46 protein-coding genes are annotated in these 50314 nt (G+C 39.8%); 13 read left to right on the top strand and 33 right to left on the bottom strand.

Translation table 11 applies throughout. From position 1 onward, the window contains the following. The 5 genes from J7E63_RS22350 to J7E63_RS22330 form a co-directional block, all read left to right on the top strand. The coding region (locus J7E63_RS22350) for a ZIP family metal transporter (protein WP_215016642.1) at positions 1-956 on the top strand (956 nt) is incomplete at its 5' end. A gap of 16 nt (positions 957-972) precedes the next feature. Next, positions 973-1140: a twin-arginine translocase TatA/TatE family subunit gene (locus tag J7E63_RS22345; protein WP_215016640.1), complete on the top strand. Its 168-nt coding sequence runs from the start codon at positions 973-975 to the stop codon at positions 1138-1140. Between the two features lie 287 nt (positions 1141-1427). Next, the gene (locus tag J7E63_RS22340) at positions 1428-2204 is read left to right on the top strand and encodes an amino acid ABC transporter substrate-binding protein (protein ID WP_215016637.1); all 777 of its coding nucleotides are present in this window, start codon (positions 1428-1430) and stop codon (positions 2202-2204) included. A gap of 63 nt (positions 2205-2267) precedes the next feature. Continuing rightward, positions 2268-2927, top strand: a complete 660-nt coding sequence (locus J7E63_RS22335) for an amino acid ABC transporter permease (RefSeq protein WP_168245686.1) — start codon at positions 2268-2270, stop codon at positions 2925-2927. Between the two features lie 15 nt (positions 2928-2942). Continuing rightward, positions 2943-3686, top strand: coding sequence for an amino acid ABC transporter ATP-binding protein (locus J7E63_RS22330; protein ID WP_215016635.1), 744 nt, complete (start codon positions 2943-2945; stop codon positions 3684-3686). Positions 3687-4016: 330 nt separating this feature from the next. Here the strand turns inward: J7E63_RS22330 and cydS are convergent, their stop codons facing one another. From cydS to J7E63_RS22275, 12 genes are all read right to left on the bottom strand, one after another. After that, a complete protein-coding gene (cydS, locus tag J7E63_RS30615; protein ID WP_374103889.1) occupies positions 4017-4118 on the bottom strand; it encodes a cytochrome bd oxidase small subunit CydS family protein in 102 nt (33 codons plus the stop codon). Between the two features lie 11 nt (positions 4119-4129). Further along, on the bottom strand, positions 4130-5158 hold the full coding sequence (locus J7E63_RS22325; protein ID WP_215016633.1) for a cytochrome d ubiquinol oxidase subunit II: 1029 nt from the start codon (positions 5156-5158) through the stop codon (positions 4130-4132). After that, positions 5155-6501, bottom strand: coding sequence for a cytochrome ubiquinol oxidase subunit I (locus J7E63_RS22320; RefSeq protein WP_215016631.1), 1347 nt, complete (start codon positions 6499-6501; stop codon positions 5155-5157). The genes J7E63_RS22325 and J7E63_RS22320 overlap by 4 nt, the downstream gene beginning before the upstream one ends. Positions 6502-6749: 248 nt before the next feature. After that, on the bottom strand, positions 6750-7580 hold the full coding sequence (locus tag J7E63_RS22315) for a cytochrome c oxidase assembly protein (RefSeq protein WP_215016629.1): 831 nt from the start codon (positions 7578-7580) through the stop codon (positions 6750-6752). 189 nt (positions 7581-7769) lie between these two features. Next, positions 7770-8372, bottom strand: a complete 603-nt coding sequence (locus J7E63_RS22310) for an undecaprenyl-diphosphatase (protein ID WP_215016628.1) — start codon at positions 8370-8372, stop codon at positions 7770-7772. Positions 8373-8408: 36 nt separating this feature from the next. Beyond that, the gene (locus J7E63_RS22305) at positions 8409-9575 is read right to left on the bottom strand and encodes an MGDG synthase family glycosyltransferase (protein WP_215016626.1); all 1167 of its coding nucleotides are present in this window, start codon (positions 9573-9575) and stop codon (positions 8409-8411) included. Positions 9576-9768: 193 nt separating this feature from the next. Next, positions 9769-10368, bottom strand: a complete 600-nt coding sequence (locus J7E63_RS22300) for a DedA family protein (protein WP_215016624.1) — start codon at positions 10366-10368, stop codon at positions 9769-9771. Positions 10369-10376: 8 nt separating this feature from the next. Further along, complete coding sequence (locus tag J7E63_RS22295; protein ID WP_308161992.1) at positions 10377-11081, bottom strand: polysaccharide deacetylase family protein; 705 nt, start codon at positions 11079-11081, stop codon at positions 10377-10379. After that, on the bottom strand, positions 11078-12466 hold the full coding sequence (locus J7E63_RS22290) for a sensor histidine kinase (protein WP_215016622.1): 1389 nt from the start codon (positions 12464-12466) through the stop codon (positions 11078-11080). The genes J7E63_RS22295 and J7E63_RS22290 overlap by 4 nt, the downstream gene beginning before the upstream one ends. 3 nt (positions 12467-12469) lie before the next feature. Further along, positions 12470-13168, bottom strand: a complete 699-nt coding sequence (locus J7E63_RS22285; RefSeq protein ID WP_215016620.1) for a response regulator transcription factor — start codon at positions 13166-13168, stop codon at positions 12470-12472. A 309-nt stretch (positions 13169-13477) separates the two neighbouring features. Continuing rightward, positions 13478-14071: a putative ABC transporter permease gene (locus tag J7E63_RS22280; RefSeq protein ID WP_215016618.1), complete on the bottom strand. Its 594-nt coding sequence runs from the start codon at positions 14069-14071 to the stop codon at positions 13478-13480. Between the two features lie 81 nt (positions 14072-14152). Further along, entirely contained in the window at positions 14153-14473 is a 321-nt protein-coding gene (locus J7E63_RS22275; RefSeq protein WP_215016616.1) for a hypothetical protein, read from the bottom strand. 137 nt (positions 14474-14610) lie between these two features. Between J7E63_RS22275 and J7E63_RS22270 the strand changes: the two genes are divergently transcribed. The 4 genes from J7E63_RS22270 to J7E63_RS22255 all read left to right on the top strand — a co-directional run bounded on the left by J7E63_RS22270 (position 14611) and on the right by J7E63_RS22255 (position 17179). Continuing rightward, positions 14611-15336 (top strand): ABC transporter ATP-binding protein, encoded by a 726-nt coding sequence (locus J7E63_RS22270; protein WP_215016614.1) that lies wholly within the window; start codon positions 14611-14613, stop codon positions 15334-15336. Then, positions 15333-16391, top strand: a complete 1059-nt coding sequence (locus J7E63_RS22265) for an ABC transporter permease (RefSeq protein WP_215016612.1) — start codon at positions 15333-15335, stop codon at positions 16389-16391. Before J7E63_RS22270 ends, J7E63_RS22265 begins: the two co-directional genes overlap by 4 nt. 137 nt (positions 16392-16528) lie before the next feature. Further along, on the top strand, positions 16529-16804 hold the full coding sequence (locus tag J7E63_RS22260) for a ferritin family protein (protein ID WP_215016610.1): 276 nt from the start codon (positions 16529-16531) through the stop codon (positions 16802-16804). 30 nt (positions 16805-16834) lie between these two features. Then, the gene (locus J7E63_RS22255) at positions 16835-17179 is read left to right on the top strand and encodes a spore coat protein (RefSeq protein WP_215016644.1); all 345 of its coding nucleotides are present in this window, start codon (positions 16835-16837) and stop codon (positions 17177-17179) included. A 96-nt stretch (positions 17180-17275) separates the two neighbouring features. On the opposite strand, the gene J7E63_RS22250 is transcribed toward J7E63_RS22255, so the two are convergent. From J7E63_RS22250 to J7E63_RS22215, 8 genes are all read right to left on the bottom strand, one after another. Next, complete coding sequence (locus tag J7E63_RS22250) at positions 17276-17872, bottom strand: NADPH-dependent FMN reductase (protein ID WP_215016608.1); 597 nt, start codon at positions 17870-17872, stop codon at positions 17276-17278. A gap of 293 nt (positions 17873-18165) precedes the next feature. Next, the gene (locus J7E63_RS22245; protein ID WP_215016606.1) at positions 18166-19359 is read right to left on the bottom strand and encodes a PDZ domain-containing protein; all 1194 of its coding nucleotides are present in this window, start codon (positions 19357-19359) and stop codon (positions 18166-18168) included. Between the two features lie 169 nt (positions 19360-19528). After that, positions 19529-20983, bottom strand: a complete 1455-nt coding sequence (locus J7E63_RS22240) for a S41 family peptidase (protein ID WP_215016604.1) — start codon at positions 20981-20983, stop codon at positions 19529-19531. A gap of 151 nt (positions 20984-21134) precedes the next feature. Continuing rightward, a complete protein-coding gene (locus J7E63_RS22235; protein ID WP_215016602.1) occupies positions 21135-22421 on the bottom strand; it encodes a murein hydrolase activator EnvC family protein in 1287 nt (428 codons plus the stop codon). A 206-nt stretch (positions 22422-22627) separates the two neighbouring features. Continuing rightward, positions 22628-23521 carry a permease-like cell division protein FtsX gene (gene ftsX / locus J7E63_RS22230; RefSeq protein ID WP_215016599.1) on the bottom strand — a complete coding sequence of 298 codons (894 nt, stop codon included), beginning with the start codon at positions 23519-23521 and terminating at the stop codon, positions 22628-22630. Further along, positions 23511-24197 (bottom strand): cell division ATP-binding protein FtsE, encoded by a 687-nt coding sequence (gene ftsE, locus J7E63_RS22225; protein ID WP_215016597.1) that lies wholly within the window; start codon positions 24195-24197, stop codon positions 23511-23513. Before ftsE ends, ftsX begins: the two co-directional genes overlap by 11 nt. A gap of 251 nt (positions 24198-24448) precedes the next feature. Further along, entirely contained in the window at positions 24449-24793 is a 345-nt protein-coding gene (cccB, locus tag J7E63_RS22220) for a cytochrome c551 (RefSeq protein WP_215016595.1), read from the bottom strand. Between the two features lie 52 nt (positions 24794-24845). After that, complete coding sequence (locus J7E63_RS22215) at positions 24846-25712, bottom strand: YitT family protein (protein WP_215016593.1); 867 nt, start codon at positions 25710-25712, stop codon at positions 24846-24848. Positions 25713-25953: 241 nt separating this feature from the next. On the opposite strand from J7E63_RS22215, the gene J7E63_RS22210 reads away from it, so the two are divergent. Further along, entirely contained in the window at positions 25954-26331 is a 378-nt protein-coding gene (locus tag J7E63_RS22210; RefSeq protein WP_215016591.1) for a hypothetical protein, read from the top strand. 157 nt (positions 26332-26488) lie between these two features. Here the strand turns inward: J7E63_RS22210 and prfB are convergent. Continuing rightward, a protein-coding gene (gene prfB, locus J7E63_RS22205) for a peptide chain release factor 2 (protein WP_215016589.1) occupies positions 26489-27590 on the bottom strand; the annotation gives its coding sequence in 2 pieces (ribosomal slippage) (positions 26489-27517 and positions 27519-27590; 1101 coding nt in all). A gap of 389 nt (positions 27591-27979) precedes the next feature. Between prfB and J7E63_RS22200 the strand changes: the two genes are divergently transcribed. Continuing rightward, a complete protein-coding gene (locus tag J7E63_RS22200) occupies positions 27980-29935 on the top strand; it encodes an SEC-C metal-binding domain-containing protein (protein WP_215016587.1) in 1956 nt (651 codons plus the stop codon). Between the two features lie 1267 nt (positions 29936-31202). Here the strand turns inward: J7E63_RS22200 and J7E63_RS22195 are convergent. From J7E63_RS22195 to J7E63_RS22160, 8 genes are all read right to left on the bottom strand, one after another. Next, positions 31203-31907: a CpsD/CapB family tyrosine-protein kinase gene (locus J7E63_RS22195; protein WP_215016585.1), complete on the bottom strand. Its 705-nt coding sequence runs from the start codon at positions 31905-31907 to the stop codon at positions 31203-31205. Continuing rightward, positions 31900-32649 (bottom strand): YveK family protein, encoded by a 750-nt coding sequence (locus J7E63_RS22190; RefSeq protein WP_215016583.1) that lies wholly within the window; start codon positions 32647-32649, stop codon positions 31900-31902. Before J7E63_RS22190 ends, J7E63_RS22195 begins: the two co-directional genes overlap by 8 nt. A 587-nt stretch (positions 32650-33236) precedes the next feature. After that, positions 33237-35432 (bottom strand): Ig-like domain-containing protein, encoded by a 2196-nt coding sequence (locus J7E63_RS22185; RefSeq protein WP_215016581.1) that lies wholly within the window; start codon positions 35430-35432, stop codon positions 33237-33239. A 334-nt stretch (positions 35433-35766) separates the two neighbouring features. After that, complete coding sequence (locus J7E63_RS22180) at positions 35767-37356, bottom strand: cytochrome c3 family protein (RefSeq protein WP_215016579.1); 1590 nt, start codon at positions 37354-37356, stop codon at positions 35767-35769. Between the two features lie 147 nt (positions 37357-37503). Continuing rightward, complete coding sequence (locus J7E63_RS22175) at positions 37504-38478, bottom strand: 6-bladed beta-propeller (RefSeq protein WP_215016577.1); 975 nt, start codon at positions 38476-38478, stop codon at positions 37504-37506. Positions 38479-38480: 2 nt separating this feature from the next. Beyond that, the gene (locus tag J7E63_RS22170) at positions 38481-39179 is read right to left on the bottom strand and encodes a tetratricopeptide repeat protein (RefSeq protein WP_215016575.1); all 699 of its coding nucleotides are present in this window, start codon (positions 39177-39179) and stop codon (positions 38481-38483) included. A 20-nt stretch (positions 39180-39199) separates the two neighbouring features. Beyond that, entirely contained in the window at positions 39200-40405 is a 1206-nt protein-coding gene (locus J7E63_RS22165; protein WP_215016572.1) for a cytochrome c3 family protein, read from the bottom strand. Positions 40406-40432: 27 nt separating this feature from the next. Then, on the bottom strand, positions 40433-41845 hold the full coding sequence (locus J7E63_RS22160) for a cytochrome c3 family protein (RefSeq protein ID WP_215016570.1): 1413 nt from the start codon (positions 41843-41845) through the stop codon (positions 40433-40435). A 538-nt stretch (positions 41846-42383) separates the two neighbouring features. Here J7E63_RS22160 and secA point away from each other — a divergent pair. Further along, complete coding sequence (gene secA, locus J7E63_RS22155) at positions 42384-44897, top strand: preprotein translocase subunit SecA (protein ID WP_215016568.1); 2514 nt, start codon at positions 42384-42386, stop codon at positions 44895-44897. 382 nt (positions 44898-45279) lie between these two features. On the opposite strand, the gene hpf is transcribed toward secA, so the two are convergent. Then, positions 45280-45828, bottom strand: a complete 549-nt coding sequence (hpf, locus tag J7E63_RS22150) for a ribosome hibernation-promoting factor, HPF/YfiA family (RefSeq protein WP_168245720.1) — start codon at positions 45826-45828, stop codon at positions 45280-45282. 274 nt (positions 45829-46102) lie between these two features. On the opposite strand from hpf, the gene J7E63_RS22145 reads away from it, so the two are divergent. Then, positions 46103-46600: a spore coat protein gene (locus tag J7E63_RS22145; RefSeq protein ID WP_214998963.1), complete on the top strand. Its 498-nt coding sequence runs from the start codon at positions 46103-46105 to the stop codon at positions 46598-46600. An 84-nt stretch (positions 46601-46684) separates the two neighbouring features. Here J7E63_RS22145 and J7E63_RS22140 read toward each other — a convergent pair whose 3' ends face one another. From J7E63_RS22140 to J7E63_RS22130, 3 genes are read right to left on the bottom strand one after another with little or no spacing between them, the layout of a single operon-like run. Continuing rightward, positions 46685-47401: a ComFC family protein gene (locus J7E63_RS22140; RefSeq protein WP_215016566.1), complete on the bottom strand. Its 717-nt coding sequence runs from the start codon at positions 47399-47401 to the stop codon at positions 46685-46687. 21 nt (positions 47402-47422) lie between these two features. After that, positions 47423-48910 (bottom strand): ATP-dependent helicase ComFA, encoded by a 1488-nt coding sequence (locus J7E63_RS22135; RefSeq protein WP_215016564.1) that lies wholly within the window; start codon positions 48908-48910, stop codon positions 47423-47425. After that, complete coding sequence (locus J7E63_RS22130) at positions 48895-49887, bottom strand: nuclease-related domain-containing protein (protein WP_251033686.1); 993 nt, start codon at positions 49885-49887, stop codon at positions 48895-48897. The genes J7E63_RS22135 and J7E63_RS22130 overlap by 16 nt, the downstream gene beginning before the upstream one ends. Positions 49888-50314: the final 427 nt, after the last annotated feature.

Raw genomic sequence — 50314 nt, 5'->3', positions numbered from 1 at the left:
TTGTGGATGATTCTGTATGGAATTTTTCAATAACTCCTGATTCAACACTTAAACGATTTGAAGATGGAAAGGTGACGATTAAGTATCCATGGGTAGAAGGTGATCCTCATACAATTCTATTAATATCTGAAAATGGGATAATAACAGAAGCTGTTATTGATGCAGCCACCTTAACTCCTGAATTTTCATGGGATAATGTGTTGAACTACGGATTTATTGGTTTTTACGTAGGGATTGTTCCCATTACTTTAGGGTTACTATGGTTTCCATTTATGAAACGTTTGAAAAAAGGCTGGATTAATGCCATTCTTGCTCTCACAGTTGGCCTCCTCCTATTTTTATTCTTTGGTACGTTATTTGATGGATTTGAAATAGGAGCAGAAGCACCGTCTGTATTCCAGGGCAACATGGTGGTAATCATTTGTACGGTTCTTTCATTTTTATTACTGGTTGGATTTGATCAATATCAACATCAAAGACAAAAACGAACGGGTTATTCTCCACTAGGAATTTCATTATTGATGGCAACAGGAATTGGTCTTCATAATTTTGGTGAGGGATTGGCTATTGGCTCATCATTTGCACTAGGTGAAGCAGCATTGGGTACGTTTTTAGTAATCGGATTTACTCTGCATAATATTACTGAAGGGATTGGTATTGCTGCCCCATTACTGAAGAGTAAGCCAAAGATTAGCCACTTTGTGTTATTAGGCACGATTGCAGGTGCCCCTGCGATAGTGGGAACTTGGTTCGGAGGGTTTATTTTTTCACCAATTTGGGGCGCAGTATTTTTAGGTGTTGGTGCAGGTGCTATTTTACAGGTAATATTCGTAATTTCCAAAATGCTGATGGAAGAACACAAAAAGAATAATCAACCAGTTGTATCATGGATGAATTTTACTGGATTTACGCTTGGAATATTAATCATGTATTTTACGGCTTTTTTCGTAAAATAATCAGGAGGAATTTGAAATGGCTAATATAGGAATTGGTGGTGCATTATTGATATTTGTGATTGCATTAATTGTTTTTGGGCCGAAAAAACTTCCAGAGCTCGGTCGTGCTGTGGGATCTACACTTAAAGAATTTAAACAGTCAACAAAAGGGATATTGGATGATGATCACGATAAAGAAAAATAAATAAACTTCTATATAAAAGGTGGCTCATGATGTTAAGACGATGAACTACCTTTTTTATATATTCCTAAATCACAAACAAAAAAGAGAATTGTCCTGATTGTTCTCCATTTCAATCTGATCGGCTTCTCTTCTATATTCCATCAACTAGCTATGAATATTTTAAATTTTCATATTATTTATGATGCTATTGTATTAAATAATATTATAGCGTTATAATATGCTAGTGTAATAATTCGGTAACGTACTAAAGGAAATTTAAAATAAATAGCTAAGGTGGTAGTTCTATTATGAAACGGTTAATACCTATGATTCTAGTAATAGCAGCACTATTCTCGATCCTTACAGGATGTTCGTCTAAATCATCAGGAGCAAACGACAACACGCTCGTGATTGGGATTGATGATAAATTTGCCCCGATGGGTTTCCGCGATGAGAACAATAAAATTGTTGGTTTTGACATTGACTACGCGAACGCAGCGGCAGAAAAAATGGGGAAAAAGGTTAAATTCCAACCAATTGATTGGAGCACAAAAGAAGCGGAATTAAGCAGTGGACGGATTGACCTTATTTGGAACGGATACACTATTACGGATGAACGTAAAAAGAAAGTTCTTTTCACGAAGCCATATTTGAAGAATGCACAAGTGGTTGTTACATTGGCTGATTCAAAGCTTACTAAATTAGATGATTTAAATGGTAAGGTTGTTGGACTGCAAACACTATCTTCTGCAGCAGATGCTTTGGATGCCGCACCTATTAAAGCCAAAATTAAGACAGTTACCGAATTTGCTGATAATGTCCAGGCATTAACTGACTTAAAGAGCGGTCGTTTGGATGCAGTAGTAATTGATGAGATTGTTATCGATTATTATATGACGAAAGAAAAAGAATCCTTTAAAATTCTCGATGAATCGCTTGCTCCTGAAGAATACGGAATTGGCGTTAAAAAAGGGAATGAAGCATTACTTGAAAAGCTGCAAAAAGCACTCGATGAGATGAATGAGGATGGCACAGCAGCAGGTATCTCTGAAAAGTGGTTTGGCGAAAATAAAGTATTAAACTAATACCGAATATAAGGCGAACAGGATTTCCATTGGGAACCCTGTTTTGCTTTTGGAGGAACATATATGTCTTTTGATTATCTGATTTCCATACTTAAACCAATGCTCGAAGGCGCCCAGATGACAGTCCTCTTGTTTGTCATTGCGATTGTGGTTTCGATTCCACTTGGGTTTATATTAACGCTGGCTGTCGGCAGCCGTTTTAAGCCTGTGTCCCTGCTTGCACAAGGATATATTTACGTGATGCGCGGTACACCGCTCTTGCTTCAGCTGTTATTTATCTGTTTCGGGCTGCCGATGATACCAGTAGTTGGAGAATATTTAGTTTTGGACCGCTTTGTCGCTGCCTGTTTAGGTTTTATCTTGAACTATGCTGCCTATTTCGCCGAAATCTTTCGCGGCGGGCTTCTTGCGATTGATAAAGGTCAATATGAGGCCTCGCAAGTGCTCGGCCTGAATAAATGGCAGACGTTAACAAAGGTCATCCTTCCGCAAATGTTCCGGATCGCCCTTCCCGCTGTCGCGAACGAATCCGTTACATTGGTCAAAGATACCGCACTGCTCTATGCGGTTGCCGTTCCGGAATTGTTGCATTTTGCACAGACAGCTGTAAACCGCGACTTTACCATCGTTCCTTTCTTCGTCGCCGGTATTATTTACTTGATTATGACGCTCCTCTTAACGATGGTCTTTAAATGGCTCGAAAAACGGTTCAAATTTGAATAAGAAGGAGTGGTAACTATGCCTGTCATGGAAATAGCTAACCTCAAAAAATCGTATGGGAATTTGGATGTCCTAAAACAGATTAGCTTTGATGTAAATAAAAATGATGTGGTAGCCGTCATTGGTCCCTCCGGTTCCGGGAAAAGTACGATGCTCCGCAGTTTGGTCCATCTTGAAAAAATAGACGGTGGCACGATTTATGTCTCCGGTAAGCATTTAGTAAAGGACGGCGTCTATGCAAAACCCCAGGAGATTAAAGAGATCAATGCAAAAATGGGGATGGTCTTTCAGCATTTTAACCTCTTTCCGCATCTGACCGTAAAAGAAAATTTGGAACTTGCTCCAAGAATGCTGAAGAAGGAATCACCTGATAAAATTCAACAAAGAAGCAGTGAACTACTTAAGAAAATCGGGCTTACTGACCGGGCCACCGCCTATCCAGCCAATCTCTCAGGCGGGCAAAAACAACGCGTCGCCATTGCCAGAGCGCTCATGTTAAACCCAGAAATTCTCCTTTTTGATGAACCTACTTCTGCATTGGACCCCGAATTAACTGGTGAGGTATTACAAGTGATGAAGGATCTGGCCGAAGAACACATGACGATGATTGTTGTGACACATGAGATGGGATTCGCCAAGGAAGTAGCAAACCGGGTGATTTTTATGGACAATGGGGAGATTGTGGAATCTGGTTCGCCCGCGGAGTTGTTTACAAACCCTAAGAATGAACGAACGAAGGCTTTCTTGAAGCGTAGCTTATAAGAGTATGGTTGGATAATAAATGCGGGTGTCGATGTTCATCGAAGCATCATGAGGACAATTTTCACTTTTTCATCCTTAGGTTTGTCCTCATGAACACCTCATGAGGACAATTTTCACTTTTCCATCCTTAGGTTTGTCCTCATGAACACCTCATGAGGACAATTTTCACTTTTTCATCCTTAGGTTTGTCCTCATGAACACCTCATGAGGACAATTTTCACTTTTCCATCCTTAGTTTTGTCCTCATGAACGCCTCATGAGGACAGTTTTTACTTTTTCATCCTTAATCCTGTCCTCATGAACACTCCATACCGATTTTACAGTCAGTTGTTATTTTTCCACAGAATCATCTTTCGGAGCAATCCAAAACGCCACTACAATCGACACAATCATCACAAGAAACGGGGCATAAAAGAGCAAGAAATCATCCACGTTCATTCCCCCTAAGCATGTTCATCATTTCGATTCCCTTGGACATATTCCTTGTTAAACAGAAACAATTTTAGCAGTAGATATAGCGATGGCAGGAGTAATCCTAACCCTGCAATGAAGGCAACAATCAGGGCAATCGCCATCGATTGATTCGTAAAACTATCATAAAGGGTGAGATAGGGATACAGTAAATAAGGATAATGGGAAGCACCATAGGCCAAAAAGGCAAGCGCAAATTGCCCGACTAATAACCAGAATGCCAGACCGTACGCACGCCGCTTCCAGATCAAATAGACTGTTCCAACAAAGAAAATGACAGACAATCCGAACAACCACCAAAGGTCGATTAAGCGTTGATAATGTTCTGGATTGTGCATTCGCATTTCAATGATAATACCCGCGGCGGTGATAATGGCTGGTCCTGCCCAACTAAGCGCATATTTGCGAAGTAGGTTCGTTGCCGCCTCATCCTTTGCATGGTGGGCATACCATGTCAAGAATACAGCCGAGATATATAATACGGCTGTCAGACTAAGGACCACAATACTCCACGATAAAGGACTAGTAAACAAAGCCCAATAATCAAGCACAGGCGCAGAACTTTCCATTGTCACAAAGCCGCCTTCTGAAATCGTCAAGACACTCGACAGCGACGCTGGAATAAATAATCCCGTCAACCCATACAAAATGGTATATCGTTTATGTTTGAGTCCCCCGTAGGTTGTAAAGGCATAATAAGCTCCCCGAATCGCTAGCAAAATAATCGCAATGCTTGCCGGTACAAGTAAGGTTGTGCCGAAGTAATAAGCCGTTTTTGGAAAAAAACCAACCATCCCGACGAAGAAAAACACTAAAAAGACATTGGTGACTTCCCAAACCGGCGATAAATAGCGTTGAATAATCTTCGTCAAAATATGCTGTTTCCCGGTTAATGTACTAAACGCGTTAAAAAATCCTGCCCCAAAATCAATGGACGCAATGATGATATATCCAAAGAGAAACAACCCCAATGCACTTATTCCGACGATTTCCAGTGTCATAGCACATCACCCGCTTTCTCGGAGGCTCTATCGGCCAATTCCTGTTCCACCGTGTTCTTCCGGAACATTCGCCAGAGTACAACCACACTGCCAACCCCGAGGACAAGATAAAGCCCCGCAAATAAAACCAACATGATATCCACTTGACCGCTTGTTGTCGCTGCATCTTTAGTTCGCAAAATCCCACGCAGGACCCAAGGCTGACGGCCGACCTCGTCCAACCACCACCCCGCCTCAATCGCAAGAATGGAGAGAGGGCCGCCGAGCACAAGCAGCCAGCGAAACCATTTAGATAAAACGAAACGCCATTGGCGCCAAGTACCTATTACATATACCAAAGACAAAACAGTCATCCACATCCCAATCGTCACCATCATATCGAATAAATAGTGGATATACAGGGGCGGCACTTCATCCTTCGGAAACTGATCAAGTCCTATCACTTCTGCATTAGGAACTTCATGAGCCAGAATGCTGAGTGCAAAGGGAATTTTCAGTGCATATTTTACTTCCCCATTATCAAGGACACCGTATAAGACAAGCGGTACACCTTTCCCTGTTTCAAAGTGCCACTCAGCAGCAGCTAATTTTTCCGGTTGATATTCGGCCAAATACTTTCCGGAGAAATCCCCTAAAAGAGCAGTTGCTACGGAAAAGACGAATCCGAGTTTCATTGTTAAAAACAAAGCCTTTTTATGATACGTATGGTTTGACCCCTTAAGTAAACGAAAGGCTCCAATCGCAGCCAGGACAAACGCTGACGTCATATAGGCGGTGACGACCACATGGGCTACCTTTGTCGGCATCGCCGGATTAAACATGGCCACAATTGGACTGACATTCACTAATTGGCCATTAACGACATCAAAGCCCTGGGGTGCATTCATAAATGCATTGACAATGGTAATAAAAACGGCTGAAAAAGAGGCTCCCATCGCAACTGGAATCAGCAGGAGCAGATGTTTTTTCTGGTCCTTAAACCGATCCCAAGTATATATGTAAATACCTAAAAAAATCGCTTCAAAGAAAAACGCAAATGTCTCCATAAATAACGGCAGGGCAATCACGTTTCCCGCTAACTGCATAAAATTGGGCCATAGGAGTGAGAGTTGTAACCCTATTGCGGTCCCGGTCACAACGCCAACTGCCACGGTAATCACAAATCCCCTTGTCCACCTTCGAGCTAATAAAATATAGTGTTCATCTTGTTTCTTTATCCCAACCCATTGAGCAATCATAATCATTAGTGGAATCCCAACACCAATGGTCGCATAAATGATGTGAAAGGATAAGGTCAATTCTGTTAGAACACGACTAAAAAATACTGCTTCCTCATTACCCAATTAACTCCCCCCCTTCTTATCCTGAAAAAAGCCGTCCAATGATCGACAGTCCCATAATGGATGCAACAATAAAAGCCAGCCAAATGAGCTTTCGCTCTTGTTTTTTGTAAATAAAAATCCCACCTTATCTTTTGGCTAATTTAATTAATTAAGCACACTTCTTACATACCATTCCCAAAATTATGGCGGAATATATTTAACGGCACTGGAAAGTATCCGCACACAGAAAAAATAGTGAGAAGTGGTGGTCAGTCAACAATCCCCACCACATTCCCACTATTCATTTTTTTACCAAGACGAACGGTCAAGGTTAATCCAAATTTATGCATTCCCAACATTAGGATTCCCGCAAACAATTGATCAAGTCTTGTATTAAATGGTGATGGCAGTATATTGAGAGAACTTAATTGGGAAGGTGAGATACAAAGGTTTGCGGTTAGTTGTGTAAGAAGTGGATTATTCATTCCACCAATAAAGGCAGTTAATATGAAAAGCAAACAGGCGGGCATTAATACAAGCCCGCTCAAAAATAGATAACGTTTATTCTGCCCCTTTGAACCATACTTCTTCGAGTCAGGAGAGGCTATTGGCCCCCACATCCTAAAAGATAGGACGAACAGCACAAATAAGTAGCCATTATGGACAAACGAATTTTGAGAGAGAGTCGTTAAAACTACTGGGAAATGGTACATCAAGAACATGGCTCCAAAAGCATAAAGTGCAGCAATTGGCGGTAAGAAAAACTTGCTTACTCTTACAAAGATGGAGAGATGACGAATTTGCTGGAGAAATGAATCTGGAATACCTAATAAAAATAGAGGTGGGATGATAAAGTATAAAATGCTCATTTGCAGCATGTGCAAACTATACGACAAGTGACTTATGGTTTCAAATGGACTGCCAAAGGTTACGTACATAATGCTTAAACTGAGGAAAAAAAGCAGGGGTTGTTTTTGATGAAGCTTTATTTTTGTAAAAGAAAGTACTAAGACTACATATAAAACTGCTATACAAATGAGACAAGCAAGTAATGGTGTATTCCACAACGATTGACCTTCCAACCACATCGCATAGAACATGATATCCTCCTTCCTACTCTGGGGATATTTACTTTTTAAGCGAGCAAATAACTTTAGATTATATGACAGTTTAGCTGATTTATGACAAAAAAGAAGAACCTTAGTGGCTCTTCCTTTTCCATATTCAGTTTTACTTTCAAAGCAAAGTCCCCCTTTAACGCATATATAGCCGCTGCCTCGTTTGGCTTCCTATCTTTTTCTGACTAGACGGTTCTTTTTCAAAAGATTACTTTCAATTTTCTCATAGTACTCAATTAACCAAAGGATTACTTTGTTTATTTCCTCGAATCGAACTAGTAAGAAATGGATGGCAAAAGCTACACTTGTCCCTATGAGCATTCCTGCTGCCACATCTAAAGGATAATGGACTCCTGTCCAAACACGGGACAGAGCAATGCCTGCAGCCAATACCAACCACATCCAGCCGTCACGTTTTTTCCAAATCCAAATGGCCGTTGCAATCACGAATGCGGCAGTCGCGTGGTCACTTGGAAACGAGGCGTTTTTCACATGAGGGATTAACCAGTTTACATGATGGGTGACAAAAGGACGATTCCGGTAAAAAAAGTGACCTATTTCTCCATTTATACTTAACGCAACACAAGCGGCCAGAATTGCCTCAACAACCATTTTTCGGTTTTGTGATTTATGATAAAACCAATAAAAAATGATTCCTGCAAAAAATAGATACTCTGCTTTTTCTGCTAAAAATATCATCAATGGGTTTAAAAATCGCTCACTTATTGCAAAGTGATTGATTATTTGAAAAATACTATAGTCTATGTGAGACATCTTAACTAACCTCCAGATTCATGTGGTTCAACAATCTTATATTCTCAAAGGAGAAGAAAATCTTACCAATCCCGATTGCCTGCTGCTGGTCTTTTGGTCAAGGAGTGTTTCTATCATCTCCACGATATTTTCCGGCTTCTCTAGCTCAATTCCCTGCTGGTAAGCATCAATAGCATCCTCCCAGCCTTTCATTTTTTTCTGGTTCGTTAAAACACTAAGCAGCTGTTTTTCCAATGGAGTGCTCTGGTCGAGCTCAAATACTAGCTCTTTCCGCTTTAAATATTGGAGATTTATTTCCTCCTGCCCAGGAAGTGCAGAATGCACAAAGATTGGCAGTCTTTTTCGGATCGCTTCACTTATAGTGACTCCACCCGGTTTTGAGATAATCGCGTCCACTTCTTCATACAGTAAATTCATTTCTGATCTTGAAGAAAGATAGGTTAATGGTTTGATATACTCTAAATCCCACGAAAGAATTTCATCATAAAGCTTCTTGTTATTACCACACAATACGAAGAAGTCTAAGTTTGGGGACAGTTTTAACTCTTCAGCTAGTTTCAAAATCCCGCCCAAACCGCTATTTCCTCCAGATAATAAGATTTTGAGACGCTCATTTTCGTGTTTCCGATGAAGGGTTTTTGTAATTTCTTCATGGACAGGAATACCAGTGACCATCATCTGTTGGTTCGTGGTTTGATATTTTCTGCCGAGTTTTCGTTTGATCTCTTGGCTAGGGAGAAAATGGAGATCAATCCCTTCTCTTCCCCAAACACTATTAATAAAGAAATCTGTGTAAACGTTAATAATCGGTATGTCGCATTTTCCCTTCATTTTTAACTTACTAAGAAGAGAAGAAGGGAACCCATGCGTACAAACAAGTAAATCTGGTTTTTCCTCTGCTAACAATTGCTCCATTTTCTTTAAAAAGAGCGGTTGATACCATTTAAAGGAATGTCTTTTAGTTGGTGATACGTAAAAAAAGCTTTTATAGGCAAGATTATAGGTTTCTGGTGCGTAGCGAATCCAATTGAGATAGCCATTTGTAATCACTTTTTCTAACGATTTATTTGTATAACTTAACAAGTCGATTTTTTTAAAAGTAAGATCGTCACAATGATTTTTTAATAGTTCCATTAATGCCTCAGCGACTTGATGATGTCCCGATTGCATTTGTAAGAGTGGTAAAAACAAAATCTTCTTCACTTATTCCATCTCCTGTTCTACTAGTAATCGAACTTTGAAAATGATGATTTCTAAATTACCCTTTCAATGTATCACTCATTTCTTGAAAAACTCGTTTTTTAATGGATTTTTAATCTTACCTTCAGCTTTTTTTTAGCTTGGTCAAAAACAAAAACCTGAAAAGATGCCTTTTCAGGTTTTGTTTTATTTTCTCCTATTCAGCTGATGTCGTTTTTTTCCTTTTTATATACTTACGTATGACAAATAGCAGAAAAAGAACGAAAAATACCATTCCTAAATATGGAATATAGTCTGGATTTATATGAAATACCTTTCCTGCATAATAGCCTCCCACAATAAAAGGGATGGTCCAGAGAAGAGTGCCTAGCAGGGAAAAAAGGAAAAACCTCCGAAATGGAATATTTGTAATCCCAGCAAAGTACGGGCTTATCTGCCTAATACCTGGCAGATAAAAACCAATAACGATTGTTTTACGTACATTTTTTGTATAGATACGACTTACTTTTTCCCAACGGTCATCGCTAATCCCGACATACTTTCCGAATTTTTTTATAATAGGGGACCCTGCATATTTTCCAATCGAATAGGCTGTTTGCATTCCTATAAACGCTCCGAGAATGGAACTAAGTATGGCTAGCCCTATTGAGAGCTTATGATGAAAACTCAGCACGCCGATTAAAAAGAGCAGCGATTCTTCAGGAGCAGGAATACCCACAATACCAAAGAATAAAAAGAGAAAAATGACTAGGTAACCATATATATTAATATAATTAATAATTGTCTCTACATTCATAGCAGCCTCTAAAAGTTCACTTCTTTTAATGTGATAAATTTTGTGCCCTTAATTACATTTTCCTGTAAATAGATTTCTAAGCACTTTAGCATATAACGGGGAGCTAGCCTATCGGCACCCAAGGTTTCCCCACAATCATGAAGCAACAATACAGAGCCTGCTTCTGTCGTTTGGAGCAATTCTTCAAGCAGTCCGTTTTTACCCTTCGCTACCTTCCAATCACCGAAGATATGCGACCACATTATCACCTTATATCGCTTGCTCAATAGTAGGCTGGCACTATTAAAACTCCCCCATGGCGGCCGGTAAAAGGGTACTGCTTCATTGGTGCATTCAATGATTGCCTGTTCTGTCATTTGCAGTTGTTTTTTTAAGCGAAAGGGGGAGAGAATCCAACTTGAAATATGGTCATAATGATGAATTCCAATCGTATGTCCCTCCTGACTCATCCGTTTAATAATGGTAGGATTGGCTTTCACTTTACTGCCGACCACAAAAAAGGATGCCTTTACACCGTACTTTTTCAAAAGATCAAGTAATTGTGGTGTGTATTCAGGATTGGGGCCATCATCAAACGTTAATGCAATAGCCGGAGCATGGATCGTTTTGATGATTCCCCTTCCGCTAATCCGGATTAGGATAGTTGGCAATATGGAATAGATAAGAAACAAAATGAATAAAAGAATAACACATACTATCAATATTTTAATCACTCGAAAAACATTTCCTTTCCAACTTTTCGTTTGGGTAAGAACAACTCTACCTCTGTTCCCACCCCCTCCGTACTTTTTACGATGATTTCTCCTTGATGCTGCTTCATAATATTTTTGGCAATCGACAAGCCTAACCCTGTCCCACCTGTCTCCCTGCTCCGCGCCTTGTCCACCCGGTAAAACCGTTCAAAGACATTCTCTATTTCACACTCAGGTATGCCGATTCCGTAATCTTTTACCGTAATAATCGTCAATTGTTCCTTATCCTGTAAGTACACATCTATTTTATCTGTACTATATTTAATTGCGTTATCGATTAAGATTATCATTGCCTGCTTTAGCTTGACTTCATCCGCGATAACCGTAATGGCTGGTTCTTGGTAATGGAGGTTAATTTCCCTTTTATAGGCACTTTTAAGCTGCTTGAAGATTTCTTCGCACAAGGAAACTAAATTGATTACTTTTGGTTCTAAAAGATTACCTGATTCTGTATCAGCTAAATCCAGAAACCTTTCTGTCATTTTTTGAATTCTTGTTGCTTCTGAATGAATCGATTCAATCGCATCATGGGCCACCTCTTCATTTTTTAACCCCCGTCTTAGCAGTAGGTCTGCATAACTTTTGATCACAGTAAGCGGGGTTTTTAATTCATGTGAAGCATCCGAAATAAATTGCCGCTGTTTTTCGAGATTTGCCTCTAATCTGCCAATCATCCGATTAAAAGTAACGGCCAATTTTTGCAATTCATCCTTTGTCTCATGTTGGATGATGATCTTTTTCGGGATCCCACTTTTTTCGATATCCTCCATTGTATTAATCATATTAGAGATAGGTTTCATAATCAGATTGGACAACCACCTACCTCCGAGCAGTGATAGTACCGCACCTAAAATGGTACAAAAGGCAAGAATGGAGAGTAATAAGTCTTTTCCTGTTTCCAATCCTACTAATTTCTCCCCAAACTCTAGTGTTCCTACTACATGGCCATTTGATTGAATTGGCACCCTGACAATGGCAATTTGTTCTTCTTGATGTTTAAGTCTAATGGTACGCCTTTCCGTACCTTTTTCAGTAGTGAATTGTGGTTTTATTTTAGCCGCTAATTTCGGATCATTCGTTACTTGATTAACTATTTTCGAATCTGGCTGAACGATCCTTATAAAAGACTGGTTCGTTAGGTATGGGGTTAATTTTTCTTTAATAACCGCTAGAGAATCTCCCTTTTTGATTTCGTTTATCAAATAATCAGCCTTTTGAAGTAGTTCACCATCTTCCATATTGACAGTAATCTTCATAAATGAAAAAAAGACAACCGCATTCACAGCAAGTAACATACATAGAATCCATGCCGTAGTAATAAGATTTATTTTTGTGGTAATTTTCATTTGTTAATTCTCCCTTACGGTATAACCAATGCCCCTTACCGTCTGAATAATCGTTGGGTCAGAAAAACCTTCTTCAATTTTCTTTCGTAAATGTCTGATAAACACATCGATGACATTGGTTTCCCCTTCATATTCATAGCCCCAAACATGAAGGAGGATACTGTCCCTCGTGACAATTCTATTTTTATTGGATAGCAAATAAACGAGTAAGTCGAATTCCTTGGGAGTTAACGTGATGGAAGTCTCCCCCCTGGTGACCTCTCTTGTATCCAGATTAACGGTTAAATCTCTTATTTCTAATAAGGAGTCATTCGATTGTGATGCCATGACTGCAATGGTACTTTGCCGAAGGCAAGAACGAATTCTTGCCAATAATTCCTCAATTTCAAATGGCTTTGTGATATAATCATTCGCCCCTTGATCGAGTCCTGCTACCTTGTCCATGGTCATATTTCGGGCTGTTAATAAAATAACGGGGATGAGGTTATTCTCTTTTCGTATTTTTCTTAAAACCTCAATGCCATTCATTTCGGGCAGCATAACATCCAATAAAATTAAATCCAATTTTTCATGTAAGGCTGCCTGCAATCCCGATTTCCCATCATAGGCAACATTTACTTCGTATCCCTCATATTCCAGTTCGATCTTTAATATCTTGGCGATCTGTTTTTCATCCTCTACCACCAAAATCCGCTGTTTCATCGTCACCCCTCCTTTATATGGCATGAACCTAGGTTACAAATTTACATATTTTATAAAACCATCTTATTTTTTTAAAAATGATCTACTTCAATTTAGCATGATTTCTGCTTAGTTTTCTTTTTTTCATTGAATTTTAATCTTTTATTCAGATCACACCTGCCACAATCATTCGTCGATTCAATTAAAATATCAAATCTATTTGCGCAAATTCATCATCCATGGCCATGTATGAAGATGGACGTATTAAACCAAAAAAACTCCTTCATTTTAGTTGAAGGAGTTTTTTATGGTATTGGGGTGTCAGGCACCCTATTGGATTGGATTGGTTGATTCGTCCGTAAAAAGATCTTGTAATGAATGTTTCCGGATCGCTAATACGAGATCGGCAAGGAAATATAATCCTACTGCTGACCAGACCCAGGCCCAGTATGGGTCAATGGCTCCGTATATAGAGGCAACCGCGGGATGGATCCATTTTATGCATAGAAGAGACAGAATACTCCAGCAGGCAGAGAAGGGCAGACAGATATGTCCATGCAGCTGCAGAGGTGAATCTGAATAATCCCACCATTGCCGGTTAAAAAGCTTCTGTAATAATGCTCCCGTTAAATATTCCACAAGTGTTGGAATCAGGATGCAGAGGAGGATCACCACTGTCAAATTTGTTTGTGGTGAAATCAAATATACCAGAAGTACAGGGGTAAAGCCGTACATCGGTTTAAATGGTCCAAATAAAAAATTCGGCTTAAAAAACTCCCGTTTCGTAAAGAAGTTATAACTGTTTTCGAGCAGCCAGCCAAACCATGAGTAGACTGTAAAATAAAAAACAATGGTGGCTGCTCCTTCAAGATTGAAAATATGATGATTTTGAAACTCAATACCATTCAACAAGTTTATGATCATGGCTAAACCACCTTTCATGGATAGGAATTTCCCACATTAGGTTTAACAGTCATGCTGCCAAATATACAAAAAAGTTCCTATTCAGACACAAAAACAGACGAGTCCTATATCCTTGTTTGGTATATGGCTCCCTCTCGGACTGGAGAGTTCGCAATCTTGTGTCGGGATTCCGCCAAACTGGGATTGGATTCCGCCAACTATTGGATTTATTCCGCCAAACTGGGTCGGGATTCCGCCAAACCTGGCACTTTTTCCGCCAATTCCCCTAATGATTCCGCCAAAACCTTTTTGATACCTTTTTAATCCTTGGCTAGAAAGCGGGATGGAAAAATCACCTCTCGAAATGGCGATGATATTATCACGAATCACCTTATTGGGACCAAGGCATGTGTTCGGGTTCAATAATTAGGAGGCTTTTTAACTAGAAAGGCTTTTTTCAAAAATAATCAGCACATTGTTGTTTTTTGTTTATTGCTTATCTCTCACTGAGTTGTAAAATAAAATCATAACCGCGTCAACAATCCTAGGGGGAATGATTGATGGATTCAACCATAAAAGTAGAAGAAGTCAGCAAAAGCTTTGGAAAAAAAACCGTTTTAAATGACGTCAACTTATCCATTGAGAAAGGTCAATTATTTGGGTTGATTGGACCTTCAGGGGCAGGGAAAACGACCCTTGTTAAAATGATTGTTGGGATGGATAAGGCGGATACCGGATCGATTCATGTATTAGATAAGAAAATGCCAAATCTTGCGTTACTTCAGGAAATTGGTTATATGGCCCAAGCGGACGCCTTGTATGGCGAATTAACAGGTGAAGAAAATCTGAAGTTTTTCGCTTCACTATTCGGGTTAAATAAAGAAGCACAGAAAAAGCGAATCACTTATGTTTCCAACTTAGTAAACCTGACAGATGACTTAAAGAAACGGGTAGCTGCTTATTCTGGGGGGATGAAACGGCGCTTATCCCTAGCAATTGCCTTAATTCAGGACCCTAAAATATTAATCTTAGATGAACCAACTGTCGGCATTGATCCCGAATTAAAGTTATCGATTTGGAAAGAATTCTTACGTTTGAAAAATGAAGAGCAAAAAACAATCATTGTCACCACCCACGTTATGGATGAAGCAGTGAAATGCGATTATGTTGCTATGGTCCGCGACGGCCGCATTTTAACGAGTGGAACGCCCGCAGAATTAAAGGCGTTCTACGGGACAGACGATTTTGATGAGGTATTCTTGAAGGCAGGGGTGAAACAATCATGAGAGTACTTGCGCTAATTAAAAGAATTTGTCAGCAGATGTTTCGGGACAAACGCACCTTAGCCTTGTTATTTGTGGCACCACTACTGATTCTGACCCTGATGTACTTTTTATTCAACGGCAACACCGTCGATCCTAAATTGGGTGTCACAGGCATTGATAGTGAGTTAGCAACCGCCTTTAAAAAGGCAGACATTAACGTTAAAGAATACAAGTCAGTAACAAACCATACCATTCTAAATGACGACCTTGACGGACTGCTGCAGCAGGAAAATGGAAAAATAAAGCTGATACTTCGGAATGACGATCCTACAAAAGCCAAAGCGCTGCAAATGAAGGTAAACCAAGTAATCTCAGCACAGTTCCAAGCACAGATTATGATGCAAAGCTCCGGAAAAGCGCCTGCGATGACACCGAAAAATATCGATATAAACTACGTTTATGGTGATTCAGACACCGTCTTTTTTGATGTGTTAAGTCCGATCTTAGTTGGTTTCTTTGTCTTCTTTTTCGTCTTTATTATTTCAGGAATTGGCTTATTACGCGAGCGGACAACAGGCACATTGGAACGGCTGATGTCTACTCCAATTCGGAGATGGGAAATCGTTACCGCATACTTGGTTGGCTATGGACTATTCGCAGTGATTCAAACGATTATCGTTGTATTCTATTCTATCAATGTATTAGATATCGTCCTTGTCGGGTCGATATGGAATGTGCTCCTCATTAATTTGGTCTTAGCTTTGGTGGCACTCTCGCTTGGAATCCTGTTATCGACCTTCGCAGCCTCAGAATTCCAAATGATTCAGTTTATCCCGATTGCAGTTATACCTCAAATATTTTTTGCAGGAATTTTTCCGCTTGAAGAAATGGCCGATTGGTTACAGGCAGTCGCAAAGGTGATGCCCATGTACTATGCAGGAGACGCATTAAAAGGGGTTATGTATAAAGGGTTTAGTTTAAGTGATATAAGCGGGGACCTTCTTGCCTTAATGATCTTCGCCGCTATTTTCATTGTTTTGAATATCTTTTCATTGAAAAAATATCGATCCTTATAATCAATTGACAGCCAAAGGACACACATCCTTTGGTTTTTTTATGTAAAAAAGTGTCTCCCTAGAAGGTTTCAGAATAACGGATGAACCGTTTGTTCATTCTAAACATTGAAGTATAAATTTAATTAAAGGAGACCATCATGGATCAAACACAAACACAAATACCGATTCCAAATCCGCCTCGCGCCATTACAACGAAAGATTTAATGTATTTAAAAGATGCGTTATCATGGGAGCTTTTGGCTTTCAAAAAGTTCCATTCCCTTGCACAAAACGCAGAAAATCCAACTATCAAGCAGGCACTTGATAAAGCTGGGAGGATGCACCAGGATCATTTTAATCGATTGCTCCCTCACCTGCAAGTGAACAATAATCAAGCAATGGCGAACATACCAAGTCCTTCACAAGTCAACTAAACACCATCATGAGGAGGTACATCCGTGCAAATGCAAAACCAACAAGCGCAAAACAATAATCAAATCGCTAATCCGCAAACCGGACAATTGCCAAAAGTTAAAGGACCTAATATGAATGACCGTGACTACTTGAATGATGGGCTCAGTACTTGTAAATATTTAACGGATAGCTTGAACATTGCCGTTCGTGAAGCAAGTCATGAACAACTTCATGCTGATATCTTACAAATTTTAAACGAGACGCACCAAAGCTGCCGCGAGTTGTATAACCTGATGTTCCAAAATGGCTGGTACAAACTTGAAGCCGAGGAACAGCAAAAGCTTGACCAGGCTTATCAACAATTTAGCAATTATTCAACCCAATTTCCTTATTAACGCAACCTGGCATCCTTGATGCCAGGTTCATCTTTATCCAACTGTTTTCAAAATACAACAAAGGGGGGATGAGTCATCATCCCCCCCTCTTTGTTATTATCTAATTGTTTTTAATGCTCCGCTCCAAGCATTCACTTCGTCAAGCATAGCATTAACATTTGTAAGGTGTAATTCAGCTGGCTTGAATACACTGCCGTTTTCAAAGTCTGTGAATAATGACAATGTTGGATGTGTGCGAACGTCAGCAATTTTTAATTCACCCATGATCCCACGTAAATGTTCAGCCGCACGAGCTCCGCCTGTTGAACCATAGCTTACGATTCCAGCAGCTTTGTCATTCCATGCTTCACGTGCAAAATCAAGGGCATTTTTTAATGCACCAGTGATGCTGTGGTTATATTCTTGAACAATGAATACAAAGCCATCTAAGTTAGCAAGTTTTCCATTCCATTCAGCGATACCAGGTTCTGAACCGTCAGTTGTGCCTAAGAATGGTAAATTGAAATCCGCGATATCAACGATTTCATAGTTTGCATCGCCGCGTTTGTCGGCAATCCCTTTCACCCATTCCCCTACTTGTGGGCTTACTCGTCCTTGACGTGTGCTACCTAAAATAATACCAATGTTTAATTTTGTCATTGTTTTTTCCTCCTTTGTTGTTGAATCACCAAATAGTCTACCTAAAAAACCCAACTTCAACACCACCTATAAAAATTTTTTATCTAAAGAGTTACGTAGTGTTCATAATAAACAAAACACTTTTGGCAGGACATAATCCTACTCAATATTACAGTGTAATCTTGAATTGGAATATTATTAATTAATATATCTCTAATTCAAAGTAATTTTATAATATAAAATGCATCTTGTCAACGAAATAATCTTATTTGTTTTTTACACAATTAGATTACCCAATAAAGAACATAAAAAAACACTTAGCAATTTTTGGCTAAGTGGTTTTTTGAATATGGTGTCAGGCACCATCGTTATCCTATTTTCTCATCATACTTGCGCTTATCCTGAACAAAGAGGATGCCCAGTTCGTGGTGGTCACCTTCGTAAAGGGCACGTTGGAGGAAGCGGATCTCTCCATTGGTATCAAGGACCTCTAGCTTGCAGTGCGCACGATTTTTTTGCAGGGCTTCGTAGAACACCTTTTCATCACGAACCAACAGTCCATTTGCTTTTGAGATGATTTCACCAACCTGCAGACCCATTTTACTTGCAGGGGACTCAGGGATGACTCCAATAATCATCAGGCCTTGATTTTTTTTTGAAAAATAAAACGGGAGATTATCATCCTTCATCATTGCCATTAATGTAATCAATTCACGGCCAAGGACAGCCAGAGCCGCTACCACGATCGAACTGAGCGGCAACCAATAGCCTGCGACAGAAAGTAATGTAACGAAAACCCCAAGGGCGATTACTCGGCGCCCATGAAGCTGAATGGCAACTTTGGGCAGCATCCCTTTGACTTTCTGGTGAAAGCCAATTGCAAATGGCACCAGAATCAGTGAGTACTCTTGTGATCCCAGATGAAAGACTGGCCACCAATCGAATGGAAGTTGCAGTGCATTACCTGGTATAAGTAAGAACAATGGAAGCATCCAGAGGCGCTTTCCTTCATGCAACCCTACGTTTTGACCGCGTTTGCTTTTGGCAAGTTTAGGTGAGGTCCCCTTTCCGCCATTTTTAAAAATTAGGATCCCCTCAGCAATTAACATCAGTCCAAGCACAACGACAACAGAAGGATACACCTTGTCACCCAGTGCTTGAAACGACTTCGTAAAGAGCGGGATCGACCAACCATTCTCAGCAATCAATATAATCGTGAAAAAGGCAGCCCCAATTGTATATGCAGGTGATATCCATCGAACATTTGTTGTCAGTGACCACAAAAACGTAAAGACAGCAATCAGTAGAATTGTTGCAACTGGAACGGCGATGCCTGCCGCAACAACAATAATAGAAAGAACCAGTCCGATCAGAACTCCCTGCGGAAATAACTGGCGGAGTTCAAAATAGGCATCATGTGCCCGAATATGAAAGTTTTTTCGCTCACGCTTCACTCTTGTAACACCTAAAATCCCTGTTAGGAAAACAAGATAGTATAAAACAGGATGAAGAAATAACTTGCCTGTCCCTTTTAGAAGTTCCACAAGCCATGTTTCCACCATTTCCTGCCACCTGCCTCTATTAATTCTAGTAATTTATCATAAAAAAATCTCTTAAAGATTATTTTACCAAATTAGAACCATAAAACATATTGCTAGTTTTTAGAAAATGGCAAAAATGTTGTGACAGTTACTACCCAAAAAGAAAAACAGAGGCTAAAGCCCCTGTTTACTATTTGGTAATTAATCTCAATGCCGTTTGCAGCTGGAGATCGTTTTTTTCTTTTTTCATTTCAACAATCGCAGCTTCTTCAAGTTTGGCAGCTGTTTTGGGGCCGATTTTTCCTGTCGGATTCATGTTAACATGAAGTTGGAAGCCTTTTACGGCCATGGTCGTTTCCTTGCTGAAGTATCCATCCGTCCGACCTGGGGCAAATCCTAAACCAGCCAACACTTCTTGAGCATTCTTAACCTGCTCATTGTTCATATCCTCTTCCAGTGTCTCTTCCACTTGAATGGGATGGGTGGCGAATATGGCCGGTTGCTTAACGGCCACATCTGGTTGGATTCCCTTTTTGTGGATCCAATTTCCATCTGGGGTCAGCCATTTAAATAACGTTAACTTGATATTGCTGCCATCCCCCATTGGGACAGCTTGTTGAACCGTGCCTTTTCCAAACGTTGTTTCTCCGATGAGCTGGTAACCTGCCGCCTCTTGCAGTGAACCTGCGAGAATTTCCGATGCGGAGGCACTGCCTTTGTTGACAAGGACAAGCACTGGATAATCCTTTTTCTTCGATAGCGTCGAGAAGTAACGTTTTTTCTTACCGTTTCGCTGTTGGATTTGGACATATGGCTTATCCTTTGGTACAAATTCTTTTAAAATCTCACCGACACTATCCAGAAGGCCGCCAGGGTTTCCACGTACATCAATAATTAATCCTTTAATATCATTGTTTTCGAGGGACGATAATTCCTTTTCAAAATCAGCGGCCGTATCTTCAGAGAAGGAGGTTAATTCAATATAGCCAACCTTTTTGCCATCCTGCTTCTTAATGGAAGCATGTACGGTCTCAAGTGGAATTTCATCACGTGTGACATCAATGGCTAGTGGATCTTTTAACCCTTTTCTCGCAATCATTAATTGAACCGTTGTGCCTTTTTTGCCGCGGATTTTTAGCGTTGCTTTATTCAAGTCAAGTCCTTCCACACTTTTTCCATTCACCTTTAATATTTGATCATTCGGCTTGATGCCTGCTTTTTCAGCGGGGGAATTTTTGAATGGTGAGACAATCACAATTTTCCCATCAACCATTCCAACTTCGGCTCCAATCCCTTCGAATGAGGATTCCAAAGTTTGTGTGAATTGTTTGGCTGTTTCCTTGTCCATATAGACGGAATACGGATCCTTTAAGACTGAAAGCATCCCTTGGATCGCACCCTCTACTAATTTATCCTGATCCACTTTTTCAACATACCTGCTTAAAATAAGGTCATAGGCCTGCTCTACTTTTTCAAGATCAGCTGTATTTTCTTCGGAAATTATTTGATTATCTTTTGGTGATTGCACTAACTCAAGCTTCTTGTTTCCGATTTTATCATCTAATAACTGCATTCCTGCATATGTGCCCCCCGCTCCTGTCAGAAGCGAACCCGTCATCAACAGGGCAATCCATCTACGATTCATCCCAATCCTCCTCGAGTTAAAAATGCGTGTCCTATCTATTTTTATAACAAGGCTCCAAATTCCTGCCCGAATATTAACTTATATGTTAGGAGTGGACGAGTTATGATTGAATAAAAAAATGGAAGAAGTATGAACTTCTCCCATTTCATTATTATAGCGGTACAATCCCTGATGGATTGATTGCCGCATGATATTGCCAACGCCCTTTGTATAGTTCAAAGTGTAAGTGCTGACCTCTGGAATCACCCGTGTTACCCATAACACCGATTTGTTGTCCTTTTTTCACGGTTGCACCTGCTCCCACCAAACTTCTTCTCATATGTGCGTAAACGGTGGTATAGGTTTGACCATTGATGTTATGCAAAATATACACTACGTTTCCATAACTTGATGAGTAATGCGAAACATATACTTCCCCATCTGCAGCAGCGACTATTGGTACATTATCGCCCGGTTTTGCGATGTCAAAACCATAGTGGAATGATCCACCACGGGCTCCAAAGGTCGAAGTAATGACCCCAGGTGCTGGTCTTGTGAAGCTGCCACTTGAAACCCTCGGTGCAGAAGATGATGCACTGCTTCCACTTGAAGTAGAAGAGGTCCCGCTGCTTCCACTTTTAGATTGATTACTTTTAGCTTGAGCCGCTTCTCTTGCCTGACGCTCTCGCTCATTTTGGATTGACCTTTTAATGGCTGCCTCTTGAGCCGCAAGGATTTGCTCTCTCTCCTGCATATCCAGCATACCTTCATGGGCTTCTTCTTCCTGTTCTTTCAGGCTGGCTAATAGTTTTTCTTTTTCTTTCTTTTGTGCACTTAATTGCTGGTTCATATTTTTTAAGTCTACAAGCATCTTCTGGAGGCTAGCAAGGTTCGTTTCTACTCGCGTTTGTTTCTCGAGAAGCTCCTTTTTGTCGGCCTCATGCTGTTCTAAAATATCCTGGTCCGCCTGCACGATGGTTGCTACTGCGTTGGCACGGTCAATGAAATCATTAAAGCTTGTGGATCCCATTAACACATCCAAATAACTAACCATTCCACCATTCTCTTGGTAACTGCGGGCACGTTCCTTCAAAAGCACATTACGCTTTTGAATTCGCTCCTTGATGACTATTGTTTCAGCTTGGAGTTTAGCCACTTCGGCCTTCGTATTTTTGATCTTCTCAGTCTTATCATTTATTTTGTCAGTTGTATCATCAATTGCAAAGTCAAGGCGTTTCTTTTCACTCTTTACATCGGCCTGCTGACTTTGTAAGGTGTTAATCTTATTGTTAGCTTGATTAATATCCGATTTTATATCAGAACGTTGGTTTTGAATTTTAGTTTGTTCGCCTTTTAATCCGGAAATCGATTCGGCCTCTGTTTTAACTGTTACTCCGCCAAAAATTGTTCCCAGCCCGACCGTCGTTGCAACGGCAATAGTAATTACATATTTCTTCATTTCCGATTTTTCCTCCCATTCTCTCTATGTACAGGTTAAATCGTTCTCTATCTTTGTGTGAACGAATGTTGTTGTGTACGAAACTTTTGATGGTTCTCATGCGTTTATTCTAGTAATCTGATCGTTCATAATAAATCAGGAAGGACATGAAGACTGCCCTTCCTGATCTAATCAAATGCACTAAATAGGTGCTTTGGCTTATCTAGTTAAACCTTTAAGAATTTTCTTACGGACATCAAACTGCCCCAAACACCGATTAATGCGCCCATTAAAATCAAAATGCCAGAAACCTGATAGACAAACGGATCAAACGGCAAGATTTTGATAAAAGTCCCCTCTAGCTTAGGGCCAATGTAATCATAGGCACGATAATAGGCAATCGCAATCAGGATAATGGGCAGAATGGACCCAAGAAAACCGAGCCATAATCCTTCCAAAAAGAACGGCCAGCGAATAAACGTATTCGTTGCTCCTACTAATCTCATAATCTTAATTTCTCTCCGTCTTGCAATAATCGTAATTTTAATCGTATTAGAGATTAAGAAAATGGCTGTAAAGAATAAGCCGATGATTAAAACAACCCCGACGTTGCGGCTTGCTTTAATAAACTTAAATAACTTTTCAACCTTGCCCTGGCCATACTTTACCTTGGCAACAAAATTGGATTGTTTGATTTGATTAGCAACTTCCATCGTATCTGTTGGTTTTTTCGTTTTTACGATAAATACATCGTTTAAAGGATTGTCCTGTTCAAAAAGTTTAAAGGACTTGCCTTCCTCACCAAGACTGCTTACTAAATTATCTAGTTCATTCTTTTTAGAAGAGAAAGTCACACTTTTTACTTCAGGAATTCTTTCAATCTCCGTTTTTAAGGTTTGCTGATCTTTTGGGGTTGCAGCAACATCGATGTGAACGCGAATTTGCACATCATCTTCAATGGTTTGTGCGACTCTGTTAAGATTCATCATAATAACGAAAAAGACACCAACTAAAATCAAGGTAACGGTAACAGCACTAACGGATGCAAAAGTCATCCAGCCATTTCTACTAATATTTTTAAAACTATCTCGAGCGTGACGGCCAATTGTTCTAATTTTCATAACCGTATTCACCTCTTTCATCATCACGTACTATTTTTCCACCTTCAATGGCAATAACACGATGCTGCAATGTATTAACAATCTCTCGGTTATGGGTTGCCATAACGATCGTGGTTCCCCTGGTATTGATTTCTTCAAAAATTTTCATGATTTCCCATGATGTTTCCGGGTCAAGGTTTCCAGTAGGCTCATCCGCAATGACCACTTTCGGTGAATTGACAATCGAGCGGGCAATAGAAACACGCTGTTGCTCACCACCAGAAAGCTCTGTTGGCAGCATTTTTATCTTATGCTTTAAATTTACAAGATCGAGAACTTCCATCACTCTTTTTTTAATGACTTTCGGCTGCGCTTCAATAACCTCTAAGGCAAAAGCTACATTTTCATAGACTGTTAACCGTGGTAACAGCTTGAAATCCTGAAAGACAACGCCAAGATTCCGGCGGAAAATGGGTACCTTTTTCATCTTTAATTTTGCGAGGTTGACACCATTCATTGTGATGGTCCCTGAAGTCGGAACTTCCTCACGATACATCATTTTAATGAATGTCGATTTTCCAGCACCACTTGGTCCAACGACATAGACAAATTCGCCCTGGTTTATCCGGACGTCTATCCCATTTATGGCAGAAACCCCATTCGGGTACTTTTTATATACATCTTGTAGTTCTATCATTTTTATCACCTTTATTTAAAGACTTCTCGAATTGCGATTCGACAATAATCTTTATTTATTTGCAAAATGGACTAGGATAACAAAAAATATGTGCATAATTTCGCATAATCCTATTATAACATCATAAATTGCTAAAAAAAGCGGCAAAAATATTACAGTTTCTTTTCAAAGAATTACAAAACCCGACAAAGTTTGCGTTTTGGGCAAAAAAAAACGTTCTATTTTTTCTAAATAGAACGTTTTTGAAACCTTTATTTTTTAGCTGCTAGCCATTCAGCAACTTGGTTCGCGTCATCGCCGCTAACAACGTTTGCCGGCATTTGACCTTTACCATTTTTTATAATACCTAAAATGTCGTCCTTAGAGTACTTTGAGCCAACCTTTGTTAAGTTTGGTCCCATACCACCCGTAAGATCACCGCCATGACAGCCAGAACATTTTTGGTCGAAAATCTTTGCTCCGGCATCACTGGTAACAGTGTCCGTTCCCTTGTCCGTTCCATTGTCCGTTCCCTTGTCGTCATTGCCGCCTCCGCAGGCTGCAAGTCCCATAACTAATGCTGTTCCCATTAACAATGTAAGTAGCTTCTTCTTCATTACCCGTACCCCCTTCTGAAAATATTACCATAAATGCACTATTATACCAATCCTATGCCCGTTTGAAACCCTCTCCCAACACTTCTGCTGCATCCATAACGACCACAAACGCAGATGGGTCAAGGGCTTTGACCAATTGTTTCAATTTTGTGAACTCCGTTTGGTCGACAACGCACATCAGAACTGGCCTTTCATGGTCCGTAAAACCACCATATGCTGATAGTTTTGTCACACCACGGTCAATTTTATTCAAAATACCTGCACGAACTTCGTCTTGTTTACTTGTAATGATCATCGCCATTTTTGATCTTCCAAAGCCAACCTGAACAAGGTCAATCGTTTTGCTAGTCACATAAAGGGCTATCAATGCATACAATCCCTTCTCGATATCAAACACAATGGCAGCAGTGAGCACGATTAATCCATCGATTATGACGACACAACGGCCCAGGGTAAAACCTGTATATTTATTAATAATCTGCGCGGCGAGGTCGGTCCCGCCAGTGGATGCCTTTCCCCTAAAAACAATCCCCAGACCGAGCCCTACGCCAATTCCCCCAAACAAAGCCCCGAGTAGAGCATCATTGGTCCATGGCTCTAAATTTTTGGTAAAAAAAACAATGAACGGTAAAAAAATCGTTCCCACTAGCGTTTTGACGCCAAATTGCTTCCCTAAAAACACAATACCAGCAATGAACAAGGGTATATTAAATGCCCACTGTACATAGGCTGGTTCCCACCCCAGCACCGTTTTTAGAATCGTACTGATGCCGCTAACTCCGCCAGAAGCCACTTGGTTCGGGAGTAAGAAAACGTTAAATGTCAGACCAATAATCGCCGCTCCAATCAGAACAAATAGATAATCTATCGCCATTCTCATTTTTGGATAGGTTAGTGTAAGATGACTTAAAATATTCATAAATCTATTCTCCTCAAAAAATTGATTCTTCAGTAATAATTTCTATCAACCGAAGTGAGTATAGCACGGGCAAATTTTGGTGTAAATGGCATTAAGTTGACGTGTTAAAGGGTTAAAATTTTTATTAGCAATTGCCAATAACGGGGTTTTGATAAGGAATTTATGATTGAATGCGCTGTCATTTGTTTTGCTAAAATATTATCAATAAATGTTATAATATGTTGAAAAGGAGGTGTACCCGTTGGAGCAGTTGTTACGACAAATGATGGAACAAATGAATCAACAGTTTGATAAAATTGATCATCGCTTTACCGCAATTGATAAGCGATTTGATGCCATGGATGACCGATTTGATAAAATTGAACTTAGACTTGATTCTATGGATGATCGGTTTGATGCTATGGATCAGCGGTTTAATGCTATGGATCAGCGGTTTGATTCCATGGATAATGAATTCATTGGTGTGAAACAACGGTTAGATAAAGTAGAAGCAAGTATTCACTCACTCGAGGATACGGTTAAAAATAATGCCACGGAATTTAGGAGTTATTTCAGACACATCGATAACAAATTGGAACATCATGATAAAATGTTTGAAATGCTTTCTGCAGAAGTGTAAATTCAAAATTTTAGGTAAATCCACTTAAACCACAAAGTAACGATCACACAACCTTCACCATGATCGGCAAATACATCCCAAAAAATAAGCCTTTGCCGAATGGGTCAGCAAAGGCTTATTACATTTATTTCAAATCCTTGTTTAAAAAATTCCCATGTTACGAAATCCTCGACCTTAGATACGCATCAATAAACTGATCCAAATCCCCGTCCATCACAGCTTGAACATTTCCGCTCTCGGCACTGGTCCGGTGGTCTTTCACCATCGAATACGGATGGAAGACGTAAGAACGGATTTGACTTCCCCAGCCGATCTCCTTCTGTTCGCCACGAATTTCCAGAAGCTCTTGTTCTTGTCGCTCAATTTCCAATTGATATAACTTAGATTTCAGCATTTTCATTGCCGCATCACGGTTTTTAATCTGTGAGCGCTCTGATTGGCAAGTGACGACAACATTCGTTGGCAGGTGGGTAATCCGGACGGCGGAATCCGTGGTGTTGATATGCTGTCCACCCGCTCCAGTCGCACGATACGTATCAATTTTTAAATCTTCTGTCCGAACTTCGATTTGAATGTCATCATTTAACTCAGGCATCACTTCACAGGAGACGAACGAAGTATGGCGACGGCCTGAGGAATCAAATGGAGAAATCCTTACCAGACGGTGAACCCCTTTTTCCGCCTTCAGGTAGCCATAGGCATTATGACCTTTGATCGCAAGCGTAACACTCTTAATCCCTGCTTCATCCCCAGGCAAGTAATCGAGTGTCTCGACCTTAAAGCCCTTTTTCTCAGCCCAACGGGTATACATCCTGAGCAGCATCGAGCCCCAGTCCTGTGATTCTGTTCCGCCAGCACCTGGGTGAAGCTCCAAAATCGCATTATTTTTATCATACTCCTCACTCAAGAGAAGCTGCAGTTCAAATTGACTCAAGCGCTCTGTAAGCTGCCCAAGCTCATCTTCCAACTCGGTCCGCAATTCTTCATCATTTTCTTCTTTAACAAGCTCATAAGTTAATTCCAAATTTTCAAAGCTCTCATTAAGCTTGTAAAATTCATGGACCTGGTCCTTCAATCCGTTTGCTTCACTAATGACGGTCTGAGCTGCTTGCTGATCATTCCAAAAGTCAGGATGCAGCATCTCATCATCTAGCTCAGCAATTCTCGCTTCCTTATTTTCAAGGTCAAAGAGACCCCCTAAAGTCCGCTAATTTCTTAGCTGTTCTTTCAAGTTCATTACGAATTTCTGCTAATTCCATTTTCTTCACCTCTATAAAAATTAAAAATATGACCTGTATTGTATTTTATACCGAAAATCAATTGTCAGTTCCTTAACCATTATAGCGTGATAACCGTATAAAATTCAAAGTTTGGTCTTAAAAAAGCACAAACCTTTTGTTAAGGAATGATCGACAAATCTTTATTTGGATCATCCAAGACATAAAATATCATTTCAATCAAATTTCATTAGTATTTTTATATTTCTGCCTGTCAAAAATGGTACTATTAAATTAAGTGGAAAGTGGATGAAATCCACTTTATTTCAACTATTTTATACATAATTCACCTTTTAACATGAATGAACATACTACATCATGCAATTAGTGCGCTGGATAAATAAATAGGGTAATCAAAGGAGCGGAATAAGTTGGAGAAAATAAACCGGAATGGTCCTTGTCCATGCGGAAGTGGGAAAAAGTATAAAAAGTGCTGCGGGGCTAATGAAGCCGTATCGATTACCGATATGATTGATAGTGAAATCGACGTCCTGCAAAAGCATATTCTCCATTATGCTTACTATCACTTCGGGCCAGAAATACAAGAGGATTTCGAAGTCCTTGAAGAAATGATTGAAATCGATAATGAACAGGAACGAGAATTTTATGAGTTGATTCATGCCATTTGGTTTACTCTTTTTGAAGGATTAGATGATGGGGAAACCATTATCGAGAAGTTTATTGCGGCTGAGATTGGGAAAATTAAACGGCCTAAATTAAGAAAGATTTTACAAACATGGGCGGAAGCTCGAACGATTGCTGGAAAAATCCTGGCTGTTGAAAATAATAGAGTAACGGTGGAGGACGGCTTTACCTCTGAAGAATTTGAAGCAATCATTGCAAATGTACCTATCACGTTTGAAGAAGGTTCCTTCTTCGTAGGAATCTTAGTTCCCTATGACCAAAATTATGTCTTCTTTCCATCTCCCTTTGATTTACCAGACCTAAAACCTGAAGATGCTTTTTCATACATTGAGGTTAGCAGTATCGAAGCAGATTACGACTCACCCCAGGAATACTTGACTGACTTTTTCCTGGAGGTCTTGACTGAACTTCCGGTGGTCGGCAATTTTTTGGAAATCGATGAAATGGATTGGCCGGCACCAATCTATAAAGAGGTCGCCGATATCTTTAAGCAAAAGCTGGAATCTCTTGATGTACCGACATCCATAGTCGACACGGGGGTTATTCTTTGGCTGAGTTTTTGCCAGAAAAGGCAAAAGCGAATCCAAAATCCGAATCTGTATGTTGCCGCCCTCCATTATTTACTGTCAACGATTGCACCGTTAGAAAAAGCGTATACTCAAAAGGAGCTCGCCAAGCTGTATAGTGTTTCTACTGGATCTGTTTCCTCCATATTCACGGAGTTGGAAACGGTATTACATCCGGAAATTGCCGAGTTGATTGGAATGGTTTATGGGTTAGATGAAGCGCCCCTACTGTCGCCATTTGAAAAGGCACCTGTTATTGATTTCCCAAGAAAAAGCGCGCCCGCAGCTGAAGAATCAAGGAAAACAGAAGCGATGCGGGATTCATCTGTTCAAACACTGACACTTGTCGATACTTCATCAAAAAAAACTAAAAGCCCGGTTCGTAAAGTTTCAAAGCGGGATGAAGAGCGGGCTAGAAATTTAATTTACGACGCCTATCAATCGGACGGCCAGCAGCGTTATAAACTGGCTGAAGAAGCAGTAAAGCTAAATCCAAATTGTTCGGATGCCTATGTCATCCTTGCTGAAAAAACAAAAAGTCTCGAAGAAGCCATCTTGCTCTATGAAAAAGGCATCCAGGCGGGGGAACGAGAACTTGGTAAAGCGTTTTTCAAGGAGAACAAAGGGCACTTCTGGGGGTTAATTGAAACAAGACCCTTCATGCGTGCGAAACTACATTACGCAGAGGCCTTGTCTCTGATCGGAAAAATAAACGAGGCCATCCTCCAATATGAAGAATTGCTGGAACTAAATCCAATGGATAACCAAGGCGTTCGTTACTCATTGTTTGTAGCCTACCTAGATGCGGGAGACACAAAGAAAGCTAGTGACTTGCTCTACCAATATGAAGAGGAGTCAGCCCAAGATTCATACAATAAATTGTTGCTTGAGATTCATGAAAGAGGCTTCACTGCGAAAGCCGCCAAATTACTAAAGGAAGCAAAGAAGGAAAATAAGTATGTGATTAACTACCTCATAGGCAAAAAACGCCTGCCTGCTTATCCACCAGACTATTACGGCTTTGGTGATGAAAATGAAGCGATTGTCTATTGTGATATGCATTTGCATTTGTGGACGAGGATTGATGGGTTGGTTGAGTGGTTGAAAGGTAAATAATTCAGTATATCTGATGTGTTTTTGCGAAGTTCCATCAACATCATGATTGATAAGTAATTAATAACCGATTTTAAAGCCCTTGGCAGCTCTTTTGGGAGTTACCAAGGGCTTTTTTTATTGGGCTGAAAACCATCCCTTATTTCCGAACGTTTTCCGTTAACAGGAAGAGACTATATTATTTAGGATTTGAAAGCAAGAGGAATGGCTTTAAATCTGAAAAAAATGTTTAAAAACACCAATAACAAAGCGATCTATTAAAAAAAGCCTATTTTTCGTAATAAATATTTTTATAACTCAAGGAGAAGCTCATAAAAATGACATTTGGTGTAAAATTACACTACAATACTCGGACAATTATGATTTATTTAATGACTTATACCCTCAATGGGCGAATTTTTGACCTTTATGGGCGAATCCTTGAGTTTTATGAGCGAATATTGAGCTTTTGTGGGCGAATCTGGTGTTTCAATGGGCGAATTTAAGAAGCAGTAATACTTAATATTTTCCTTATTACTCCCATTACATATTGTTCCATAAAGATTCACAAGATCAAAGAAAATACTAAATGATCTGGAGATATAATTGGAAACAGGAGGCTATTTGAAGGGAAGGCTGTTTAATGAAAGATTTTCTCGATTAAATATTTTACGACACTATTAGATTCAAAGGACTCTGCGATTATTGTTAATAAACACTATCCATTTAAGGATGATTATCAAGATAAACGAATATTAACGAATGCTGTTGATCATATTTTTATTGGCGAGTTAATAAGGGAAGTTGGGATTAAAGAATATACAAGAAATCCCAATACCCAATTTTTAGTGCGGATTACGCAAAATATAAAAGGTGCGCTGCTCGGGGACATAACGGTCAATCAAGAGGGAGACTATTATAGGAGAAAGGGGAACTATATCTCCTTACTTACGAAAAATCTCCTCTGTTAAAAAAGGATCTAATGTATCTATTCTTCCTAACCTCAACAAACAATGGGAATTTTGAAATGATGCCGCGATATGTCAGCATGCTTCTAGATAATGAAGATGAAAAGTTAAAACAGATTGATGCAGTTAGAAAAGTGATGAAGGAAAATTGAGTTTTAGAAAAAAGCTTTAAACGCAAAAACGAGAGGGGGTGCTCCCCTCTCGTTTTTGCGTTCATTAATTTAAGGTGTATGAGCAGCACTCACGACTTTTTCTTCAGCAGGATTTCCCGTCTGCAGCAGGTCGAGCATGCTTGGAACAAACCATGAACCTCAGCGATTTCTCTATTTTGCACCATAATAGTAATAGTGGTCATTTTTTTGGATGACTTTATTGTTTAAAACCACTCCTAGTAGTTTGCCTTGTGCATTCACGAGTAATTCTTTCGCCCTTTTTGCTGGTTCCATCCCCGTTTTGCCACTTGAAACAACAAGTATAGACCCATCACACTGATTTGCAATAACTTGGGCATCTGTTACCGCCAATAGAGGAGGGGAATCGAAAAAGATATAATCGAATTCTGCCCTTGCTTCCTGAATAAACTGTGTCATATTTTTAGAGCTTAATAATTCCGACGGATTCGGAGGTATTGGTCCGCTAGTAATGATAAATAAATTTTTCTCATTTGTGGCCGTAACTGCTTTTTCAATAGTTATTTGTCTTGTTAATAAAGAAGTAAATCCATATAGATTACTAACTCCAAAGGTATGGTGGACAGTTGGTTTTCTAAGGTCAGCATCTACAAGTAAAACTTTTAATCCAAGTTGAGCAAAAGCAACAGCAAGGTTTGCGGTTGTCGTTGACTTCCCTTCACCAGGTCCTGAGGATGTTACCAAAATTGTTTTTAATTCTTGATCAATTGAAGAATATTGTATATTGGTACGTATAGTCCTGTACTGCTCGGAAATAGGCGACTTTGAGTCAATTGCGGTAATGAGATTTCTACTATTATTAAATTTTTGTTTCTTTCTTCTTTTAAAATTAAACACCAAAGGTCTCTCCTCTTCGCTTAGATTTCCTTAATTCTACGCGCGTTTTTTTCTCTACAATGCTATGGTAATCCATCAGTGCAATAACACCGATTAGAGGAAGCCCTAGTATTCTCTCAATATCTTGCTCGTTTTTAAATGTTGTATTGAAGTACTCTATTAGGAATGCACAACCAACACCTGCTATTAGACCCACTACACATGCAATTGCAATATTTAATAAAGGTTTGGGCTTAATTGGTGATGGAATTTTTTCAAAGTTTGCTTTCGCTAAAATACTTATATTGTCAACATTCATAATTTTAATAATTTCACTTTTGAACACGTTTACCGCTTCGTTGGCTATTAGTGCTGCTACTTTTGGGTCTTTATCCTGGACAGATATTGTTACCACCTGAGAGTTCTTTTCGTTCATTACTGTAATTTTTCCAATTAATTCTGCAGTTGTTATATCCAAATTTAATTCATCTACTACCTTATTTAAAATAGCTGGACTCTTAATGATCACGTTGTATGTATTAATTAACTGGAGGTTTGTTTGCACTTCGTTGTAATTGTAAAGTGTTTGCTCATTTCTAGATTGATTTACAAGAATTTGTGTAGAAGCTTGGTACGTAGGATTTATGACAAAGTAACTGATTATCCCACTAATAATCATTGCTATAAATGCTACAGAAAGTATTAACTCTAATCGTTTTGTAATTGTACCTAATAGTTCTTTCAGACCTATATTTTCTTCCATTTTGTGCCCCCAAAATATTAATAAAGCCAATGACATCTTATCATAGCTCGTTTCAATTATTAGGGATTTGTCTAATAGTTCGGAAATTCGTCAAATATTATATCTATAAAACTATTTTTATCAAATCGATTCAGCATCTAAATTATAATTTTTGTTTAATTACCAATTTTTTTCACAGTAGATACATACATTCATAAGCATTCCCAGACCTCATTATTGTTATCTTAAAAAAGTTTTACAATTTATCTACATCATTATTTTCACCTATTGATATAGCTTGCGACTCAATTTAAAACTTCCCATTTTGATTGACATTTTTATTACTCCTTTCTCTATTTCTACTTTAAAAAATTCATTTTCCTGACCATCAAAGTCCCCCTTTCATCTTCCTTCTTATAAAAAAAGAAAGAGACCTATTTTTGAATAGATCTGCAGTTTACAAGCTGTTAATTAAATAAACATCCATATATGAAGAATATCTAGGTTCTAAATTAAGAACTCGATAACACAAATGGGTAAAATTGGGCATAAGAAAGGCCTATTTAACAATAAAAAAATCGAGAGGAAAGTCCTCCCGATTTTAATGATTATGGTACAAGCCCTTTCTTTGGTGCATGGGCAGCGTCTAAAGCTCTTTCGACGTCATTTGTGCCTCTGCCATGACAGTAAGAGCAGGTCTTATTTGGATAGAGCTTATGTTCGTTACGCTCTGGATCGTACTTTTTGCCTGTAACCCAATAAATAGCTGTTGTGCCATTATGACATGCTTTACAGAACACTATCTCTTTATCATCTGATAATACTTTAACCTCTCGGTCCTTGCCATCATTTGTCACATTAACAATTTTAATATCTGTATCTTCAGCCTTAAAGGACTGTATATTCTCGTGCCCCAATTTTTCTTTTAATTGTTTTATATTGTCAGACCCATGTGTATCATGACACTCTGCACATGGAATGTGCCCGGCAAGAGGGCTTCCATCTTGTGCCTTAATAATATGACCGGAAAATTGCTTCTCAGCCATAGATATCTCCCTATTAGAGTAGGATAATCCAGAATTGTTTGTTTCAAATTCTTCCTTGGTTTCTTCCGTCAAATTAGTGTAAAAGCTTGCGATATCAGCAATTCCATTATATTTATTTTTGGTATTCAAATTATGGCATCGAAGACATAGATCATAATCTTCATAGATTCCGATTGCACTTATATTTTTTTTATATTGGAAGACGCGATACTCTATTTCAACGTCAGGTTGGGCAACTAGTTCACTAAGACCCGATTCATGGCAGGACTCACATAGTTGTTCTTTGCTGCTTACTTTTCCGACGGGCTTGTTGTCCTTTTGAATATCAGTAGCATGCGTATAAACAATATGATCCTGTGCTAAATTAGGATTACCCTCTGACCGCTCTATATGTGGATTGTGACAGCTTGAACAGGAACTGCCGCTCGGTTTCCCGGAAATATCAATTGCCGCAGAATGCTTGTGCGTGGCTTGGCTATTTTCAGGCTTAGGTGCAACTGTTCCGTCATGACAGGCCATGCAATAGTTATCAACAGATAAATCATTATTAGCACTTCCACTATTTTTCTTCTGATCTAATAAATTAGGATTACTTGCTTCATGAGTACTATGGCAATTGACACATACATTCACATTATTTGCATATACTGCATGCGGACTTTCTCGGTGAATATTTTCTCCGTTATAAGCTATTCCATAAAGCTGCTGTCCACTCTCTTCATCTTTAATTGGTGGTGCACTTTCCGTCGTAAATGACCAAAACCGAGGAAATGCGCTGTTACCAGCAGAATCAATAACTCCTAACGGGCTAATAAAAACATTATATTTTGTACTCCTTAATAAGGGTCTCACTGATGGAATATATGAAATTTCTTTTGTGTCCTCGTCATATTGGACATCACCTGGAACATCTTTACCATTACTGGTAACTATAATACTTTTGTCAATTTCTGTTTCCTTTAATGCATTTGCATCGGAAACCTTGAATTTTATTTCCGTACTTATTGAAACCTGCGTCATATCCTCTGTGTAAGTAGGAACAATGCTGTTCATTAAAATATTTGGACGTAATGTATCTAATGTAAAAGTAATACGTTGCAGTGTTCCCTCATTCCCTGCACGGTCTATCGCTCTTGCAGAAACGGTTTGAGTGCCTTCTGCCATCTGCGGATTAGTATAAATCCATTTCCCATTACTATCTTTGGGGACGGTTACCCATGTTCCAGTAGTCGAGTCACAGCTACCCATACAAATTTGCACAGTTGAATCCGGTTCAGTAGCTAACTCAATAGAACGAGATTTGGAAAAAGCACCCTCAACTAAGTTCACAAATGTAATGTCGGGCGGTGTAAGATCAATTGTAAGATTATTTATAGTCGTGGAGGCAACAGTCACCCCTTCAGCGTCTACAAGATTAGCGTCTATATTATGTGTACCTTCTGGTAAAACAACATCCAGAATACTCCAGCTATTGTCAATAACATCTGTGGTTGTACCTATTTGCTCCGAGCCTTTAAAAAGACTGATTGACATCCCTAAGGTAAAATTTTCAACTGTACCCGAAATGGTTACACTACCTGTGTTTAAATAAGCACCTGATTCAGGTACTGCTATCGTTACCTTTGGTTCGGTTCCAGTCCCTTCTGCTTTTACAACGGATATTTCCGATATTTGATAGGATCCAAATATTTGAATACATAAAACAAGTAAGACTAGTACGAGCAACTTTGTTTTATGCAGGAGTCCTCTTTTTCTCATTTAGCACCCCTCGTTTCTACTATTTATGCAGTGGCAAAATGCTGTTCTATATTTATTTTATTCCTAATTATATGAAGGTACTAGTGGAAGGGGCTATTATTCAATAAATATTCATATATTGATTGTAAAAATACAGATTAATGACAAAGGTATTTCCGAGGATTTCAATCTTTTAAAAGTATATTTGTAAAGTATGAAAATTGACAATTCAGTGACTAAAATAGTAAAATAATCGTAATTAAATAAGGTGCTACGCTAAAGCATAACACCTTATTATTCCAGTCATATCATATTGAGCTAATAATTAGTTGCAGCTAATTGTTAGCTTATTTTATTAATTGCCTGTAGGCATTCCAACTGGGTGATCAGCATTACGCTCTGTGTTCTTAATAGTTTCAGCGTGAGAGCTGTTATGACAAGCCCAACATACTGACATATTAGTGAACTTCTTAAGAGCTGAAGAAGCGTTGTTGTCTTGCATGTAACCTAAAGCTCCTGCCTCATTACCTTCGTATTGTCCACCAGTTGCAGTTAAGTCAGCAATTGTACGTCCAAGAGAATCCTTCATGATATATGCGTCAGTACCGTGACTGTAGTGGCAGCGTACGCAAGTGTAGCTGTCACTGTTAGTGCTGTGACGGTATGCTTCTGTTGCAGTACCAAAGTGAGATTTCTTGCCATCAGAGCTAGCTTGTAGGTAGTCAGTGTGACAAGCCGCACAGAATTTAGACATTTGAACACCGACGTTTGTAACAGTTTTATCTGTATCAGTTCCTACTTTGTAGCCAAGGTCTTTTAATTGTTGTTCAGTTTTACCTCCAAATTGAGCAAGAGGAGCACCTGCAAAATAAGCACTTTGTACAACGTCGAATCCGTTTTTAGCCATTTTAACAACTACAGGACGAGCAAGGAAACCTTTACCTGCAGTTTTTAGTGCATCAGCACCTGCAGTAGAAGTAGAATATGCTTCAGCATGGTCGTAAGAGAAATAAACACCAGATGTTGAACCGTAAGCAGCGATGGTATCATCTGATTTAACTAAACGTGACCAGTAAGTTAGACCATTTGTACGGTTGTCATAACCATATAACCATGGAGATGTAGATTTTGTATAAGTAGAAGCACCTTTGTTATATTGAGCTACAGTTACTTTTTTATGACCATTAGCATCAGCTACAGCATCTTCTGTACGTAATAATACTACAGCAGGAGCAGCAGCATCAACAGCTGGTAGAGCATCTACTACTGGAACGTTTTCTAATTGCATACCACCTTGAGAAGCTGGCATTGCACCAATTCCGTTTGGATTGTATTGTAATAAACGATCAGAGTAAGATCCGTGTGGAGCATGACAGCTAGCACAGTTGAAGCTTTCTCCCCACATAGTTCCTTTTGTCTTATCAGCATCACCTAATGGGTTCCCACCAGGAGCTGCATTAATCTTCACAGTGTCGTTAGCCATGTGCATAGAAGATCCGTGAGAACCACCGAAAGTACCTGCACCAGTTGTTTTAGCGCTGGTAGCAGTTAGTGAGCCATCAGAGAATACGTTGTAGAAACCTAAAGTACCATCATGACATGCAGTACATGTTTGATAAACACCATCAGCAAATAGTAATTGATCGCCTTTTGCAGTATGTGTTTGGTGACAGCTTGCACAAGAGTTTGTGTTGTTTTGGTAAGAAGTGTGTGTATTGTGACCAGCTAAATTTTTTCTTACAGTACTAGCTGTAGTACCGTCATTTGTATCAACACCATTTGCAGTGTCGTTTGCGTTTTCTAGACTTGTTCCTTTTGTTCCAGGATTCATTTTTGCGTTGTGATTCCCAGGATTATTGTTTGCATCGGATGCCGCAGATGCTGCTGCTGCAAACATGAAAACCATCATGATTGAAAGCAGAAAACCTAAACTAAACTTTCTCATTCTTGAAACCTCCCAAATAAATCTCTCTTTTTTTGATATTTACTCTCTGAAAAATCCATATGATGCTTGCTTTTCTGTACCACCCCCTTAAATGTGAAGGAAATAGGCTATGAAACTAATTCATTACTTTTAGCTGGTGTTTGGGTCCTATTGTTTGAAAACTTGAACCCGAATGTTAACTGTGTCAGTGATGAAAACATTGTCGTTTTTGTCGACAAACAATCCATTTGGTAAATAGAATTGACCATTTTGTTCACCCATGCCGCCAAGTTGGAAGATTTTTTTGCCATCTTTATCAAACCCATAAACCACGTGAGTTAGATTGCTGACAACATACATGATGCCTCGGCTATCGAAGCCAATTCCTCTTGGGTTAACAAAAATTGACGTACCTTTTCCATTATTGGATCCATTAATAATTTTTACAAACTTCCCGGTTTTATTGAAAACTTGCACGCGCTGATTTCCGGTATCAACTACGTAAATATTACCTTCATCATCTGCTGTTATCCCATTTGGTGCGTTAAACTCACCATCTTTTATACCTGGCTTCCCGATTTCAAGGAGTAACTTACCATTCATATCAAATACATAGGCTTTGTTGGCTTTAATATCTGTTACGTATACCTTTTTATCCATAATCCGTAATGCCGCCGGAGCTGAAATCTTCTTATCTTTATTGGCCTGTGGAGCAAAGTAATCAATAAATTTTCCTTTTTCATCAAAAATCGAGATATTTCCATTATATAAATCTGCAACAAAAACTCTTCCCTTGTCATCGACCGAGATTCCATAAGGGAATTTAAATTTCCCCTTATCACTTCCATCCTCTCCAAACGAGAAGAGAAGGTTGCCACCGACATCAAATGCCAGTACTCGTTTATTATCTGTATCCGAAACATAGGTAAAAGAGTCATTTGCCGTTACATCCATCGGCTTTTTAAGTGGTTTATCAAAGTCACCTGTAAGCGACAGGCTGTAGTTTGGTGCCCCTTTGGGATCAAGAACCTTTAGTAATCCAGTATCGACTGCTTTGGTTTGATTAAGAAAGAGGAAAGTAAAAACCGCTGCCGTGGCTATAGCAATGAGTGCCATTCCGATATACACATTTCGTCTTTTCATTGTTATTCACCTTTAGCCTTTGTGTCTTTATCTTTTAGTCTATCTAAAGCATCGATTGCATCTTTAAACAATGGATCATATTGGAGTGAGTCCTTGTAAATAGCAATCGCATTTTCATAATCACCTTGTGCTTCAGCAACCATACCAATTTGATAAATAATGTCTGAGTTGGTTGGAGCTAGCTTGTTGGCTTGTTCCAGTGCTTTTGTAGCCTTATCGTACTCTTTTAACCCGCGATAAGCGATTCCCATTTGCACATGACCCTTATAGTCTTTAGGTGCAATTTTAACTGCTTTCTCAAATTCAATTAGTGCTTCATTATAACGTTCTTCAGTTAGATATACTAAACCCATGTTGTAACGGGCATCATAATAATTTTTATCTTGCTCTAACACATAATCAAACTGTTTAATCGCTTCATCATGATCACCCTTTAAATAATAGGTGTAACCAAGAACGATTCGGTTTTCTAGATTGGTAGGATCTTTTCTTATCTCTTCTTTATAGTAATCTAACTGCTCATTTACCCTTTTCATATCAACGCTATTCCAAAAATAAAAGTGACCGAGAGCATATCCTGTACCAACGGAAATGATTAATGTGAGTAATAACAACAGGATTCCTGTTTTCTTCTTAAAAGTCTTAGGCTGCTTCTTGGCTGTTCTTCCCTCTACTTCCTGAGGTACTTTTTCTGCTTCCATGTTAAATCCCCTCTCGGAATCTATTCTTTTGCTTTATGGTCTATATTTGACTTATGGCATTTCGAACACGTTTTTTCAACGTGACATTTTAAACATGATTTATCGTATTTTTGATTTTCTGCTAATTTGATTGGATGTTTATCCTTAAATGTATCCTTGTGTGAACTCGGATGACAGGAAGCACATTGAACCGTTGTTACAGGTGAATCACTTGTGATCCGGTTAGAGTGGCAAATAAAGCATTTTTGTGTATCCTTTGATATACTGCCATGTTTCGTCTCAAAAGAAGCAATTTTATGGCTTTCTGGTCTTTTTCCGTGACATTCTTTACAGAAAGTGTTTGTTTTTGCATATTGTGAAACTGAAATATTATTGGAACTAGTAGTTTCATTTTTTAAAAATTTGGTATAGCTTGGGGCTTCCTTAAATAAGTCGTACTTTTCGCTCGACGTATAGGAATGGCATTGCTCACATTTTTTCAATTCAGATGGTTGAATCTTGCCATGTCCGCCTGTTTTGAATGTTTGTGTTTTATGTGTTTTAGGAACCATTGATGTTTCATGACATGCCTTACATTCCAATGTTGCCTTTCTTGCTTCGTGACATTCCATGCAAGTATCCATTTGCGGACTATTAAATTTCTTATCACTCATTAACATGGTTCCTAGTTTTTCATCCCATTTTCCATAATCACTCTTATAAGTTACTTTTCTATCAGATATTTCCCCATGGGCAGTACCGCTATGACACTGGACGCATTTAATCCCTTCCGTCTTATGTTTGCTGTGAGGTATAATGATATCCCCAGAAGGTGTGACATCTCGGTTATTCATATTGTGACAGTTTTCGCAAGCTTGATCAGGTATAAGATTCGGCATCTTAATAGGTGCGAGATAGGTATCTGTTTGCTTTTTGTATAATTCCTTGATTCCGTTACCTTTTGCTTTCAAGTATTTGTCTGCTCCTGGTCCAATATGACAGCTACCACATTCTACCTCACTATGAGAGGAAGCTTTCCATGTATAGTACTGGGGTTTCATCTCATGACAGGACGAGCAAAACTTTGAACTGGATGTTGTTTCTAGCCCGAAAAAACCGAGGCCAAAGAAGATGGCTAGAAACAACAAAGTTAAAGTCGCATATTTAATTAACTTATAGCGAAGCTCGTTTCCTTTAAAGCGAAAACGGGGAGGGGCCGGCAGCTCTTGATTGTGCTCCTCGTCCATAAAAACGACCCTCCTGTTCAGGTTTTATTATTTCTTCTTGTCAGATTTAAAGCCAGTTCTGTGACAGTATAGGCAATACACATCTGTTGGTGCTTTAACTTCTGTTGATCCTGGTTTTGGCTTTTCACGGTCGTGACAAACGAAGCATTCAGATTTTTGATTATCTGTTTTTGCTTTAGACGCGTGAGCAGTTAACCATTGGTCACTGTCTATGTGTCCTTCAGGACGGTTGCTGTGACAAGCGCTACAAAATTTATTGATTCGTGATTGATCTTTAACGATTGTGATGTTTGGTATATATTTTGTTTTTGTTTCTTTCATCTTAAGTAGAGAAATAATGTCTTCTTTTGGAATTTCTCTGATCCATTTAGAATCTTGATGACAGTTCACACATTTATCTAACTCTTGAATAGCCGTGCCGTCGTGTTGACCGTTCCAGCCTTCAACCTTATGACTCTTTGGTACTTTTACTTTTTTATGGCAAGTTTCACATGCCATCGAAAGCTTAACGTCTTTTAGTTGTTTTCCTACTGCTTGTAAGATGATATCTTGAGTTTTTTGATCATGAGCTGCTAATGCTTCTGCTTCTGTCGTTTCACCTTCATGTGTTGCCTCAGTTGTTGTTGCTTCAGTTGCAGTCTCTTTGGTATTTTCGGTAGTACCTTCTTTTTTGTTTTCTTCGAGTTTTTTCTCTAGTTCTTCTGGATTTGGCGGAACGCTGTAAGCAGCTTCCTTCCAAGGTTTTACGCCATTGTTCACTTTATCGTGGCAATCAATACAAGTTCCCATGTTAGGTCTTAGATATTTCTTTTCCATCAATTTTTCGGCAGATTCCTTTGTCCATTCGCCGCGAACTTCTTCAACGTTGATACCGCGTGTTGCCATCTTCGCATGAACAACCCCTGCATGGCAGGTAATACAAGGAATATCTTCTTCGATATGGCCCTTATGGTTAACCTTTAAGTCACCCGATGCAGTAACAAGACGGTTCTTCGAGTGACATTGTAAACAGTTTTCGTTTGAAACAGCTTCTTCTTCGGTTTGAACGATTTGTTCAGGTACACCTGTTACGTGGTAGTACACTTCTTTCACTGACTTCATTTTGTGGGTAATCATGTTGGTGAAACCTGGCTTGATGTGACACTGTACACAAGATATCTGATTGTGGGCACTAGCAGTAAACGTTGAATATTCTGGTGCCATTTCGTGACAACTCGCACAGAATGTCGGCGAGTTTGTCATGGTAAGGACCCCATATCCTCCACCAAAAACAACGATACAACCGACAAGGGAAACAAACAGTAATTTCCACCTGTTCACTGGATTCTTCCAGTCAATCCCTCGAAACTTTCGCCATAATCCGTGAATCAGGCCAGCTTTTTTTCTATCTTCTCTACTATCGGGATCTTTATCTTTATTTTTTTTCCCCCAAATGGCCACTTAATTCACCCTTCCCATTTTGGATTCTTTCTCTATATATTTTCCATATTAACCTCTCTAAAGGTAGTATCTAACATTGTAAGAGTATATTCCAATGTACAATTTGTGAATATTTACTCATAGAAATCCGGAGTGGAATTCCCACTAAAAACAACATAAAAACGTTGTTATTTAAAGGTTGGATTAACACTACACGCGTGTTGTTTAATATGCATAATATTGTATTTTTATTCAATTTTAATTTTATTTATTCAAAAACACATTAGGACTTATAGGTAGTTTTCTTGGTTGAAAGTTATTCTCAACAGTTGCCATTAGTCTGTCATATTTGACGATAAATCGAACATAACAAAAGGCTAGTTTAGAAGTTTGACTTTAGTTGATTAATTATAGTAGATTGTACGAATCTTGCTTCCCTCTACATTGTTGTCACTGTATTGAGGAAGTGGTAAGATTAAAAGGAAAATTATCGAATATTTTTGACTAGGATTTTTTAAAAAAGAGTGTATTAGTCTCGAAATAAAGGAGCGTTCATCAAATGATGGGGATTTTAAATAAAGTATTTGATCTGAACAAGCGTGAGCTGAAGCGGTTAGACAAGCTTGCAACGAAAATTGACGCATTGGCTACGGAAACAGAAAGACTGACCGATGACCAACTGCGGGAAAAAACAGAGGAGTTCAAGGCCCGCTATCAAAACGGGGAAACACTCGATGATTTGCTCGTTGAAGCGTTTGCCGTTGTCCGTGAAGGCGCCCGCCGTGTACTTGGTTTATATCCGTATCATGTTCAGTTAATGGGGGGTATTTCTCTCCACGAAGGGAACATTTCCGAGATGAAGACTGGTGAAGGTAAAACGTTAACCGCGACCATGCCCGTTTATTTGAATGCTCTCTCTGGTAAAGGAGTTCATGTTGTTACGGTCAACGAATACTTAGCAAGCCGTGACGCCGATGAAATGGGTCAGTTGTATCAATTTTTAGGCTTAACAGTCGGCTTAAATTTAAATAGTATGGATAAGGATGAAAAGCAGGCAGCCTATGCCGCGGATATTACGTATGGAACAAATAATGAATTTGGTTTCGATTATTTGCGTGATAACATGGTCCTATATAAGGAACAAAAAGTACAACGCCCACTTTTTTATGGAGTGATTGACGAAGTTGACTCGATCTTAATTGACGAAGCCCGTACCCCATTAATTATTTCAGGTTCAGCGGCAAAGTCCGCTGTCCTTTATATTCAAGCCAATGCCTTTGTCCGTATGCTTAAAAGGGATACAGATTATACGTATGATGAAAAGACAAAGGGCGTTATGCTAACGGAAGAAGGAATTAGCAAGGCCGAGAAAGCCTTTGGGATTGAAAACCTCTTTGACATGGCGCACGTTACCTTAAACCATCACATTAACCAGGCTTTAAAAGCGAATGCTAGCATGCACCTTGATGTGGACTATGTCGTTCAAGATGGTGAAATTGTCATCGTTGACCAGTTCACCGGTCGTTTGATGAAGGGCCGCCGTTATAGCGAAGGCTTGCACCAGGCTATTGAGGCAAAAGAAGGTCTCGAAGTCCAAAACGAAAGCATGACGATGGCAACGATTACGTTCCAAAACTACTTCCGGATGTATGAAAAATTGGCCGGTATGACAGGTACCGCGAAGACGGAAGAGGAAGAATTCCGTAACATTTATAATATGAATGTTATCGTCATCCCTACTAACAGACCAATTGCCCGTGATGACAGACCTGATTTAATTTACTCTTCAATTGGCGGTAAGTTTAGAGCGGTGGTAGAGGATATTGCGGAGCGCAATAAACAAGGTCAGCCTGTCCTCGTTGGTACAGTAGCTATCGAAACTTCTGAGCTTATTTCCGGGCTTTTATTGAAAAAGGGAATTCGCCACAATGTCTTGAACGCGAAAAACCATGAGCGTGAAGCTGAAATCATTGCTGAAGCAGGTCATCGGGGCGCAGTAACAATTGCGACCAACATGGCCGGTCGTGGTACGGATATTAAGCTTGGGGAAGGGGTAATTGAGCTGGGCGGACTGGCTGTCATTGGGACGGAACGTCACGAAAGCCGACGGATCGATAACCAGCTTCGCGGACGTTCTGGACGTCAAGGGGACCCTGGTATTACACAGTTCTACTTATCGATGGAAGATGAACTGATGCGCCGTTTCGGTTCTGATAATATGAAATCCATGATGGAACGCCTTGGCATGGATGATTCCCAGCCTATCCAAAGTAAAATGGTATCTAGAGCTGTGGAATCTGCGCAAAAACGCGTCGAGGGTAACAACTTTGATGCCCGTAAACAGCTCTTGCAATATGATGATGTTCTTCGCCAACAACGTGAGATCATTTACACCCAGCGTGATGAAGTATTAGAATCTGAAAACCTTCGTGACATTGTTCAAAAGATGATTGTGAACTCAATCGAGCGGAATGTGGATGCCCATGCATCTCGTCATGAGGATGAGGAAGAATGGAATCTGCAAGCTATTGTCGATTATGTGAATGCTACTCTACTACATGAAGGTGACATCGCGGTCGATGACCTTAAGGGGAAAGACCCCGAGGAAATCCGCGATACTATTTTTGCAAAAGTGAAGGAACGTTACGAGGAGAAAGAAGAACTTCTCTTCCCTGAGCAAATGCGCGAATTCGAAAAGGTTGTTACGCTGCGTGCGGTTGACTCCAAGTGGATAGATCACATTGATGCGATGGACCAGCTCCGTCAAGGAATCCATTTACGTGCATACGGACAAATCGATCCGCTTCGTGAATATCAGCATGAAGGCTTTGCAATGTTCGAGACGATGATCCATTCGATCGAAGACGAAGCAGCGATGTATATCATGAAAGCGGAGATCCGCAACAACCTTGAGCGCCAAGAAGTAGCCAAAGGCCAAGCGGTTCATCCAAAAGAAGACGGCGAACCGGTTAAGCAAAAGCCGAAAGTGAAGCAAATTAATGTGGGCCGTAATGATCCATGTATTTGTGGAAGCGGCAAGAAATATAAGAACTGCTGCGGGGCAGGGAAATAACGTTAATATGTAATAGCTTTGATGGCTCCAATTTCGAAGTTATAAATTAGTGAGGGCCAGCGATCGTAATCGCTGGCTCATTTTTGTTGTTTTGGGGATGGAATTTGTGGATATGTTGATAAGTGGTGGGGATTTGTTGATATCTTCTGAAAATTTGTAGATATAATGCATAGTTTTGTAGATATCTCTTCTAATTTTGTAGATATCCACAAGGGGATATCTTTCTTATATGTTTATTTAGAAAAGGTAGCTTGATTTTGTGTGATTCTCCTCTATGTGACCCATTTATCTATTCTTTACTCTTCTCGGTCACGTAGACCCTACCCGAGCTCAAAAAAACGCTGCCCCGTTAAGGAGCAGCGTTTGCTTTTCGTATATTTACTTATTGTGCTTCGATTAAGCCGTAGCGGCCGTCTCTGCGCTTATAAACAACATTGGTACGATGTGTGTCTGCATTTGTGAATACATAGAAGCTATGGCCTAGCATGTTCATTTGCAGGATGGCTTCTTCACTGTCCATTGGTTTTAGGTCGAAGCGTTTTGTACGAACTAGTTCTAATTCGTCTTCGTCTAATTCATGAATTTCGGTGTTTTCAGTAGTTGCAAATGTAACAGGAAAGTCGCCTTTTTCACGGAATTTACGGTTAACCTTTGTTTTGTGTTTGCGAATTTGGCGCTCTAATTTGTCAGTAATCAAGTCAATCCCAGCATACATGTCAACATTTGTTTCTTCAGCACGAAGGACTAGTTGCGGTAGTGGGATGGTCACCTCTACTTTAGAAGTTTTATCTTGATTGAATCGTAGATTCACATTTACCTTTGCATCAGGTGCTTCAGTAAAATAGCGTTCCAATTTAGCGATTTTCTTTTCAACATACTCTCTAATTGCTGGAGTTACCTCAATGTTTTCACCACGAACGTTATATTTCATTTGTGGATTCCTCCTTTAGTTAAGGCTATGTAATAACATTTCTATTTTACCCTATGATTATCCTGCTAAATCAGAACAAAAATTTTGTCGATTTATTGACAAAATCAAAGGGAATATAGTGACAATGTTTTGTACGCCCTTTGACACAGATAGATAATATTTACTAAAATGAATGATTGTTCAATTTTATTGTATTCTTTAGTGGGACAACTTTCCAGTGAATTGCTTAAAGAATAGGTTAAATGGATGTTAAGCGAAATGGAGGATTTCGAGAATGGAGCAAGAGGAAAGAAAATTACTGGCCTGGCATGAGACGTTGGAATTGCACGAAATGGTTGCTTTTCAGTCGGTTGGGTTAATGAAACTAAAAATGTCGATGAAGAAAATTACTGATCCTGAGCTAAAGGAACTTTACAAAAAATGTATTCATGATCTGGAAAGCAACTTGAGAGCTTTACTTAAGTTTTATCCCTCTGCCGCCGGCCATCAAGCCAGGGACGAAGAAGATGTGCGCGAGGATGCAGGCTTTTTTGCCGGTGATTTGCTGGGCCTTTCTAAAACTTTGGTGAGAAATCTTTCTGTCGCGATTACAGAAACGGCGACACCTGCGTTACGAAAAACATTTACCAATCAACTGCTTGGGGCGATTCATGGACATGAGCGCATTTTTAATTATATGCACAAGCATGGTTATTATCCTTCCTATGATTTAGGTCGGTTGCTTGGCCATGACATTGAAAATGCACAAAAGGCGTTAAAGATGGGGTTTTAATGTTATAGGGGCGGGCGGGTCCCTGTCTGGGGCCCCCCCTTAACTCCATCCCAAGTTGCACCAATTGAGAAAAGCGCATGTAGGCTAACGAGCAAGTGTCAGCGATTGAATGCTCGCAGCACCGGCTGCTTTTAAAAGTTTTGCTGCATGCCGTAGTGTTGAGCCAGTTGTATAGATATCATCAATCAGGATGACCTTTTTTCCTGCTAAGTCAACATTAGGGTTGACCTGAAAGACCTGTGAGAGATGAATCCGCTCGGACCTAGATTTTTTAGATTGCTTTTCTGAATGGATTCGGCTGAGCACATTTTCGGGATGATAGCCTGCTTCTGCAAGGATGGCGGCTGCCTGGTTAAACCCCCGCTCATATAGCCGCTCTTTACTTAAGGGAATAGGTATAAATAGGTCGGGAGCGATCTCGGTCAACTTCTGCCTGAGCAATTCCGAAAAGATTCTCGCTAGTACATAATCGCCGCGAAATTTAAACTTTGCGATCACCTCTTTTAAAAAATCATTGTAGAGGAACAGGGAATGGTTCTTCTCAAGGTATCCCTGCCATTCGGAATCTTCCTCCCATCGGAAACAATCATGGCACAAATCACCTCTACGAAACTTCATATCTATGTTGCCAAATGGCCTGCTGCAGATTCGGCATTGATTGCCTTCAACTTTTTCTAACTTCCCTTCACAGGCTTGGCAAATAAGCTGTTCTTTATCTACGGAGAAAATGGCCCTCCAGCCAATGCTTGGCAGGATTACTTCGTGGCAGTTTAGACAGCGGTTTTGGATGGGGAATTTCATTTTTAATGCTCCTCTCTCTTTTTATTGATTGAGTAAGCCCCTTTTAATACCTTCTCGGTTCATCGAGACGATTTGCTTTCTTGCCTTTAACATCTCTTCGGTTTTTCCATAATGAAAATAGGTCACCACCCCATCAGGATGTTCCTTACTCCTCCCTGCTCTTCCGGCAATTTGGACGAGGGCACTTTCTGTAAAAATGGCATCTTCGGACCCAATTACGGCTACATCAATGTTAGGAAAAGTTACTCCTCGCTCAAGAATAGTTGTCGTTAACAGTAAAGGAATTCCTTTGGATCGCATCTTTTGCACCTTTTCTTTGCGGTCAGGGTCTTCGGCATGGACAGCTTCTATAGTTGTATCAAATTGGCGCAGGATGGGGAGGGCTTGTTCCATCAAAGGGATATGCGGAAAGAAGACTAAGGCTTGTTTATTTGCTTGAATCCGCGCCGAAATCCAGCGGAGGACATTCGGTGGCAATTTATTTTTCTGCAATTGCTTTTGCCAATTGCCACACCATACAAAGTTGGGGACCGGGAGCGGATGGCGATGGAAACGAGAGGGGATCGTGGTGAATGCTCGTTTCCCTGTACGGCATTCCCTTTGCCACTTTTCATTGGGCGTTGCGGTTAGGTAAATCATGGCTGATGATGGCTTTCGCGCCTGGATGGCGGCGTACTGGAGAGATTCCTCAACAGTATAAGGAAAGGCATCGACTTCGTCTAAAATGATCGCATCAAAGGCATGGTAGAAGCGGAGCAGCTGGTGGGTGGTCGCAATCGTGAGCGGAGCATAGAGATGACGGTCCTCGCTACCGCCGTAAAGAGAAGCAACTTTTATTTCCGGGAAGGCGGCTTTTAGTCTAGGAGTGAGCTCTAAGACGACATCCGTTCGCGGTGTGGCAATACAGATTCTTTTTTTAGCAGCAAGTGCGGCTTCAATTCCAGCGAATAGGACCTCAGTTTTCCCTGCCCCGCAAACGGCCCAAACTAAGTGCTCCTGATTTTGTTGAATGGCTTCAATTACATGCTCTGATGCTTCTTGCTGTCCTTGTGAGAGTGTCCCCTGCCATTGTTTGATTTTTGCAGGGAGATGGGTGTCAGGCACCGGGCCATTCCAGCCAATGAGCGGCGTGCATTCGCTAATTCTTCCCATCATGATGCAATGGCGGCAATAGAGACAGGTTTCGCCACATCGTGAGCATGGGTAAGATGCAAAATGCTGTGGGTCCTTATTTCCGCACCGGGAGCATATGGGCTTTTTTCCGTTGTACTCGATTCCTTTACGGTAAGTGACATAGCCATTTTCGTAATGTGCTTGCACTTCTTCTAATAGAATTGGGATATCTTCTAGGAGAAGTTGTTTACCTGTGAGAAGCTGCTGAAGATCAGGATGGTATTGGAAGTTTGGATTTAGATGCGGCTGCGGGATGCTGGCGATGTGCGTAATTTTGAGTGAATCAACGTCTTTGATGCTAGGAATCAGGAGTTTATTTTTTATAACAAAACGCACGAGGACACCTCCTCTGGATTCAGATAATAGAGTCGATCTTTTGTTTTACCTGTTGTTTGCAGGTTTAATTTATGAACAACTTTTTGAGTGGTATCAGGGGATGGGAGATGCAAATATTTTCTCAATTCTAGATTGGTCATCGTTGGCTTGTATAGGTAGAAATAGTGACTGAGGCTTTTTAGGATGGCATCTTTTGAAGAGGTTTGGCAGGCGGGACAAATCCATTTTCCTCTTTTGAAATTCATTGGGATATAGTTACATTTATCATCTGGACAACAAACTCCGCTCCGGATATCTTTTTCGGTAAGATTGTATTCTTTTAAGATATCAATTGGTTTTGGACTGTGTTGACTTAAGAGCAATTTTCCGATCTTAGTCAAGGTATCGGTATCTACCCTTTCTTGATGATTTCGTTGTTCCATTGATTCGATTTTATTAAAAAGGTCTCTTCCCTTGCATACTTTACTAAAATCTGTTTTGTCTCCAGAGTTAGTTTTCAAGATCGTACTGGTACTTTTGAAAAAAACAAGGGTGTCTACCGGGAGAAGATTGCAGCCGTTTTTGACCAGCCAATTGCGTAAGAGGGATTGCAGTCGCTGGCATTGAACGCGCGGGTCCTCGAATGATTCTTCAGTTCCATCATCATGGGTACGAATTAGCTGCTTGAAGACATTATCAAAAGTTAATTTGCCTGCGATGTTTTTTGCTTCGATGATTAGGATGTAGTTTTGTGAGAGGAGAAGTGTGTCGATTTGAAAGTGAATGCCGTTGATTTGGAGTTGGAGGTCGTGGAAGATGTGGTATTTATCATGTGGAAGTTCTTTTACGTAGTTTGCTAGTGCTATTTCGCCCCAGTATCCGGCCCACCGTTTGGCGAGGTCTTTTTCAATTTCTTGATATTTGCTGTGGCCGATTATTAGTCGGATTTTTAGGATTTGAGTTAAAAATAGTCTTTGTGGCGGGGTTAATTCTTTCATGATCAATTCATTCGTCAGCTCCTTTTTCTTTTTTGGAAGATTTCTTCAAAGAAAGGAGAAATTCCTGCTAATTTGTCGAAGGTTTTTATATTTTTTGTGGATATGTGACGGTCTGGTGTCTTTACAATTGTTGATAAGGGATTCCGCCAATTTGGGCCAGGATTCCGCAAACTTTTGGAGTTATTCCGCCAATCTTCGTATGAATTCCGCCGACTTCGCAACTTTTTCCGCCGATTCCCCTGATGATTCCGCCAAACCCCTTTTATTTACCTTTTTTTAATATCTCGAGCCTAGCCTCTGGTCATTTACGGCTTGGCTCACAGCCGTTCGATTCCGCCAATTTGGGCCGGGATTCCGCTAACTTTTGGAGTTATTCCGCCAATCCTCGTACGGATTCCGCCGACTTCACAACCTTTTCCGCCGATTC

It is taken from the genome of Bacillus sp. ISL-75, from assembly GCF_018613095.1.
The sequence above is the reverse complement of the archived record's forward strand: the minus strand, read 5'-3'. Positions and strand labels throughout refer to the sequence as shown.

Coding starts and splice junctions, on each gene's coding strand:
- J7E63_RS22185 (WP_215016581.1), bottom strand. CDS start 35,432: ATGAGAAAAAGAGGACTCCTGCATAAAACAAAGTTGCTCGTACTAGTC.
- ftsE (WP_215016597.1), bottom strand. CDS start 24,197: ATGATAGAACTACAAGATGTATATAAAAAGTACCCGAATGGGGTTTCT.
- J7E63_RS22170 (WP_215016575.1), bottom strand. CDS start 39,179: ATGGAAGCAGAAAAAGTACCTCAGGAAGTAGAGGGAAGAACAGCCAAG.
- J7E63_RS22290 (WP_215016622.1), bottom strand. CDS start 12,466: ATGAAAATTACCACAAAAATAAATCTTATTACTACGGCATGGATTCTA.
- J7E63_RS22165 (WP_215016572.1), bottom strand. CDS start 40,405: ATGGACGAGGAGCACAATCAAGAGCTGCCGGCCCCTCCCCGTTTTCGC.
- J7E63_RS22245 (WP_215016606.1), bottom strand. CDS start 19,359: ATGGTGGAAACATGGCTTGTGGAACTTCTAAAAGGGACAGGCAAGTTA.
- J7E63_RS22180 (WP_215016579.1), bottom strand. CDS start 37,356: ATGAGAAAGTTTAGTTTAGGTTTTCTGCTTTCAATCATGATGGTTTTC.
- J7E63_RS22325 (WP_215016633.1), bottom strand. CDS start 5,158: ATGACACTGGAAATCGTCGGAATAAGTGCATTGGGGTTGTTTCTCTTT.
- J7E63_RS22260 (WP_215016610.1), top strand. CDS start 16,529: ATGGATCAAACACAAACACAAATACCGATTCCAAATCCGCCTCGCGCC.
- J7E63_RS22240 (WP_215016604.1), bottom strand. CDS start 20,983: ATGAATCGTAGATGGATTGCCCTGTTGATGACGGGTTCGCTTCTGACA.
- J7E63_RS22130 (WP_251033686.1), bottom strand. CDS start 49,887: ATGAAAGAATTAACCCCGCCACAAAGACTATTTTTAACTCAAATCCTA.
- J7E63_RS22235 (WP_215016602.1), bottom strand. CDS start 22,421: ATGAAGAAATATGTAATTACTATTGCCGTTGCAACGACGGTCGGGCTG.
- J7E63_RS22285 (WP_215016620.1), bottom strand. CDS start 13,168: ATGAAACAGCGGATTTTGGTGGTAGAGGATGAAAAACAGATCGCCAAG.
- J7E63_RS22315 (WP_215016629.1), bottom strand. CDS start 7,580: ATGTTCTATGCGATGTGGTTGGAAGGTCAATCGTTGTGGAATACACCA.
- J7E63_RS22215 (WP_215016593.1), bottom strand. CDS start 25,712: ATGAATATTTTAAGTCATCTTACACTAACCTATCCAAAAATGAGAATG.
- J7E63_RS22190 (WP_215016583.1), bottom strand. CDS start 32,649: ATGGAAGAAAATATAGGTCTGAAAGAACTATTAGGTACAATTACAAAA.
- J7E63_RS22145 (WP_214998963.1), top strand. CDS start 46,103: ATGGAGCAAGAGGAAAGAAAATTACTGGCCTGGCATGAGACGTTGGAA.
- hpf (WP_168245720.1), bottom strand. CDS start 45,828: ATGAAATATAACGTTCGTGGTGAAAACATTGAGGTAACTCCAGCAATT.
- J7E63_RS22310 (WP_215016628.1), bottom strand. CDS start 8,372: ATGTCTCACATAGACTATAGTATTTTTCAAATAATCAATCACTTTGCA.
- J7E63_RS22335 (WP_168245686.1), top strand. CDS start 2,268: ATGTCTTTTGATTATCTGATTTCCATACTTAAACCAATGCTCGAAGGC.
- cccB (WP_215016595.1), bottom strand. CDS start 24,793: ATGAAGAAGAAGCTACTTACATTGTTAATGGGAACAGCATTAGTTATG.
- J7E63_RS22140 (WP_215016566.1), bottom strand. CDS start 47,401: ATGAAATTCCCCATCCAAAACCGCTGTCTAAACTGCCACGAAGTAATC.
- J7E63_RS22300 (WP_215016624.1), bottom strand. CDS start 10,368: ATGAATGTAGAGACAATTATTAATTATATTAATATATATGGTTACCTA.
- J7E63_RS22270 (WP_215016614.1), top strand. CDS start 14,611: ATGGATTCAACCATAAAAGTAGAAGAAGTCAGCAAAAGCTTTGGAAAA.
- J7E63_RS22340 (WP_215016637.1), top strand. CDS start 1,428: ATGAAACGGTTAATACCTATGATTCTAGTAATAGCAGCACTATTCTCG.
- secA (WP_215016568.1), top strand. CDS start 42,384: ATGATGGGGATTTTAAATAAAGTATTTGATCTGAACAAGCGTGAGCTG.
- J7E63_RS22265 (WP_215016612.1), top strand. CDS start 15,333: ATGAGAGTACTTGCGCTAATTAAAAGAATTTGTCAGCAGATGTTTCGG.
- J7E63_RS22175 (WP_215016577.1), bottom strand. CDS start 38,478: ATGAAAAGACGAAATGTGTATATCGGAATGGCACTCATTGCTATAGCC.
- ftsX (WP_215016599.1), bottom strand. CDS start 23,521: ATGAAAATTAGAACAATTGGCCGTCACGCTCGAGATAGTTTTAAAAAT.
- J7E63_RS22345 (WP_215016640.1), top strand. CDS start 973: ATGGCTAATATAGGAATTGGTGGTGCATTATTGATATTTGTGATTGCA.
- J7E63_RS22330 (WP_215016635.1), top strand. CDS start 2,943: ATGCCTGTCATGGAAATAGCTAACCTCAAAAAATCGTATGGGAATTTG.
- J7E63_RS22280 (WP_215016618.1), bottom strand. CDS start 14,071: ATGATCATAAACTTGTTGAATGGTATTGAGTTTCAAAATCATCATATT.
- J7E63_RS22255 (WP_215016644.1), top strand. CDS start 16,835: ATGCAAAACCAACAAGCGCAAAACAATAATCAAATCGCTAATCCGCAA.